The 57,671-nt window shown below is 41.0% G+C and carries 50 protein-coding genes (1 of these 50 cut by a window edge); 24 read left to right on the top strand and 26 right to left on the bottom strand.

The genetic code is table 11. From position 1 onward, the window contains the following. Window positions 1-211, bottom strand: partial view of a CobW family GTP-binding protein gene (locus KPY62_RS07715; RefSeq protein ID WP_216581485.1) — the 5' end (the start) only. The gene continues 941 nt to the left of window position 1, outside the view; 211 of the gene's 1,152 nt are visible here — the first part of the coding sequence; the start codon lies at window positions 209-211; its stop codon lies beyond the left edge, outside the window. A gap of 24 nt (window positions 212-235) precedes the next feature. Beyond that, complete coding sequence (gene ompR, locus KPY62_RS07710; RefSeq protein ID WP_228730620.1) at window positions 236-994, bottom strand: two-component system response regulator OmpR; 759 nt, start codon at window positions 992-994, stop codon at window positions 236-238. A gap of 357 nt (window positions 995-1,351) precedes the next feature. Here ompR and KPY62_RS07705 point away from each other — a divergent pair, with 357 nt between their 5' ends. Then, entirely contained in the window at window positions 1,352-3,934 is a 2,583-nt protein-coding gene (locus KPY62_RS07705; protein WP_216581484.1) for a Tex family protein, read from the top strand. Between the two features lie 114 nt (window positions 3,935-4,048). Here the strand turns inward: KPY62_RS07705 and KPY62_RS13775 are convergent, their stop codons facing one another. Together KPY62_RS13775 and KPY62_RS07695 are read right to left on the bottom strand one after the other, a co-directional pair. Next, window positions 4,049-4,591, bottom strand: coding sequence for a hypothetical protein (locus KPY62_RS13775; RefSeq protein WP_228730619.1), 543 nt, complete (start codon window positions 4,589-4,591; stop codon window positions 4,049-4,051). 447 nt (window positions 4,592-5,038) lie between these two features. Beyond that, the gene (locus KPY62_RS07695; RefSeq protein WP_216581483.1) at window positions 5,039-6,403 is read right to left on the bottom strand and encodes a saccharopine dehydrogenase family protein; all 1,365 of its coding nucleotides are present in this window, start codon (window positions 6,401-6,403) and stop codon (window positions 5,039-5,041) included. 592 nt (window positions 6,404-6,995) lie between these two features. Here KPY62_RS07695 and KPY62_RS07690 point away from each other — a divergent pair. Beyond that, complete coding sequence (locus KPY62_RS07690; protein ID WP_201621614.1) at window positions 6,996-7,151, top strand: DUF1328 domain-containing protein; 156 nt, start codon at window positions 6,996-6,998, stop codon at window positions 7,149-7,151. Between the two features lie 108 nt (window positions 7,152-7,259). Here KPY62_RS07690 and KPY62_RS07685 read toward each other — a convergent pair whose 3' ends face one another. From KPY62_RS07685 to KPY62_RS07670, 4 genes are all read right to left on the bottom strand, one after another. Beyond that, window positions 7,260-7,553 carry a 4a-hydroxytetrahydrobiopterin dehydratase gene (locus KPY62_RS07685; protein ID WP_216581482.1) on the bottom strand — a complete coding sequence of 98 codons (294 nt, stop codon included), beginning with the start codon at window positions 7,551-7,553 and terminating at the stop codon, window positions 7,260-7,262. A gap of 354 nt (window positions 7,554-7,907) precedes the next feature. After that, on the bottom strand, window positions 7,908-8,201 hold the full coding sequence (locus tag KPY62_RS07680; protein ID WP_216581481.1) for a GNAT family N-acetyltransferase: 294 nt from the start codon (window positions 8,199-8,201) through the stop codon (window positions 7,908-7,910). Window positions 8,202-8,369: 168 nt separating this feature from the next. Then, a complete protein-coding gene (locus tag KPY62_RS07675) occupies window positions 8,370-9,800 on the bottom strand; it encodes a fatty acid desaturase family protein (protein WP_228730618.1) in 1,431 nt (476 codons plus the stop codon). 274 nt (window positions 9,801-10,074) lie between these two features. Continuing rightward, a complete protein-coding gene (locus KPY62_RS07670; protein ID WP_216581480.1) occupies window positions 10,075-11,370 on the bottom strand; it encodes a flavin reductase family protein in 1,296 nt (431 codons plus the stop codon). Window positions 11,371-11,516: 146 nt separating this feature from the next. Here KPY62_RS07670 and KPY62_RS07665 point away from each other — a divergent pair, with 146 nt between their 5' ends. Next, the gene (locus KPY62_RS07665) at window positions 11,517-11,660 is read left to right on the top strand and encodes a hypothetical protein (RefSeq protein ID WP_216581479.1); all 144 of its coding nucleotides are present in this window, start codon (window positions 11,517-11,519) and stop codon (window positions 11,658-11,660) included. 514 nt (window positions 11,661-12,174) lie between these two features. Next, window positions 12,175-13,836 (top strand): energy-dependent translational throttle protein EttA, encoded by a 1,662-nt coding sequence (ettA, locus tag KPY62_RS07660; protein WP_216581478.1) that lies wholly within the window; start codon window positions 12,175-12,177, stop codon window positions 13,834-13,836. A gap of 101 nt (window positions 13,837-13,937) precedes the next feature. On the opposite strand, the gene KPY62_RS07655 is transcribed toward ettA, so the two are convergent. Further along, window positions 13,938-15,353: a hypothetical protein gene (locus tag KPY62_RS07655; RefSeq protein WP_216581477.1), complete on the bottom strand. Its 1,416-nt coding sequence runs from the start codon at window positions 15,351-15,353 to the stop codon at window positions 13,938-13,940. A gap of 174 nt (window positions 15,354-15,527) precedes the next feature. After that, window positions 15,528-18,416 (bottom strand): glycerol-3-phosphate 1-O-acyltransferase PlsB, encoded by a 2,889-nt coding sequence (gene plsB / locus KPY62_RS07650; protein WP_216581476.1) that lies wholly within the window; start codon window positions 18,414-18,416, stop codon window positions 15,528-15,530. Window positions 18,417-18,668: 252 nt separating this feature from the next. On the opposite strand from plsB, the gene ybaK reads away from it, so the two are divergent. Together ybaK and KPY62_RS07640 are read left to right on the top strand one after the other, a co-directional pair. Then, window positions 18,669-19,148, top strand: a complete 480-nt coding sequence (gene ybaK, locus KPY62_RS07645) for a Cys-tRNA(Pro) deacylase (protein WP_216581475.1) — start codon at window positions 18,669-18,671, stop codon at window positions 19,146-19,148. 35 nt (window positions 19,149-19,183) lie between these two features. Next, the gene (locus tag KPY62_RS07640) at window positions 19,184-19,558 is read left to right on the top strand and encodes a 5-carboxymethyl-2-hydroxymuconate Delta-isomerase (RefSeq protein WP_216581474.1); all 375 of its coding nucleotides are present in this window, start codon (window positions 19,184-19,186) and stop codon (window positions 19,556-19,558) included. Window positions 19,559-19,573: 15 nt separating this feature from the next. Here the strand turns inward: KPY62_RS07640 and KPY62_RS07635 are convergent, their stop codons facing one another. Together KPY62_RS07635 and KPY62_RS07630 are read right to left on the bottom strand one after the other, a co-directional pair. Continuing rightward, a complete protein-coding gene (locus KPY62_RS07635; RefSeq protein WP_228730617.1) occupies window positions 19,574-20,026 on the bottom strand; it encodes a hypothetical protein in 453 nt (150 codons plus the stop codon). A 237-nt stretch (window positions 20,027-20,263) separates the two neighbouring features. Then, the gene (locus KPY62_RS07630) at window positions 20,264-22,084 is read right to left on the bottom strand and encodes an acyl-CoA dehydrogenase C-terminal domain-containing protein (RefSeq protein ID WP_216581472.1); all 1,821 of its coding nucleotides are present in this window, start codon (window positions 22,082-22,084) and stop codon (window positions 20,264-20,266) included. Between the two features lie 490 nt (window positions 22,085-22,574). Here KPY62_RS07630 and KPY62_RS07625 point away from each other — a divergent pair, with 490 nt between their 5' ends. Next, on the top strand, window positions 22,575-23,711 hold the full coding sequence (locus KPY62_RS07625; protein ID WP_216581471.1) for an FUSC family protein: 1,137 nt from the start codon (window positions 22,575-22,577) through the stop codon (window positions 23,709-23,711). An 18-nt stretch (window positions 23,712-23,729) separates the two neighbouring features. Here the strand turns inward: KPY62_RS07625 and aroE are convergent, their stop codons facing one another. Next, window positions 23,730-24,593, bottom strand: coding sequence for a shikimate dehydrogenase (aroE, locus tag KPY62_RS07620; RefSeq protein ID WP_216581470.1), 864 nt, complete (start codon window positions 24,591-24,593; stop codon window positions 23,730-23,732). A 515-nt stretch (window positions 24,594-25,108) separates the two neighbouring features. Between aroE and KPY62_RS07615 the strand changes: the two genes are divergently transcribed. The 4 genes from KPY62_RS07615 (at window position 25,109) to tmk (ending at window position 29,334) form a co-directional block, all read left to right on the top strand. Next, entirely contained in the window at window positions 25,109-25,771 is a 663-nt protein-coding gene (locus KPY62_RS07615; RefSeq protein WP_216581469.1) for a hypothetical protein, read from the top strand. A 129-nt stretch (window positions 25,772-25,900) separates the two neighbouring features. Further along, the gene (locus tag KPY62_RS07610) at window positions 25,901-26,869 is read left to right on the top strand and encodes an aminotransferase class IV (RefSeq protein WP_216581468.1); all 969 of its coding nucleotides are present in this window, start codon (window positions 25,901-25,903) and stop codon (window positions 26,867-26,869) included. Window positions 26,870-27,139: 270 nt separating this feature from the next. Then, window positions 27,140-28,489: an endolytic transglycosylase MltG gene (gene mltG / locus KPY62_RS07605; RefSeq protein ID WP_216581467.1), complete on the top strand. Its 1,350-nt coding sequence runs from the start codon at window positions 27,140-27,142 to the stop codon at window positions 28,487-28,489. A 158-nt stretch (window positions 28,490-28,647) separates the two neighbouring features. Beyond that, the gene (gene tmk, locus KPY62_RS07600; protein WP_216581466.1) at window positions 28,648-29,334 is read left to right on the top strand and encodes a dTMP kinase; all 687 of its coding nucleotides are present in this window, start codon (window positions 28,648-28,650) and stop codon (window positions 29,332-29,334) included. A 136-nt stretch (window positions 29,335-29,470) separates the two neighbouring features. Here the strand turns inward: tmk and KPY62_RS07595 are convergent, their stop codons facing one another. Next, the gene (locus KPY62_RS07595; protein WP_216581465.1) at window positions 29,471-31,744 is read right to left on the bottom strand and encodes a cation:proton antiporter; all 2,274 of its coding nucleotides are present in this window, start codon (window positions 31,742-31,744) and stop codon (window positions 29,471-29,473) included. 729 nt (window positions 31,745-32,473) lie between these two features. On the opposite strand from KPY62_RS07595, the gene KPY62_RS07590 reads away from it, so the two are divergent. The 8 genes from KPY62_RS07590 to tauD all read left to right on the top strand — a co-directional run bounded on the left by KPY62_RS07590 (window position 32,474) and on the right by tauD (window position 40,346). Then, complete coding sequence (locus tag KPY62_RS07590; RefSeq protein ID WP_228730753.1) at window positions 32,474-33,838, top strand: Do family serine endopeptidase; 1,365 nt, start codon at window positions 32,474-32,476, stop codon at window positions 33,836-33,838. Window positions 33,839-34,151: 313 nt separating this feature from the next. Continuing rightward, entirely contained in the window at window positions 34,152-35,057 is a 906-nt protein-coding gene (dapA, locus tag KPY62_RS07585; protein ID WP_216581463.1) for a 4-hydroxy-tetrahydrodipicolinate synthase, read from the top strand. A 102-nt stretch (window positions 35,058-35,159) separates the two neighbouring features. After that, window positions 35,160-35,471: a hypothetical protein gene (locus tag KPY62_RS07580; protein ID WP_216581462.1), complete on the top strand. Its 312-nt coding sequence runs from the start codon at window positions 35,160-35,162 to the stop codon at window positions 35,469-35,471. 57 nt (window positions 35,472-35,528) lie between these two features. Further along, on the top strand, window positions 35,529-36,242 hold the full coding sequence (gene purC / locus KPY62_RS07575; protein ID WP_216581461.1) for a phosphoribosylaminoimidazolesuccinocarboxamide synthase: 714 nt from the start codon (window positions 35,529-35,531) through the stop codon (window positions 36,240-36,242). Window positions 36,243-36,706: 464 nt separating this feature from the next. Beyond that, a complete protein-coding gene (tauA, locus tag KPY62_RS07570) occupies window positions 36,707-37,714 on the top strand; it encodes a taurine ABC transporter substrate-binding protein (RefSeq protein ID WP_216583233.1) in 1,008 nt (335 codons plus the stop codon). 37 nt (window positions 37,715-37,751) lie between these two features. Next, window positions 37,752-38,513 (top strand): ATP-binding cassette domain-containing protein, encoded by a 762-nt coding sequence (locus KPY62_RS07565; RefSeq protein ID WP_216581460.1) that lies wholly within the window; start codon window positions 37,752-37,754, stop codon window positions 38,511-38,513. A gap of 98 nt (window positions 38,514-38,611) precedes the next feature. Then, window positions 38,612-39,427, top strand: a complete 816-nt coding sequence (gene tauC, locus KPY62_RS07560) for a taurine ABC transporter permease TauC (RefSeq protein WP_267459619.1) — start codon at window positions 38,612-38,614, stop codon at window positions 39,425-39,427. 49 nt (window positions 39,428-39,476) lie between these two features. Continuing rightward, complete coding sequence (gene tauD, locus KPY62_RS07555) at window positions 39,477-40,346, top strand: taurine dioxygenase (RefSeq protein ID WP_216581458.1); 870 nt, start codon at window positions 39,477-39,479, stop codon at window positions 40,344-40,346. An 876-nt stretch (window positions 40,347-41,222) separates the two neighbouring features. Here tauD and KPY62_RS13970 read toward each other — a convergent pair. The 6 genes from KPY62_RS13970 to KPY62_RS07525 all read right to left on the bottom strand — a co-directional run bounded on the left by KPY62_RS13970 (window position 41,223) and on the right by KPY62_RS07525 (window position 46,420). Further along, entirely contained in the window at window positions 41,223-41,462 is a 240-nt protein-coding gene (locus tag KPY62_RS13970) for a tetratricopeptide repeat protein (RefSeq protein WP_216581457.1), read from the bottom strand. A gap of 388 nt (window positions 41,463-41,850) precedes the next feature. Next, window positions 41,851-42,567 (bottom strand): hypothetical protein, encoded by a 717-nt coding sequence (locus tag KPY62_RS07545; RefSeq protein ID WP_216581456.1) that lies wholly within the window; start codon window positions 42,565-42,567, stop codon window positions 41,851-41,853. Between the two features lie 338 nt (window positions 42,568-42,905). Then, window positions 42,906-43,706: a sulfite exporter TauE/SafE family protein gene (locus KPY62_RS07540; RefSeq protein WP_201621635.1), complete on the bottom strand. Its 801-nt coding sequence runs from the start codon at window positions 43,704-43,706 to the stop codon at window positions 42,906-42,908. An 80-nt stretch (window positions 43,707-43,786) separates the two neighbouring features. Then, window positions 43,787-44,278, bottom strand: coding sequence for a flavin reductase (locus KPY62_RS07535; protein WP_216583231.1), 492 nt, complete (start codon window positions 44,276-44,278; stop codon window positions 43,787-43,789). Window positions 44,279-44,334: 56 nt separating this feature from the next. Beyond that, the gene (locus KPY62_RS07530) at window positions 44,335-45,363 is read right to left on the bottom strand and encodes a methionine synthase (RefSeq protein ID WP_216581455.1); all 1,029 of its coding nucleotides are present in this window, start codon (window positions 45,361-45,363) and stop codon (window positions 44,335-44,337) included. Between the two features lie 64 nt (window positions 45,364-45,427). Beyond that, on the bottom strand, window positions 45,428-46,420 hold the full coding sequence (locus KPY62_RS07525; RefSeq protein WP_216581454.1) for a DUF1852 domain-containing protein: 993 nt from the start codon (window positions 46,418-46,420) through the stop codon (window positions 45,428-45,430). 395 nt (window positions 46,421-46,815) lie between these two features. Here KPY62_RS07525 and KPY62_RS07520 point away from each other — a divergent pair, with 395 nt between their 5' ends. Together KPY62_RS07520 and KPY62_RS07515 are read left to right on the top strand one after the other, a co-directional pair. Further along, window positions 46,816-47,478, top strand: coding sequence for a DNA-3-methyladenine glycosylase (locus tag KPY62_RS07520; RefSeq protein ID WP_216581453.1), 663 nt, complete (start codon window positions 46,816-46,818; stop codon window positions 47,476-47,478). Window positions 47,479-47,766: 288 nt separating this feature from the next. Next, window positions 47,767-48,078 (top strand): NGG1p interacting factor NIF3, encoded by a 312-nt coding sequence (locus KPY62_RS07515; protein ID WP_216581452.1) that lies wholly within the window; start codon window positions 47,767-47,769, stop codon window positions 48,076-48,078. Window positions 48,079-48,231: 153 nt separating this feature from the next. Here KPY62_RS07515 and KPY62_RS07510 read toward each other — a convergent pair whose 3' ends face one another. The 3 genes from KPY62_RS07510 to KPY62_RS07500 all read right to left on the bottom strand — a co-directional run bounded on the left by KPY62_RS07510 (window position 48,232) and on the right by KPY62_RS07500 (window position 50,197). Then, complete coding sequence (locus tag KPY62_RS07510; protein WP_216581451.1) at window positions 48,232-48,606, bottom strand: hypothetical protein; 375 nt, start codon at window positions 48,604-48,606, stop codon at window positions 48,232-48,234. 151 nt (window positions 48,607-48,757) lie between these two features. Then, window positions 48,758-49,225, bottom strand: a complete 468-nt coding sequence (locus KPY62_RS07505) for a hypothetical protein (RefSeq protein WP_216581450.1) — start codon at window positions 49,223-49,225, stop codon at window positions 48,758-48,760. A 375-nt stretch (window positions 49,226-49,600) separates the two neighbouring features. Next, the gene (locus KPY62_RS07500) at window positions 49,601-50,197 is read right to left on the bottom strand and encodes a PepSY domain-containing protein (protein ID WP_216581449.1); all 597 of its coding nucleotides are present in this window, start codon (window positions 50,195-50,197) and stop codon (window positions 49,601-49,603) included. 374 nt (window positions 50,198-50,571) lie between these two features. On the opposite strand from KPY62_RS07500, the gene KPY62_RS07495 reads away from it, so the two are divergent. Then, complete coding sequence (locus KPY62_RS07495; RefSeq protein WP_228730615.1) at window positions 50,572-51,282, top strand: ZIP family metal transporter; 711 nt, start codon at window positions 50,572-50,574, stop codon at window positions 51,280-51,282. A 610-nt stretch (window positions 51,283-51,892) separates the two neighbouring features. On the opposite strand, the gene KPY62_RS07490 is transcribed toward KPY62_RS07495, so the two are convergent. After that, window positions 51,893-52,096 (bottom strand): CsbD family protein, encoded by a 204-nt coding sequence (locus KPY62_RS07490; RefSeq protein ID WP_216581448.1) that lies wholly within the window; start codon window positions 52,094-52,096, stop codon window positions 51,893-51,895. Between the two features lie 499 nt (window positions 52,097-52,595). Between KPY62_RS07490 and KPY62_RS07485 the strand changes: the two genes are divergently transcribed. Beyond that, window positions 52,596-54,827 (top strand): molybdopterin oxidoreductase family protein, encoded by a 2,232-nt coding sequence (locus KPY62_RS07485; RefSeq protein WP_228730614.1) that lies wholly within the window; start codon window positions 52,596-52,598, stop codon window positions 54,825-54,827. Between the two features lie 69 nt (window positions 54,828-54,896). Here the strand turns inward: KPY62_RS07485 and KPY62_RS07480 are convergent, their stop codons facing one another. Both KPY62_RS07480 and KPY62_RS07475 read right to left on the bottom strand, forming a co-directional pair. Beyond that, complete coding sequence (locus KPY62_RS07480) at window positions 54,897-56,228, bottom strand: D-amino acid dehydrogenase (protein WP_216581446.1); 1,332 nt, start codon at window positions 56,226-56,228, stop codon at window positions 54,897-54,899. 44 nt (window positions 56,229-56,272) lie between these two features. Beyond that, window positions 56,273-57,025: a YgfZ/GcvT domain-containing protein gene (locus KPY62_RS07475; RefSeq protein ID WP_216581445.1), complete on the bottom strand. Its 753-nt coding sequence runs from the start codon at window positions 57,023-57,025 to the stop codon at window positions 56,273-56,275. Window positions 57,026-57,291: 266 nt separating this feature from the next. Here KPY62_RS07475 and KPY62_RS07470 point away from each other — a divergent pair, with 266 nt between their 5' ends. After that, entirely contained in the window at window positions 57,292-57,645 is a 354-nt protein-coding gene (locus KPY62_RS07470) for a zinc ribbon domain-containing protein YjdM (protein WP_228730613.1), read from the top strand. Window positions 57,646-57,671 lie beyond the last annotated feature (26 nt).

Raw genomic sequence — 57,671 nt, 5'->3', positions numbered from 1 at the left:
CAATATTGCTTTTAGCCTCATCCTGGCTTTGTGCGTTTGCTAATAACGGCCCGTCAATACCAATACGTCCAAACTCGTTGATCAGTAAGGCCCAACGCTCATCGATTGGCTTAAAAGTTAACAGCTGGTTGATAACTGTAGTCTTCCCAGAACCCAAAAACCCTGTCACTAAAGTACAGGGTATATTTTGTAGGATAGATAGTTTGCTCATAGGCACTGCGCTATTAAACTAAAGTTATTCAGTTTTAGCGGCTTCTGGCTCAGCCTCGTCAGGAACGAATACATAGCCCACGCCCCAAACTGTTTGAATATAGCGTGCTTGTGAGGGATTATCCTCAATCAGGCGACGTAGACGCGAAACTTGTACATCGATAGATCGTTCCATAGCGCCCCATTCACGGCCTCGAGCTAGATTCATTAGCTTATCACGAGTCAAAGGCTCGCGTGGATGCTGCACTAAGGCTTTTAGCACTGAAAACTCACCAGTAGTCAAAGTCACTACATTGCCATCACGCTTTAGAGTACGAGTAGATAGATCTAGCGTCCATGGACCGAATTCGACCACTTCTAGCTGATAGCTAGGCGCGCCTGGCAGTTCACGATTTTGACGGCGCAATACTGCTTTGATACGGGCCAGCAACTCTTTAGGGTTAAAAGGCTTTGGTAGATAATCATCAGCGCCCGCTTCTAAACCAGCAATACGATCAGCATCACCACCTTTAGCAGTCAACATAATAATCGGGATATCGCCGTTATCTTCACGTAAGCGCTTACAGATGGTGATGCCATCCTCGCCCGGTAGCATTAGATCTAATACTACTAATGAAAATAGTTCACGCTGCATCAATTTGTCCATTTGACTGCCATCATGCGCGGTACGGACTACAAAGCCATCATCTTCTAGGAAGCGTTGTAGCAAAGAGCGTAAACGAGCGTCATCATCGACGACCAAAATGCGCTGAGTCATAGTATCGGAACTTTTATTTTCAGTCATGAATAGATCCTTTATTGAGCGTTATTATTGTTAAAGACTTGCTGATTGGTAGTTAATTGTTGGCAATTGAAAACCCATAAACTCAAATATTAAATTTTGCGAATAAATCTTAAGAAATTGCCAGTCATTGACTGGTGTTTATAGTATTCATGCTTTAGTGTATAAGATTGCACCGTCAATTGCATCACTATTAGGCACAAATGCTGTATGCGTTTGTTTAACAAACACAGATAACAACTACTATATTGCCTTTTATCCCCTAAAAATACTTATAGGCAATGAAAAAATAAAAAGAATTTTTATTTATGCAGCTTTTGCTATAATGCCAAACACCATTTCTTAACGATTGATATGTATATGAGTAGCACTGATACCTTAACGTCATCACTAGCCCCGACAAATGCACAGGGCTTAGATGCAACCACACACGCGAATATTCACGACAAGCTTGCTCGCGCGCTTGGCATTAAGACTGCTCAAGTTAAAGCGTTTGTCAAACTTTATGATGGAGGGGACACGGTTCCATTCATTGCTCGCTATCGTAAAGAGAAAACTCAAAATCTCGATGATGTGCAGCTACGTGCGCTAGAAAAGTCACTCAATTATGAACGTGACATGGCCACGCGCCGACTGAAGATTACTGAGTTACTCAGCACTCAAGGTAATCTTACCGATGAGCTGCAAAAGCGTATCGATAATGCCACTTCTAAGCTAGAGCTAGAAGATATCTACTTACCCTACCGTCCACGTCGCCGCTCACCAGCTGCTAAAGCACGTGCTGCCGGTTTAGATAACGCAGCTCAAGCCGTATTGACTACAGAGACTACTTTAGAAGATGCGTTAGCGAATTATCAAGCACCAGCTACTATCACTGATGACAGTGGTAACGAGATTGAAGTTGATTTCGCAGACTTAGATAAGCAGTTGGCAGGGGTACAAGCCATCATCGTTGATGAATGGACGCAAGAATTAGGCTTATTGGATAGCTTACGTAATGGCTTTGCCAAGACAGCTAGTATCGTATCAGCCGTTGCTAGTGATGATAAGCGTGAAGTAGGTGAAAAGTTCAAAGACTACTTTGAGCATAGTGAGAGCCTTGCACGCCTGCCTAATCATCGCCTATTAGCTATGCTACGCGGTCGTCAAGAAAATGTTTTAGGTCTAAAAATCGAGGGCGAAGATGCCCCCTTTATTGATAAAATAGTTAAGAATTTTGAGATTGATGGTAAAGCTCCAGCAGCCCGTCATGAGTTTTTGCTAGAAGCCGCTAACAGCTTGTGGAAAGAAAAATGGCGTCCACATATTGAACACCGCTTATTGACTGAAAAGCGTCTAAATGCAGAAGCCGATGCTATTGAAGTTTTCGCTAGTAATCTACAGCACTTATTGATGTCAGCTCCAGCGGGTCGCAAAGTTATCTTAGGGGTCGATCCTGGTATTCGTCATGGGGTCAAAATGGCTATTATTGATAGCCAAGGTCACGTGATGTTGGATAGCAGCGACAAGCCAGTGATTGCTACGGTTTATCCTTTTGCTCCTGATAATAAGATGGATGAAGCCAAAACTGTTATTGATAAGCTATTGGCTACTTATAATGTTGACTTAGTAGCTATCGGTAATGGTACAGCGAGTCGCGAAACCGACGCTATGATTAAAGAGATCCTAGCCGCTAATGAGGCGTTACATGCCAAAGTGGTCATCGTCAATGAGTCAGGTGCTTCGGTATATTCAGCCAGTGAACTGGCTAGTGATGAGTTGGCCAATTTAGATGTATCAGTGCGTGGTGCAGTTTCAATCGCTCGTCGCTTGCAAGACCCTTTATCTGAGTTAGTAAAAGTAGATCCAAAAGCTATTGGTGTCGGTCAATATCAGCATGACGTTAACCAAAACCAGCTTGCCGATAGTCTTGATAAAGTTACTCAAGATAGCGTGAACGCGGTTGGGGTTGACGTTAATACTGCCAGTCCTGCTATCTTGACTCATATTGCTGGTTTGAATAAAAATGTTGCGCAGCAGATCGTTACTTATCGCTCTGAACATGGTGCTTTTGCCAGTCGTGAAGATCTAAAAAATGTACCACGTTTAGGTACGAAGACCTTTGAACAAGCGGCAGGATTCTTGCGTATCAATGACGGTACTAATCCTCTAGATGCGACTGGTGTACACCCAGAAAGCTATCAGTTAGTAGCGGCACTATTAAGTCAAACTGGTAAAGATTTAGCGGAGATTATCGGTAATGATGGCGTGCTGAATAGCATTGACATCACTGCTATTGCTGCTAATGATGACAACATCAGTATTAGCGCTATTATCCAAGAGTTGGCAAAACCTGCCCGTGATCCACGTCCTGAGTTTAAAACGGCCACTTTCCGTGATGACGTCAACAGTATCAAAGATTTGTCTGAAGGCATGACGCTTGAAGGCGTAGTTACTAACGTTACAGCATTTGGTTGCTTCGTCGATGTCGGTGTTCATCAAGATGGCTTAGTGCATATCTCTCAGATGGCTAATGACTTTGTTGCTGACCCTATGAACCGAGTTAAGCCAGGCGATATTATCTCTGTTCGGGTAATCTCTATTGACGAAAAGCGTGGCCGTATCGGTTTTAGTATGAAACCTGAAGCTGAGAAACCAGCTCGCAACGCTAATAAGGCCTCAGCTAATACTGATAGCAAAAGCGCTAATGACAGCACTCAAAATGTTAATAGCAGTGCTGAGCGTAAAACTAGCCGTCCACAAGCTAAACGCCCAGCGTCTGATGATAAGCGCTCTGCAAAACCACGTGGGCCACGTACTGATCGAAATGATAAGCGTAGTACTACTAACACTAGTACCACTAATCCTAGCAGCAGCAAGCCTAGTAAAGCAGAAGCTCCTAGCAAGATGGGTACTTTTGGTGCCTTGCTACAAGAAGCTGGTGTGACTAAAGCTAAAAAGTAATCAGGGTTTATTAAAGTATAAAAAAGGCAGCCTGATGGCAACTCTATCAATTTTATTTTTTGATAACGATAGACCAATCAATAATTGCGTTAGCAAAGTTGACTAGCTATTAATTTATAAATCGTCTTCTTCTGAAGCTTCTGCTAAGTCTTCTGGTGCCTCTAGCACAGGATCTTCAGATATTATTTCAGTGGTTTGTAATTCTGAGTTTTGTAAAGCTTCTGCTGGTGCTTTTATTTCCGTAGTCATCGGTTGCTGACCGTTCGGTGCTTTTATTTCTGTAGTCATCGGTTGCTGACCGTTCGGTGCTTTTATTTCTGTAGTCATCGGTTGCTGACCATTCGGTGCTTTTATTTCTGTAGTCATCGGTTGTTGACCGTTCGGTGCTTTTATTTCTGTAGTCATTGGCTGTTGACCATTATTACTATTGGCCCGTGTGCGTGAAATAGTTTTAGTTTCGCTAATAGTAAACGGAATCATTTTACTGGTTTTAGAAGTATTTGCATCAGTCTCGTTATCTGTGCTTGCAACAGCCCTCTCAGCGGTGGCCGTTGTCTTGTTAGCGGCTTTAGTATTAGCTGGAGCGGCCATTGCCAATGTTGGGATAGTAAGTGCAGCGCCAATCAATAATGATAAAGCTAGATTATGGTTTTTCATTTATTTAATCCTCAATTTATAATTTTATAATGTCAATTAGAATAGTCGTACAAATAACTCTGATTAAGTACGGCTTAATATAGTGACTTTCTATTTAGAATACAGAATATATATATTTAAAATAACTAATATATAATCTATAGAGAAAATAAAATCATGATAATCAATTGGCGACTATCATGACTGATTCGTATAAAAATGTTGGTCAGTACACAACGTTATCTATAAATATAAAAAATATCGTAAACACTATGGGTAATAATAACAATTTAAATACCAACCATTCAGTGGTACATCGATGTAAAGTCTGTCAGACTTCTGCTAATAAGTGATATTGTGCAATTATTGTAGTGTTATTGTTAGATAAAAACCGCATCTTGTTGCCAAAATGCGATTACTTTAAGGCTACTAATTACTAGTTCCCAAACAGCTTTGTAAGCTATAGGTTTAGCTATCAATCACATCAAAGCTTAAACCAGCATGTTTCTCTAAACGCTCAAGTAACTTGTTGCCCATTGCTGAAGCAGGTGTCCAAAAACCACCGTCCACTTCTTCTTTACTGATGTCTTGCGCTAAGCATAAAGCAGATTGCGCTAGCATGCGTGAAGTACTGCCGTATCCAGGATCTCGGTCACCAGTTACTTTAGTGCTAATAGTATCGCTGTTAGAGGTTTTCCCAAAAAACCTAATATCAAAAAAGCCTTCATTTTGTTCTGATTTAGAAGGCCCTGAGCCTGATTTAGGTAATACATGCTTCGATAGCAACTCACGACTTGGCTTAAATATCATCGCTGTCGCAAATCCTAATAAACCGGCGCTTAAGCCATAGCTCATCAATTTACCTTTGATACCATCTTGCATCCACATGGCTTCATCGTATTTAAAATTATGCCCATACTGATAGCTTAACAGCTGGTTGCTACGATGAACGATACGGGTATTGATACTTGCCATCACAAAAGGAGCTAGCCAGCGCTTATGCTCACTATCGTATTCAGGCTTGCCAACATTGTCTTGGCGTACACTAGGCGCATCTTTATCATCGTTCAATAGGTAAGGGTTAGCAACTTGCTTACGACGAGCTTTGTCTTGACCTACCTCTTCAAAGATAGTGGCCATAGAGGCGATAGTACCGCCAGATAAGCCACCTTTAGCTGCTTTTACCCGCATATTGATGCTTTGACAAGCTTGACCAAACTTAGCTTCAGCATGCTGCTGAGTGAAGTAGACGCCTAAATCAGAAGGTATAGAGTCAAAGCCACAAGAATTGATGATGCGTGCGCCACTTTGTTTGGCTGTCTGTTGATACTTATCTAACATATCTTTAATAAAAATGGCTTCGCCAGTGAGATCAACATAATCAGTACCGTTTTCAGCGCAAGATTTGATTAGGGGTTCGCCGTATTTTAGATAAGGACCGACTGTTGAGATAACCACTTGTGTCTGTTTAGTCATAGCATCAAGGCTAGCTTGATCGTCACTGTTAGCCATGATTATATCGACCTTATCAGTTTTTGTGCTTTGGGATTGCTGCAGTCTATTGATTGCAGTCTGTAGAGTCTCTAACTTTTGCTGATCACGTCCTGCTAACGCCCAAGATATTGGCTTTGATTGATTGGCATTATCAGCTTGCTGCTCAGTTAGAAATTTTGCTAAGTAGTGAGCTGTGATTTGCCCAACAAAGCTAGTAGCGCCATAAAGAACAATAGAATAAGCACGCTGTGCACCGTTAGACGCTGGATTAGCCTGTCGTGCAGTGTTTTGCTTAGACTGATTTGTAGCGTCTTGGCTAGAATTAGTATCATTGTTCATAATTATTCCCTTTACAACTAATTAGAAGGCTTATTTAAAATAACCATAAAATGTTGATGACAGCACTTTATAAATGTAGATGGTTATAATGATTTTTATAGCTGACTGCTACTGTAACTGTGGCTTGTAATTGTTGCTATAGACGATTAATTGAATAGCTTCATAACTAAGATTTTGTATTAATCGTTCTACAAGCTTGTAAAAACATCAACGCTTAGACTGATAGAATAGTATTTAGTGGATAAAAGTTGTTAAGCAAAAATATGTAGACATATAATCGCCTAAAAACCAAGTAAAATCACTTAATGTGATATATTTGCTACAAATATGGCGTTATCGCTACACAGGTTACACAATATAGCGTGAAGAATACCAAAATGAACGTATTAAGCTAATAAATGTTGCTAATCTTCTGTTAAGTTAATAACAACAAAGTTAATAACAATATTGAGCATCAAAAATAGTGGTTTTCTAAATGGCGTTAAGTATAGGTTAATAAATAGCCAGTTAGAAAACGGATAGTAGTAATTTTTTAGCTATTTGATATCTGTTTTGATGTTTATCTTTTGATTTTTATATGAGGAGAACGATTATGTTTCGTTGGGCTATTATTTTTGCAGTCATCGCACTGATAGCAAGTTTGTTAGGCTTTGGTGGAGTTGCCGGTTTGTCATCTAACTTGGCTTATATCTTCTTAGTTGTTGCCGTAATTCTATTCATAGTGGCCTTTATTGGTCGCAAAGTCTAATAGACGGTAATTGTCAAATAGAAAAAAGTCCTCACTTGAGGACTTTTTTTTGGGTTTAATCAAGGTGAATGTTTTGCAGGTTCTAAATAATATAATAACCAAGATTAGCTACAGACGTTTAGGCTGAATAATATATTCCATACGCTTGGCCAAACGGATATCGAGACTAGTAATACCACCAGTGTCGTGAGTAGTCAAACGCACATCAACTACGTTATAAGTATTATGCCATTCAGGGTGATGCTCTAATGCTTCTGCATAAAAAGCAGCTTGATTCATAAAACTCATAGCCTCAATAAAATCACTAAAGTTGTAAGACTTAACAATACTATTACCGTCACGTTGCCAGCCGGCTAAATCTTCTAGCTGCAAGTCGACTTGTTGGTTAGATAAACTACTCATAGCAATATCCTTTATTATTAGGTAAAAGCAAGCTGGCACTGTAAAGCCAGTGGCTGGTTAAGATGCTGAGTGCTATTATTAAGCGCTTTAGATCTAGGGTAACTGAGCAGTTATTTTATAATATATAAGGTGCAAAAAACCTACCTATCTTTTGCAGCTCCTTACTATAAATTAGTGGTTAAACTATGAAATATAGCAATAAAGGTCGCAAAATATAGGCAGGTATTGCAACGGTTAAACCGTTATAGCTGTCATCATAGGATCGAATAGTAGCAGAGTTAGCAATAAATGCTAGTACTACTAATAGTTAATTGTTGCTTAGCAAAACTAGCTCTTTGTTCTACTAGTCTGCGCTTAGCTGATAAGGTCTTTATAATCAGGATGCTTATCAATGTATGAGGCTACAAATGAGCATTGTGGAAGCACTTTTTTATCATTATCACGGGCATAATTTAGTGCATGCTTTACTAAGGCAGATCCTACGCCCTTACCACCTAATGACTGCGGCACGATAGTATGGTCATAAATTAAAGTGTCGTCGCGCTGCTGATAGCTTATATAACCAATTTGCCCCTCTACTGTAGTTTCAAAACGCTTTGCTTGCTCGTTATGAGTAATAGTTATGGGGTCTGTAGAGGCTTGGTTCATAAAAAATCCTTTTATTATCATCATGATTTATTTTTTGCTACTAGTCTAAATAGTACAAGTTTGCAGCTTATTAGTAAAAAGCTTAGCAGTTAAAACTATTATTAAGTTTACTTACCTGAGTTACTAGTAGCTTAACGTGTCTTAAAGCAATAGCAGATAGCTGAACAGTTACTGCGTATCCGTGCTGCGAGCATAAAATAAGGCTTGGCGTACTACTTGCGGCAGATATCTCTTAAAGCCTGTGACTGGATCAGAAATTCGCTGCTGTTTTTCCATTACTTTATCAGTAGCAGCATCCGCTAGCGTTTGTGCTTGATTATAAACGGCTAGTTCATCAACGCTAGGTTTACTGAAATGATAAATGCGCTTCAGGACTTGTTTAAACTGACTACCAAAATGACCAGTATTGTAAGACAGGTTATAGTCACGGCAGATAGCTTGCACTTGTGGCACGATACTAGCGTAACGATTGGCGGGCATATCTGGGAAGATGTGATGCTCAATCTGATGTGATAGATTACCGGATAAAATATGGAATAGTTTACTACCCTCTATATTACTCGATCCTAGAATCTGCCTAACATACCAGTCGCCTTTACTCTCATTTTCATCAAAATTAGTATAGATGTGAGCCTGATCAGTAAAATGGCCACAGAATATGATTGCCCAAGTCCATAGGTTACGTACTATGTTAGCAGTAGCATTGCCTGTTAGCGTGCTTAACGCACTGCGACGACCTAAAGCCAAGCCCACAGTAGCTGGCAATACTAGATAGTCCTTAGCCACTTGCCGAGCTATTTTGGCCCAAAGAGCGCGTGATTTCTGCTGTAGTATCTGCTGCTTATCTTCAGCGTCTGCGTATTCCTCAACACTGATTTGAATGTCATGGAAGGCCACTGCCCACTCAAACCCTAAAGCTAGAATCAAAGTTTTTAGCGGATTATAGCGATCTTCTGGTGTCCACGGCTGCTCATCAGTTACTCGAATCAAGTGATAGCCAACATCGTGATCACGGCCTACTATATTAGTAAAAGTATGATGCAAGTAGTTATGCGAGTGCTGCCATAAAGGAGCAGGGCAGACAATATCCCAATCGAATTTTTGACTGTTTAGATGCGGATGCTGCATCCAATCATACTGACCGTGCATAACATTATGGCCAAGCTCCATATTATTTAAGATTTTGCTAAAACTAAGCATCGAAGTACCTAACAGCCATACCGCCAGTTGAGCACGTTTGGTTGCTAGACGTCCTGCGATCGCAAGTAGAGCACGTGCTGCGATTTCACTACACACTACGGTTGCGTAAACACGCTGAATATAGCGAGTATCATCGACACCTAAAGAGTCCATAACTTGGTTATAGAGAGTATTTAACTCTACTGCTAAGGCTTCGGTTTGCGCTTTTGATAACGGCGTTTGCGTAACAGTAGGGTAAAGCGAGTCTTTAGCCAACTTTGCTTGATCTTTCGCTGCATTGAGGTGTTTTTCGACAACACTATTGCTGCGGACACGCTGCTCTTTGTGACTGGTAATTAATGGGCTAGTCAACATAGGAACAGCAGAATGTGCGGTGGATATAGGCGGTAATAGACGCATTAACAATCCTCAGCCAAAACTGCTTATGGTTAGCAGTGACAGCAACAGTATAGTAAATCAAATGTGATGTAGCATATAACACAGCTTGACCTTAGTCTGTTTGAATCTAGTATAACTTGCTGTATTTTGGTTAGTTTTTCTAATTACTCAGTAGTAACTATACAATTGAACTAATTAATAACAGCTTTTAAAATGGCGTGCTTTTATACCTGCCAATACCTATTTTGATCAATCAAAGTACGTATTGAGAGTGATACTAGCCACTCACCAAGGTTTAGATGTCTAGTACCACATCACTCATCGCCACACTAAGGCAGGTTTGGATCGAGTCATAACCGTCGCTACTTAGTTTGCCTGTTTGAATGTTTTTAACTACTCCGCTGACTTTATTACAGCGACATAACTGACATATGCCCTGACGGCAGCCATAATTTAAACGGATACCTGCTTGTTCTGCCGCCAGTAACAAAGTGCCGTTACTGCTAAATTGCTGCTGTCGGCTACGTAAATACACCGTATGGGTTTGGATATCAGATTGCTTACCCATAGCATCTACTGCTTGTGCCGCTAAGGCGGTACCGAACCGTTCTATAATTATATTGTCACGCAGTGAGTGCCTTAGATCGAGCTTACTATTCGCTACTGACTGTAAATCACCTAATAGATTTAAATCCTCTGATAGCTTTAAACCAGCCTCTATTTCGTCTACGGCCTTATACAAGCCCGCTATCAAAGCTGGGCTACCACAAGCAAATATTTGGGTTGCAAGTAAGGGTAAGTTTAGAGCCAATAAGCTGCTAGCTTGTAGATGACGGCTATCCGCTAAATAACTAGCTGGGTCTTCAGTATTGATTAGATGATAATTGAAACTAGCATGCTCGTCAGCTAATAGCTGCCAGTAGCTCTCTAGCACTGACCCACGATTATAATGTACTAAGGTCACTGGGCGCTGATGCTGCAGGGCTTGGTTGATCAGCCCTAGCATCGGGGTAATACCGCTACCACCAGCTATAAGTAGCAGCGGTGTTTGGCTACTAAAAGTTAGCTTTGCAAGCGCTGGTGGGTTATCAGATAGGCGAGCCTGACTGCTTAAAACAGCTTGCTGCAAAGTGAAGTCGCCACTAGGTACGCTGCTAGTAAATATAGTGCCAATGGCAGCGTGTTGGGTCAGATAATTTGACACCAAGCCTTGTGGTTTAAGGGCAATAGTAACCGTATGGCGCTGGCGTCTAAGGCTCTTGATAACAGTCTTAGAATGACTAGGTTCAGACCAACATAAAGTCTGTTGCGGTAGACCTATTAACGAATAGCTACGTTGATGATAGATACCGTCGATAGGAATAGTTAGATTAATATGTTGACCACCATGCCAGCCACCATGTGCGTCAGATGCGCGTTGCCTAAAGGCACGATTGACCTCGAACTGTAACGCTATCAACTCTTCACTAAGCGCATGCCGACCAATTAAACGCAGCTTTGGCGCAGTCAATGACCAAAACGGTTGCAAACGTGAGCCAATAAAATCAACAAACGCACTTTGAATAATTTCAGGACGATAACTGGAGGTCATAGATTGATTGCTCTTTTTATAAAGCGCTTTAAAAAAGCTGTTTTAAACAAGTGGTAATGGCGATTATTAATTAAGAGTATAGTTTAACGGTTTTATGTAAGTTTGCTGTGGTCTATTATGACAGATATAGAACAAGGATGATTGCAATGGCACATACGATTTTAGAGTTTAAAGATAAACATATGCGATTTACTGGAGATGACTTAATTGTCGCCAGCATCTTAATGCTTGAATTAAATAAAGAAGCGATTGCTTTGTATTTTCCAACTATGAGAAGCATTTGGCTATAGGAATTTACACCAGCACTTCCTTTTATGACAGACCTAAATTTAGATACTTCTGTCATAACAATAGACTTAGAGCATGAATTTTTAAAAATGATTAAAAATACTTACAATCATATTGAATCGAACACTTATGTTAATAATTCTTACTTGAGTCCGATATATCATTTAATAGAGACTAGTCATCTTGGAGTACCTCGTCAATATCATGCAAATTTAATATTAGTAGCATTAAAGGGACTAAAATCGCTTTTTAGCTAATCACATTTTATTATTAAAGCTAGTAAGTTCTTAAATAGCGTCTGATAACAAGGTTTTAGCTAAAAAAGAAAGGGTTTTAAGTAAAAAGCCAGTAAACCTGCCCGAAAGCTATCTGTCAGCTTGCAGCCTATGCGCCACAATGCGATAATGAGGGACAATTTGTAATCCTAATTTTAAGACTTAGCAAACGCAGCTGCGCTATTTTTTTTATATTTAACAGTGCTTGCTACTCTTTTTTATGCAGTCCATCGGAGTGTTAATGGCTCAATATATTTACACAATGAACAACGTGTCAAAACTTGTTCCGCCTAAGCGCGAGATTTTAAAGAATATTAATTTATCGTTTTTCCCAGGTGCCAAAATTGGTGTTCTGGGTATCAATGGTTCAGGTAAATCTACTTTGCTACGCATTATGGCAGGCGTGGATACCGAGTTTAGCGGTGAAGCACGCGCGCAAACGGGTACTAAAATTGGCTATTTGCCGCAGGAACCGCAGTTAGATGATAGTAAAGACGTTCGTGGTAATGTCGAAGATGGCATGCGTGAAGCGTTAGATGCACTAGCGCGTTTAGACGCTATCTATGCAGAATACGCTGAGCCTGATGCTGACTTTGATAAACTTGCTGAAGAACAAGGCAAGATGGAAGACATCATTCAAACGTGGGATGCGCACAACTTAAACAACCAGCTAGAAAAAGCCGCCGATGCGCTACGTCTACCACCATGGGATGCGGACGTCAGCAAACTATCAGGTGGTGAAAAACGTCGTGTGGCACTATGCCGTCTATTATTGTCACGCCCTGATATGCTACTACTCGATGAGCCAACCAACCATTTAGACGCTGAATCAGTCGCATGGCTTGAGCAGTTCTTGCAGAACTATAGCGGTACTATCGTCGCTATTACCCATGATCGTTATTTCTTAGATAACGTTGCCCAGTGGATCTTGGAGCTGGATCGTGGCCATGGCTATCCGTATGAAGGCAACTACACTGAGTGGCTTGAGCAAAAGAACACTCGTTTAGAGCAGCAGAATAAGCAAGAAGAGTCATTCGCGAAAGCACTGAAAAAAGAGCTTGAGTGGATTCGTACTAACAAAAAAGGCCAACAAGCTAAGTCTAAATCACGTGTACAGCGTTTCGAAGAGCTAAACTCAACGGAGTTTCAAAAGCGTAATGAGACCTCTGAAATTTATATTCCACCAGGTCCACGTTTAGGTAATAAAGTCATCGAAGTGAACGATATCTCCAAATCATTTGGCGACCGTTTGCTTTATAAAGACTTGAGCTTTAACGTGCCAGCGGGTGCTATTGTCGGTATCATTGGTCCTAATGGTGCGGGTAAAACTACGCTATTCAACATGATTACCGATCGTGATAAACCAGATACAGGTTCTGTTGATTTGGGTGAAAGTGTTAGCGTCGCTTATGTCGGTCAGGTTCGTGATAACTTAGACGATACTAAGACGGTTTGGGAAGAGATCTCTGACGGTTTAGATATCATTACCGTTGGGGATTACACTACCCCAAGCCGTGCTTATATCGGCCGCTTTAACTTTAAGGGTTCAGACCAGCAAAAGCACGTCGGTCAATTATCCGGTGGTGAGCGTAACCGCTTGCAACTAGCTAAAACCTTGAAGCAAGGCGCGAACGTATTGCTACTCGATGAGCCCTCTAACGATTTGGATATTGAGACTTTACGTGCGCTTGAGGATGCTATTCAAGTGTTCCCAGGTACGGTAATGGTAGTATCGCATGATCGCTGGTTCCTTGACCGTATTGCTACGCATATTCTAGCCTTTGAAGATGAAGCGCCAATTTGGTTCGACGGTAACTACTCTGAATTTGAGACTTATCGTAAAAAGACTATGGGTGATGATGCAGGTCCTAAGCGTGCAAAATATAAGAAAATTACTAACTAAATGAGTAAATTTTCAGCCTTATAGCATTATATTATGATAAAAAAAGACTACTAATTCATTAGTGGTCTTTTTTTGAGTGGCGAATAATCAAAATAATGAGTTTAAATATCTATTACTTCACAAGCCATGTTCTCAAGCTTTGATAGCTTGTGGCGTAGATTCTGTTGTAGTAGCTCTAGCTTATCTTCGGACAATTTGCCTTCGATAAAAACTTGGATGCAGCTGTCGTCAGCTGTTTTATAGCCAACTTTAATTTCATCAATAAACAAAACATGATCGTAGTCATTAGCATTGTCGCTAGCATTATTACTAATACTACTATTACTAGCACTAAATTCTTCATGAGCACAAGTTCTATGATCAAGAGGGGGTATCAGTAACTGATGATAAAGGTAGCTATTAGCGGATTGATTAGTGCATTGCTCAATAACGGCTGAATAATATTCTATCTGATCCTTAATATAAGCTATACCTTGTGATGATTCAGCTGTGTTATCTAACTTTAGATAGTGGTCTAGCTGCTTATATTCCCAAAGATTTAAGCTATTGCCATCTTGCCGTCTGACATAAAAACGTTGCCAGTTGCGATGACGTTGAGTAACGTTTTTCCAAATCAAAGTAGTAAGATTCAGCACCCACGTATCAATATTATCAAGGAGTGGGGCGATATCATCGATTAATAACTGTCCACCAGTGATGATGATTCGGTTATCTTGTAGTCTGGCATGATGATGATTAATCCAGCCCATACTATTACGAGTGGCGACTTGCTGAATCGTAAAATCATGAATATCTAATCGATAGACAGGAGTGTGATTATATTGGCGCTTCTCAGGATAGCCTAACGAGCCGATGATGATGATATGCTGCTCATCTGCAGTGCCGACTAAAGTAGCCGTATGAAAGTCAGTCGCTGGAAACACAGTTTTTGGATAACTATAAACCTCAATAGTTCCATCAGTATTTATAACGCTAACCTCATTATAAATGTAAAAATCTGCATCATAATAATCTTCATATTCACCAGCAATTAGAATAATACGTCCATCTGGTAGTAGCGTTTGGCTTTGGCCCATACGCCCTTGAGACCATAAAGGTAAGGTTTCAAAGCTGTTATTGCTCACATCATTATCGATGATAATTTTTCTAATACTGTGAGCATTGAGGTCATGCTTAATCACCCATTGATAAAAAGGATTGGTAAAATCGGTTGGGTTTTGTTTACCATAAATACGATGTTTAAACTTTTGGTAGCTCAGCAAAAACTTTTGGACTTGCTGAGTATCAAGGTTTGCTAACTCATTATAGATAGCTTGCTGCTTGAGGTGTCTAGGCAGCTGGGGTACGGAGTGCGGTGGGGTGCGATAAGGCGACTTGGGATTGATATAAGGGAATACTATAAATTTAGAGCATCGTAAATTAATAGCCACTACATTAAGTAGGCTATGAAAATAAAGAAGTTGAGTGATGTTAGATAAAGAGAAAGAGCGGTTTACTTGATAAAATTTTAGAGTCATATATAGCTGTCGTAGCATGACGACAGGCAAGGGGTCAGATGAGTTTTGAGTAACAGCATACAGATTATTATTACTTTATGCTGATCATTAATAGTAACAGAAATTTTTGCCAAAAAAAAGAACTTCATAAAGAAGCCCTTTCTTATAATTATGGTGACTAGCTCGCTTCAACGGCTAGCGCTTACGGCCAAACTTACGCTGTTTTTTATTGCTAATAGCCGTGATAGCATGGGCGATCTCTTCTTCATCTAGGCTCGCCACTTGTTGCAAGATCTGCATCATATCCGTGCTAAGCACATACTTGGCATGATGAGCGATATTATTGATGCGCTCATCAAAAGTTAGAACGCCAGTCTCACTATCGGTTTGGATATAGTCCAAACGACTTAGCGCATTGACGAAGCTAGTAAACAGCGAGCGATCAAAGAAGTCAGGAATATCGTCGGCATAGAGTACTGATAGACGCTGACCAAGCAGGTGGCATAGGTCAACGACCTCTTCTGCAGTCAAGTTACCTGAGCCTTGTTGCGCTAGTAGGGCAAGGGTCATAAAGTAACGCTCAAGGCTGTGTTCGACTGGCGTTGCCAATACAGTCAGCTGTTGATAGCTACTGCTATTAGCTTCAGGAATACCGAGTATGCCATCACCCAACTCAACGATTAAGTCATGCGCAATTAGATTGTCTATTTTATCATTGAGCGTGTCTTTGAGTCCGTGAGCCGAATAATGCAAGAACAACTCGCTTTGCAGGAATGGATATAGCTGCGCTACGATATCATCGAGACGATGACGTTTGATACGACCATTACGAGCCACTAATGCTGCTAAGAACGACTGTAAAATAAACACATGCAATATATTATTGCGGAAGTAGCTAAGTAGTGCTGCTTGGCGATCAACGACCTGAATAATATCCCCTAAGATATGCGGTATACGTTCAATAAGCTTGAGCTTGATACCATAATTGACAATCTGTTGCGGACTCATATCAGTGATAATAGTGTCTTCATCATAAGGCTGCTGGCGAGCAATACTCTGATATAGAGCAATCTGCTCGCGACAGATACTTTCATCTAGCGCCGCTTTTGGAGCTGATAATACTACTAATGACAACAGCGATATTGGGTTGACTACCGCCGCTTTATTGATGTGCTGCATGATCTTGACGCCGATATTATCGACCATCGCCGTAGCTTTTGCATCCAATGGCGTATCAGTACGATCAGCGGGTAAGCTTTCAGCAGGAACATCGAACTTCTGCATGAAGTCAGTTAAGTGTAATGGCGTACCAAAGCTTAAATGGACATTACCAAAGACCCGTTCAATCTTACGAGTGACTTTGAGTAGCCCTATCAACGACTCTGACTCTTTAGGCTTACCCTTTAGCTCACCAACATAAGTACCGCCTTCCATAATACGCTCATAACCAATATAAGTAGGAATGAAGACTACTGGCTTATTAGTCTTGCGTAATTGGCTATGTACCGTCATCGCTAACATGCCCATCTTCGGCGGCAACAAGCGCCCTGTACGCGAACGTCCGCCTTCTATAAAGTATTCAATCGGCGTATTCCGAGTGATTAAGGTATGCATATATTCACGTAATACTGCAGTATATAATCCATTACCACGGAAGCTACGGCGGATAAAGAAAGCCACTGCACCGCGCAATAACGGTCCTAATACGGGCACGTCTAGATTGTCACCGGCCGCTACGTAAGGAATGCTCAGTCCACGCTTATAAATAACATAAGACAACAGCAGATAATCGACGTGGCTGCGATGGCAAGGCACATAGATGATTTCATAATCCGCTGCCAGCTCACGCACTCGCTCAAAATGGTGTACTTCTACGCCATCATAGAGCTGAGTCCATAACCAAGTCAAAAACCGATCAAAGACTCGAATAATAGGGTAAGAGTAATCGTTGACCATCTCATTAGCATAGCTTTTGGCTAGGATATGCGCTTCACGCACACTAGTGCCCGTCTCCTTAAATTCGGTCTCTATCGCATGTTTGATAGCTGGGGAGTAGATGAGCTTATCGACTAGATTACGTTTGTCAGATAAGTCAGGGCCGAGCATACTGGCGCGCTGCTTATCGAGATACACATTCAACTGCTGCTGGATAGTACGTGCCACCTCACGATTGGCATCAGCAGCAGCTACTAAAGAATTCATCGGCAAGGGTTGCAGCATCTCATTACTAGGCTGAGCGCTTGACGGATCACTATCAGTTATTTTTTGCAGTAGGTATTCTTTATCATTATCATTATCATCATCAACATCAATATCATCGTTATATAAGCTGGCGCTTAACTCATTAATAACGCTAGTCGCTACACAATTATCCTCTACTTCCTCGCACAAATTATGATATACGACGGTACGCAGATCTTGTGAAGGATGAAACTGTACAAAAGTATCACGGCCCATCACTCCAATGTTGAAGAGCTGCTTAGTGATGCTAGGGTCTTGCCAATTGTCAGTCATTAACAGTTTGAACAGCGAGTCCTCTTTTTCAGGAGCACGCCCCCATAGAATAGACACTGGCACTAAGCGAATCTGTAACTCTGGGTATTGCAGAGCAGCAGAAATCAAGCGCATTAAACGCGGTGAAACTTGATCCTGTTTAGCCTTTGGATGATGCAAAAATATAATAGCCGCACTCTCATCTATTTGATGGACACTGTCTTTTACCCCAACCAAAGCCGGAGGCAGTTTATGCTCTTGAGTTTGTAAATCGATGAGAATACTGTTCGAACGGGAATAGTCTTGCAGCACATAAAAGGTAAGGGTTTGATCCTCAGCGGCGAATTCAGGTAACTCACCTAGCAGTTTGGGTTTGACTGCTACATCCAGTATTTGTCCAGACAGCTTACGATAGAGCTGATTGATAGGGGTTTTGGCAGCAGGCTTAACTAGCACTTTTTGACTATCCAAATTACCATCAGCACGGCTATCAACACCGCCAACATCATCAATACCATTATCATTATTGGTTGAAGACGATTCAGCAGCGCGCTCTGTTAAAAACTTGTTTTTTAAAAAACTGGGTATCATAATCAGCAGTCAAACTTTGTTAAATGTAATGCGCTTATGATGCCACAAAAGTCGTTAAAGCGATATATGGTGTCGGTATCTACTAGTATTATTATTTATAGATACCAGAACGCTTAACTACACGTCCAGCAAACCCAAGCCACCGCAAAGGTGGTGCAGCTACTTTACCTGTTGGCCATCTTTGCTTACTATATAAGCTAGCTAAACTACTTTAGTCTAAGTCTGTTGTTATTACTATTTAAGTGAGCCGCTATGACCCCTGCTATCGAGCTGGCACAAAAGCTCAATATTGACTACCAACTTCATGATTATAGTCATGATAGCCAAGCTGCCTCTTATGGCTTAGAAGCTGCTGAGAAATTAGGCGTGGCTGCTGAGCAAGTATATAAAACCTTGGTAGTACAGACCGATACTAACAAGCTAGCCGTAGCGATTGTGCCAGTTAATAGCACAGTCAATCTTAAAAAAATGGCTAAGGCTATCGGCTGCAAAAAAGTACAAATGGCTGATCCTAAGCAAGTCGAACGCAGTACTGGTTATGTGCTCGGTGGAGTCAGCCCACTTGGTCAAAAAAAGCGTCTAGTAACCGTTATAGAACAATTAGCACAACAACAGTCAACCATCTATGTCAGTGCTGGTCGTCGGGGTTTAGAGATTGAATTAACCGCGCAGCAGTTAGCAGAGACTTTAGACGCGCGCTTTGTAGACATTGCAGATACTGCATATAAATAGCCACTTCATCTTAAAATTACTATAAGGATAGAACCATGCCTCATTTAACCATTCAAGCGACGCCAAACGTCAGCATTCCTCATGAAGAGTCTTTACTTAAAGCTCTTAACCAAGCGCTCTGGGACAGTGGGCATTTTGGCAAGGCCACAGATATTAAGGCACGAGTCCTACCCTTGAAGACTTTTTTGGTTGGCGTGCAGGATGATGAGCAACAGCAAGGTTTTATTTACGCCCACCTAAAGCTGATGGCAGGACGTGATGATAAGACTCGCAATGAGTTAGCGCAGGTATTAGTGGCAACTTTAGAGGAAAAGCTAGCACTAGAACAATCAGGTCGTGCCAGCCTACAGATATGTGTCGAAGTAGAAGAGATTAGCACCATTTATCATAAGAAGATTATGGGCAGTTAAGGGAGCAAGCTATAACTATTTACATAGCGACTCACTAGCATATTTCGGTAGCAGAATGACTTCGACAGTATAACCTGCTGTTTTTCCTTGCGTAGCCATCAAGTTGCGGGCGATACGTAGTCGATAGTTACCTGTTGTTGGTAGGCAGCCCTGATAGATGATACCGCCCTTAGTGCCATCTTGCTTACCGCTGGGCATCTGTAATACCCCAATATTGGCAGTCTCAGGGGTACCGGCGAGTGGCGCAATATTAATCAAGGCATACTGCCAACTGGTGGCACTGAATTGATACCAATGCTCATTTTGATCAGGCTTTAGTTTGCCAGTGATAATAGTACTTACTTGGCCTTTGTTAAAGTGAATTGGGGTGTCAGTCTTATTAGTAGTACTACTGTTAGGGCTGGCTTGCACGCTACTTATGCTCATTAAAGCAATAATAGCAGCAGCAGGGACAAGGGCTTTATTCATAAATAAATTCATAACGGATTCTCATAAAATTATTAGCTTACATTGCTTTGAGGACTAATAGTTTAAATTTAGGCCATATCCGTTGATAGTTTTAAGGTGAGTTAATCTTTATATCCGTAACTTATAGTAGCTAAAAATAGCACACAAAAAAGCGCCCAGCTATTAATCACTGAGCGCTTTTTTGACTCCAATAAACTACAGTTGACCTAAGCTAACTGCAGCTAGCTTAAGCTAATGTTAGTCTAGGAAAGCGAAGCTATCGATATCCATCGCAGTCATGCTTTCACTTGGCGCAACCATACTTTCGGCATGACCTGAGGTACGTGGCAAGATTTTATCAAAATAGAATTCTGCCGTTTGGATTTTGGCTTGATAGAATTCTGGTGATTCAGCACCACCGCTTTCTAACTTCTCATAAGCGACAGCCGCCATACGTGCCCAATGGTAGCCCATCATTACATAACCTGAATACATCAAGAAGTCATCAGACGCCGCTGAGATAATTTCACGGTCTTTACGAGCGATCAACATTAAGCGCACGGTTAAGGTGTTCCACTCAGCACATAGCTTAGTCAATGCCCAAACGAATTTGCGCATGTCTTTATCAAGCGCGTACTCACCACACCATCTGATGATAGTAGAAGTATAGTCACGGATGATCTTGCCTTTAGACTGTAAAATAACTTTACGACCTAATAAGTCTAGGGCTTGAATACCAGTGGTGCCTTCGTACATAGTAGCGATACGGGCATCACGAGCGATCAGCTCCATGCCCCATTCTTTGATATAGCCATGACCACCGTAGATTTGCTGACCATGCTTAGCTGCTTCGATACCAAGTTCAGTTAAGAAACCTTTTAGGATAGGAGTATAGAAGCCTAATTTATCATCCCACTTTTCAAACTCAGCATCATCACCATTAGCGATACCTTGAGACATCTTATCGGCATAGCGTGCTGAATGATAAATCATTGAGCGACCACCTTCGGCAAAGGCTTTTTGAGTCAACAGCATGCGACGTACATCGGCATGATGGATGATAGCATCGGCTACTTTTTCAGGATCTTTAACCCCTGATAAAGTGCGCATAGAGCGACGATCTTTGGCATAAGGTAGGGCATTTTGGAAAGATAATTCAGTATGTGCTAAACCTTCGATACCTGTACCGATACGAGCCGTGTTCATAAAAGTGAACATAGCTTTTAGGCCTTTATTTGGCTCACCAATCAGATAACCAACCGCTTCATCAAAATTCAATACGCAAGTGGCTGATGAGTTAATGCCCATTTTGTGCTCGATAGAACCACAACTGACCCCATTACGATCGCCAAGTTCGCCTTCAGCATTTGATAAAAATTTTGGCACGATAAATAAGGAAATACCGCGTGTACCTTCTGGTGCATTAGGTAGGCGTGCTAAAACAATATGAATGATGTTTTCGGTTAGATCGTGTTCACCACTAGAGATAAATATTTTGGTGCCGCTAAGCTTATAGCTACCATCATCTTGTGGAATGGCCTTTGATTTAACTTGGCCCAAGTCAGTACCGCACTGTGGCTCAGTCAGACACATAGTACCTGCCCATGAGCCTTCAATCAATTTATGCAAATAAGTCTGCTTCTGATCTTCCGTACCATACTGTAATAAAGTATTGATACAACCCGTTGATAGGCCAGGATACATAGACCAAGGCCAGTTTGCGGTACCTATCATTTCAGATTTGATCAAGTTGAGTGACATAGGTAAGTTCATACCGCCATACTCTTCAGGATAAGAGATACCTTGCCAGCCGCCTTCTACGAACTGATTATAAGCTTCTTTAAAGCCTTTAGGCGTAGTTACCACCCCATTGTCAAAATGACAGCCTTCTGCATCAGCAGGCTGATAAAGAGGCGCAAGGACATTTTCGGCAAAATCAGCCATGCTTTGTAAGATCATATCAACAGTTTCAGGATCAGCATTGGCCCCGTTATCTAAAGTTTTGTAATGGCTTTGAAAGTCAAAAACATCATTAATCAAAAACTTGATATCACGTAAAGGCGCTTTGTAAGTTAACATAGTCAGTCTCGCTATTTAATGTGCCAAAATTATTAGATTTAAGGCTTATTAGGGGTTATATCCAAATATAATAGTAATAGTAATATAACTATAAAAATATTTATAACTAGTTTTATCAGCAGGTTATGAGTTGAGTAATGGATTATACCTATAAGTTATTACTACAGAGTAACAGGGGTCACGGCTAAGCGTTTAGTCTTAGCTGTCTAGTATAAAGCTTAGAGGAAGATGCTTTTTGCTGTGTGCAGTTAAAAGCACAGCATACTAAAGGCTACTTTGATGCTTAATCTAGTACAACATTGGCATTATTATAAGCGTTATAGAATGATAAATATATAATATATAACTAATATTCATATGTTGTTGGATAAGTCATTAAATTAATTCATATAGGATAGTCTATCTCAGTGTAGCTTAGCTATTAATTAATTGACAATAAGTAATAATTAACTAGGGTTTGTGTAACCATAGTCAACAGGAACCTCGTTTTATGAGTCTAGCGCCGCGTATGCATCAGTTGAAGTATTGGCTTCAACAAGTGTTGATCAAGCTTAGGTTTTTGATAAAAGGTGAGATTGCGCATTTATTTAGCGTCAAAAAAAGTCAGAGACCTTGGCATATGCCGATTGTAGCGGCTATTGCTATCAGCTTTCCAGTATTCGTTGGGGCCTATTTTGGCGCTTTGCCTTCAGGTATTAAAGCCTCATTAGGCGCTATGATTATCCTAAATTTACCTTTAGTAGGGTCATTGCCGCACCGATTGGTCACTGTGATGGCATGGGGCTTTGCGATGTCCTTAAGTTTTGCGCTAGGAGCAGTAGCGCAGCAGCTCCCTTGGCTTAGATTACCAGTATTTGCGCTGATAGCTTTTGCAGTGATTGCTTTTGGTCGCTACTATCGTCAGCCGCCACCAGCAGGGCTATTTATTATGATGGCTGGTGCTATTGCTTTATTTATACCTATACCTTCGACACAAGTGCTGCCAGCCACAGGTCTAGTGATGTTTGGTAGCGTCTTTTCAATCATTATGGCCTTGTTTTATTCGTTACTGTTACTAGCGACAAGGCCTAGCCAACCTGCACCTAGCTACAATTATGAGCCAGATACGCTGAGTGAAAGTATCATAGTAACCAGTTTTGTTAGTTTGACTTTATTGATCGCAGTGCTGCTGGAGATGTCTAACCCTTATTGGGCAGCAGTCAGCTGCTTTATTATCATTCAAGGGATCCATCTTCGTACTATTTGGATAAAGCAGTTTCATCGTCTGCTGGGCACTTTGATAGGTGTAGGTCTGGCAGGATGGATGTTGTCGTGGGGTTTGAGCAGCTGGCAAGTGGCCTGCGCTATACTATTGATGATGTTGAGTATTGAATCCTTAATCGATCGTCATTATGGGCTGGCGGTCATCTTTATCACTCCTTTGACTATATTTATTGCTGAGTACGGTAGCGGTAATGCGCTAAACGAGCAAGTCTATCAGGAAGTTATGCGCGCCCGCTTGCTCGATACGGCACTCGGCTGTCTGTTAGCTCTTACTGGCGGCTTGATGATGCACTCGATTAAGCTGCGCTTACCCTTACAAAAGCTAGAAAAACGTCTGCTTATGCGTTTTGGCTCTAAACCGTAAATGCCGCTTTTGCAAGCTTTATGTCGCCCCTGCTTTTAGGCTGACCGTCGCGCTCTTAACATCGACAGCTTGTCCAGTCCAACGCTCAAAGCTAAGCGCCGCTTGAGCGATAAGCATACCGTAGCCATCAGAAGTCTGCGCGCCACGCTGGGCAAAATGTTGCAAAAACGGTAAGGCTCGTCCATACATTAGGTCATAGACATAATGGCTGCTTAAGTCGTCTGCCAATGGCAAAGTATTTCCTGAGAGCCCAATAGAAGTAGCATTAATAATCAAATCAAAGGCTCCAGTTAGCTCTTCAGTAGCACAGCTCTTAAGCTTATGACTGTTGATGGTACTATTAGCTGCACTAAGCTCAGTGACTAAGACTTGCGCCTTACTAACAGTACGATTGGCAATAGTCAAGGTACTGATACCAGCTTGTATAAGGGGCAGGACCACTCCGCGTGCTGCACCGCCAGCACCAATAATAGCGACGCGTGCACCATTGAGTGGCCAGCCTAAGCTCTCGATATGATTGACTAAACCTTGACCATCAGTATTGTCGCCATATAGCGCCTCATCCTTTAGCAGTAAAGTATTTACTGCCCCTGCAACTTTGGCATGTTCAGACAAGCTACCCTGAGTCTGGCAATAATCATAAGCCAGTTGTTTAAACGGTACTGTAACATTGGCTCCTACACCGCCACCATTAAAAAAAGCCGTAATCACTGCATAGAAGCTTTCAGCATTATCAGGACAGTATTGGCGTTGATAACTGATATCTAGGCCACTTTGCTTGGCGAATACTTGGTGAATCTCAGGAGATTTGCTATGAGCAATAGGGTTGCCAATGACCATAAAGTGTTGCTGAGCTTTGGTAAAGGTTAAAGTTTTATTCATAAGTACTAGGCTACCTGTAGTCTGCTATTTATAGGGTTGAGCATAAGTAGCTAACGCTATAAATAGAGGAGAATAATAGAAACATAATAAGGATTTTGTGAAAGCGATTTTGCTACTGTAAGTAGCAAAACGTTAAAGCTAAAAGTGGCTAAAACCTACCCTATAATAGAGTAGAATTAGAGATTTTATGAATCTCAGGTAAGCGCTTTTTGGTTAACACTAATAATAGTAATAGCAAGTTTTAGACAAATACCCAGCTCATAAATACTTAGGTAACAAATATCTCTTAACGGTGATTGTTATCTGTAACGTAAAGGCTAGTCAATAGCTTGGCAGTTGGGTAAACTATGTTATCAAGTGCGTGACATCTATAACTATTAATACTAGGGCGTGTTGAACATTCGACCACAGCGATGGCGTACTTATTGCAGCAGTTAGCGATATCAACTGCTAATACATTACTGTTTTTGCTAATACAATTTTGCGATAAACCTAAAAATGTGAGTAAACTGCCCATGTGGAATAAACCCCTACAGACATTTATGATTGGCGTGACTATGGTAGCTAGCCTATCATTAAGCGCCTGTAACAGTGATAAGAAAAACACTGCAGAAGATGTGGCTGCTACTATTAGTGGTGATGCACCAGCATCTGAAAAGGCCACATCAGATAGCACTGTAGCGCAAAGCGACTTAGATGGTGCAGTTACTGAGCAAGGGGTACCCGTCAGCTACGATTTGGCTAGTTGGAACAAGGGCAGTGTAAAACCGATTCAAATCGATGCATTAGACGACATTAACGCCACCTTTGGCAAAGTGGTGAGCAAGGATGAGAATAGCTTAGACTATGCTAGTAATCCGGCGACTAAATATCGCTTTATGACTACCAAATCGCCTTATTTAGATGTCATTGACTCCCAAAAGTATTTGGAGCTAGGTTGGTACTATGCCAATCCTACTGACTCTGATGAAGAAAAACAGCAAAGTAAATCTCATGCCAAAAAGGCTTATAAAGTAGCGCGCCAGTTGATGGGTGACGAAGGCGGTAAACTGCTAGCAGACATGCTAAATGGTCAAATCATCAAAAATCAGACTATAGGTAGCCAAAAAATAGAGCTGGCTAAATGTGAGTTTTACAGCTGTATGCTAATACTTAGTAAAGCCGGTGCCAGCACTTAAGCTTGCTAATCAAATCAAGTCGCTATACCAATGCAAGGGCTAGCGAAGTAGTTAGCAACAGCCATAATGCCTGTGCTAATAATCGCGTCAACAGTTGTACTAATCCTCATTCTTTAAGTCATATTATCAATGATATCAGATAAATACAGCTTATGGTCAGCGTTATCGTCCCAGCCTAATACTGGACACACAGTGCTGACGCCTAATAATCGTGGGTTGGCCTATGGTGATGGTTTTTTCACTACTATGGCAGTGATTGATGGCACTATATTATGGTTAGACTATCATCAGCAACGACTCATCTCTCATGCTCAAGCCCTACAGCTCGATATCGATAGCGACAAACTATTAATTGAGCTACAGGCGCAAGCTCAACAGCTGCAACAAGGGATGCTCAAGCTTATCATTACTCGTGCTGAGCAAGCATTACGTGGTTATGCGTTTAGGACTAGTGAGTCGGGCAGTGCCTGTGAGATTTGGCTTAAAGCTACGTCGATGACTAAGGTTATTACTGAACAGCTAAGCTTGCCTGATGGACGTTCGCTATTGATACAGCTGATGACTCAAGCTTGCTGTCTAACCTCACAGCTTGCTTGCTTACCATCAACTTTAGCAGGCCTCAAAAGTCTAAATCGGCTCGACAATGTGCTGGCAAGTGGTGAGTTACAAACTCTCAAAAATACTAGAGTAGTAGCAAATGGCGATGCTATAGGAGAGGGGCTGCTACGTGATATGACAGGCAGTTGGGTCGAAGGCACTATGAGCAATGTCTTCTATCAGTTGACTGAAGCTGCAGTAGCCGACCGAGCACAAACCTATTGCAGTGTCGTTAATGATAAGCATGATAGGGCAAAACCTTGCGACTATCTAACTACTGGCCAATGGTATACGCCTTCTATGAGCCAGTCCGGTGTCGCTGGAGTCATGCGCCAAGTAATAATCGATGCGCTAACAGTGACTACTACACCGGTCATCATTCGTCCTCTAACAGATAACGACTTACCCCAACTGTCACAGCTGTTCTTCTGCAATGCGGTACGTGGAGTGATGCCAGTGTCAGCGCTTACTTTGTTGAGCGGCGAGGTTATTAGTTTCTAAATGAAATGTTTTTCTCTTGAGAGAGATTATATTTAGGGCGTGTTGAACATTTGACCGTGGTACTTATAGGTTTTTGGCACAGATAATAAATAACAAGCAGTTTGCCAAACTATGTTTATATTAATATAGATTTTTGCGCTCAATGATGAACTTAATTTGAGCAGATATTCGCTGCCAAATCTTCAGTTAAAGCCTATACTAAGTAAATAATATTGAAAAGTAAGCATTTCAGTGCTAAATTCTAGCAAAACTTCTGCCCTGTGAGTTGCCATGAGTAAGCCGACACCTGATACATCTGATAATCAAGCTAATGACATCCCGTCAAACAATCAAGACCTTGCTATTACTGAGCCTACAGACATTGAGTCTATTAGCGTCGACTCTAATAGTATTAAGCCAATTAATGCAGCGCTAGACCCAGAACCGACAGCGATTAATGACAAGCGTGTGGCTTCGGCGCCAGCACCAGTGACTGATGTATCGTTAATTAGCGGCGCTAGTCTCCCTCGGCGTTACAAAAAAGACAACCCGTCGTTCTTTATGCAGCGTGGCTACCAGATATTGCTAGTATTAGGACTTATTGCGGCTTTCTTATTAGTGATGGTTTATCAAACCTTGTTTGGCCGTATAAGCCAACCTGAGAAAAAAGTATCTATTGAGAAAGGCGATACTTATTATGGTCTGCTATCGCAGTGGCAAGAGCAGATTCCGCTGTTTTCGGTCAGTATTGCTAAGTTATATATCAAGTCACAAATCGACGCACCACTTCATGCTGGCATTTATCCGTTGCCTGAGAACCCTACTATCGCTGAAGCGCTGCAAATATTAGGGCAAGGCGCGAAAGTGGCCATGGTAAAAGTACAGATTATCGAAGGTAAGACTTCAAAGGATTTGTATAAGAGCTTGCGTGATAATGACGGTATCACCAAAGAAGTTTTAACTGCTGACGCCGATAATGCTAGTATTGCACAAGCATTAGAGCTGACTGGTATATTGCCGGATTCAGTGACTAATAGCAGCGATCCTATTGTCCGTTATAACCTCGAAGGTTGGTTTACTCCTGACACTTATTATTATGCTGAGGGCGCAACTGACAAGCAAGTACTCACCGATCTATATAAACGTCAGCAGCAAGCATTGACTACCGCATGGGAAAATCGGGCACCAAACTTGCCTTATAATAGTCCTTATGAAGCACTAGTAATGGCCTCTATCATCGAAAAAGAGACTAGCGTTGCTAGTGAGCGTCCTTTAGTTTCAGCAGTGTTTAATAACCGCTTAAACCAAGGTATGCGTATGCAGACTGACCCTACTATTATTTATGGTATGGGTAGCCGTTACCAAGGTAATATTCGTAGAGCTGATATTAATGAAAAGACCTCTTATAATACTTATCAGATTGATGGACTGCCGCCAACGCCGATTGCCTTGCCATCAGCTGCTTCTATAGAAGCCACTTTGCACCCTGCCGATAGCGAAGCTTTATATTTTGTAGCTACTGGTAATGGTGGCCATAAATTTACTAGTAGCTTGGCTGAGCATAACAAAGCGGTAAAAGAGTACCTGCAAGTGATGCGTCAGAAAAAATCACAAACCGCACCTACTCAGCTTAGTGAGTAATAGTTTACTGATAGAGTAATCATTCACTGCTAAAAATAACTGAGTATTAGCTATAAGTTTTAGCATAATTTTATCTGAGCTAGACATCGATACTACTGCCCATAGAATGCGTAGTAGTGCCTATGTTTAGCCGTTATATGTACTACGAGGCGGTATTTATGTCAGCAGTTATAGCTACTGCGGTGTCGGATAACACTGATAGCACCATCCCTAAAGTAGGGCGTTTTATTAGCTTTGAAGGTACAGAAGGTGTGGGCAAGACCACCGCTATCGAAACCTTATGTGCGCGATTACAGTATAGTGGCATCGACTATCTAAGGACTCGTGAGCCGGGCGGTAGTCCGTTCGCTGAGCGTCTGAGGGCTATTTTGCTCGACCCTACTACTGAGATCAACGATGACACTGAGCTGTTGCTATTGTTCGCTGCTCGTTGTGATCACTTACAACAAATTATTTTGCCTGCTCTGCAACAAGGTACTTGGGTGATTTGTGATCGCTTTACTGACTCCACTATCGCCTATCAAGGTTATGGCCGTGCCCACGGTGATGCAGCAGTGCTATCTAAGATTGAAGGGTTGATAGCTCAGTTTATTCCGCAATTACCTGAGCTGACTTTATGGCTTGATCTACCCGTATTAGAAGGAATGGCGCGGGCCGGTAAGCGCAGTGCCGCCGATAGGTTTGAGCAGCAAGCCACAGAGTTTTTTCTGCGTATATATCAGGGCTTTACTGCTGTTGCTGAACAACATCCACAGCGTATCGAGCGCATTGATGCTGTAGGCAGTACTACTGAAGTGAGTACCCGTATTTGGCAAGTAGTTAGTCAGAGATTCGCTGTTAACTAGTAATAAAATTTATAACTATAAAAGCTGTAATTGTAAAAAATAGCTATTAGCCTAGCCATAATCGCTGCATTAAAAAACCCCAGCTCATTTGAATGAATGAGCTGGGGTTTTTTAATGTTTAAAGCTATCACTTGCCTTAACTTGCAGGACCACCTTTTAGCTGGTTTGAGCTATCCGAATTGACTTTAACCTCATTTTTAATATCGTTGTTAGCATTACTAGCTGTCTTATCGCTATCACTATCTGGCAAACGATTAGGATCAAGTGAACCGCTTTTGGTCTTCGGTGCACTACCGCTACCATTGCTATTAGGATTGATGATGGGCTTAGCTTTAGTGTGTACCTCGCTTGCAGTCATACTGTTTTTAGCCGCTGTGGCATCAGTGATAGCAACGGCTTTGGCGTTAGCGGCGTCCGCTGCTGTTAAAGCTTGTAGGGTTTGATCACTTTTGATGTCAACTTTCGCCCCATCAGCGATTGTAGCAGAGCCATCTATAGAGACTTGATCCAAGCCATCATCTATTATCTCAACTTCTTTGCGTTTTTCTGGGGCTTTAGAGTTGGCTTCAAAATGAGCATCAGCATTTACTCGCGCTTGCTCTTGCTTGGCGGTAACATCTACGGGTTTTGGCTGTACTTCATCCTCAACCACTAAAGCAATAAGCTTGCGATCACGTGCAACTGTACCGTCAAAATTGTCAGTAATGACATGCAGTTTGCCTTCTTTATCAATAGTATAAAGCGGGACAAATTGCTTATTATCTGCTTTATATTGCTCAAAACTATAGCTATCGGTAAGATTGGTAATCTTAATTCTAGCTTTTCTAGATAACATGCTGGCAAGCTTAGTATAAGTGACATCTTTGCCAAACATCCACTGCGAAGAGAAGTTAGACTGCTTATCATCACGCTCACTTCTGACTTTTTCATCACTGAATTTAAGACGATAAAGTTTACGCTCACCGAATTCGTGACGATAATGAATCTCAGACAAAGTGTTCATCTCTTTATCCATGCTCATGGCGAACAGATGGCCAATACCGATAAGGTCGAGATGATGGTCAGCATGATCAGAGATAGGATTACCGAAATAAGTACGCAAGCCACTCATCCGAGCACGGGCAATATTGGTGTAGTTATTATGGGCAACGATGACATCGAAGCCTTGTTCTTTTAGAGAAGTTGCTATCAATAACGCTACTGGATTAGAGCCGACAACCAGAATACCGTTAGTCTCAGGTTCACGTACACCCAGCAAGTTACCCACTACCTTGGCCCCTAAGCCTTGAATCATTACTGTACCGATAATGACCATAAATACTAAGGGAACTAGCAGCTCAACCCCTTGAATATCGTACTCTTGTAGGCGAATAGCGAATAAGGATGATATAGCAGCAGCGACGATACCCCGTGGCCCAATCCAGCTAATCATTAGTTTTTCGCTGGTTTTTAGATTAGAGCCAATAGAGGAGGCCCAAACCGACAGTGGACGCGCTACAAACATGACGATAGCCAGCAATACTAAGCCGGCAAAACCGACACTTATTAAGCTGGCTAGCTCAACACGCGCTGCCAAAATAATGAACAATACCGATATCAGTAGGATGGTTAACGATTCATTGAACTCTAAGATAGTATCACGAGGGAATTTAGGCCAGTTGGCTAGAGCTACTCCCAATACAGTGACAGTTAATAGGCCGGATTCGTGCTCTAAATGGTTGGAGATAGAGAACAATAATAGTACGAAAGCTAAAGTGAAGACATTGCGCAAAAACTCAGGAATCATATGCTTGCGCATTAAAAAAGCTAGCGCCCAAGCCCCAGCCAGACCCAATAGGGTTGCTAATACCACAATTTTAGCGAACAGTAGAATACTACTAGCCTCGCCACCAGAGATGATATATTCATAGACCAATACCACCGCAATAGCGCCGATAGGGTCAATGATGATACCTTCCCATTTTAAGATATTAGAGATGGTCTTGTTCGGACGTACACTGCGTAGTAGTGGCATGATCACAGTAGGACCAGTCACACATACTAGGGCGCCGAATAATAGAGCTATTAAGGGGTCAACATCGAACAGTAAATAAGTCGACAAAGCCACGATAGCGATAGTGATGAGTACCCCGACGGACACTAACATCTGTACTACCGTACCGTGTTGCTTAATCTCATCGAACTCTAAAGTTAGTGAGCCCTCAAATAAAATAATCGCTACCCCCAAAGAGATAAAAGGGAACATCAGCTCACCTAATACCAAGTCAGGGTCAAAAACACCCAATATAGGGCCAACGACAATACCAATCAGTAATAAAAACAAGATGGACGGTTGCTTTAAGTACCAAGCTAACCATTGGGCCGCAATGCCTATCGCCACCACACCGGATAGCAGTAGAGCAGTATCCATAAATCAATCCTTTTATAAGCTTTTTGGGCTACGTATTTCACTAGTTGTTGTAGTCAGCATTTAGCATCAATGGTTAGCTATTGCTGATTACTTTTACCTTCATTGATGATAAAAGACGATGAACAAGGGTAAAAAGTAAAATGATTACCACTAGCTATTTATAGCAGCAACAATAGTATCTAAAGGTAAACAGCTTCTAGAAGTAAACAGGGATAATCTGTATCAACGAGCGCTTGCTAATGGGGTGAGTAAAAGCAAGTTAAGCGCTAGTAACTTAAAGCACTGGATGGCTATAGTAATTTAGTGGGCTGGTTTTATTATTGGTCAATTATAGCCAGCCAGAACAGCATTATTTATTAACTTTTGTTGGTTAAATAAGGTTTTTAACTTATTATCATAGCATGATTTTATTTTACTTGCGTCAGGCATGTCTACCAGTGGATGATAAGTTAGATTACCCTACTCATATTGTCATGACCATGCTAGCAATAGCTCTTGGCGTAAAGGATGAGCATAGCCATAGCTTAATTTATCCGGCATAATACTAGCAAATAGTAGAGTATCAATTTCGTTAATGAGCTGGTACTAATCGATAGTTACTAGTAGATAAGCAGCTGTAGACAAGTCAAAATACCGCCTAAGGAAAAGAATATGCACTCTAAAAGCAGCCCTCGTAATTTGAGCTATCGGTTAACTCGCAGTGCGCTGACAGTTGCTATCGCCATAACGATGACTACAGGCATAACTATAGCGACAGCGACTAATGTACAAGCGGCAGTTACTACTGCTGACTTCTCAGGTCTAGTGCAGCAAGTCACGCCTGGAGTAGCACGAGTCAATGTCACTAAGACGGTTAGTGAGTCAGAGCTGGCAAAAGCGCAGACCGCAGAGTTATTACGGCAATTCTTTGGCGATCGAATACAGATCCCTGAACAGGCTACTAAACCAGCTATCGAACATGCTTACGGCACCGCATTTTTTGTAACGGCAGATGGCTACATGCTGACCAATCATCATGTGATCGAAGGCGCGGACAAAATCACTGTGACCCTCAATGATCGCACTGAGCTAGATGCAAAGTTGATAGGTAGTGATGAACGCTCAGATGTGGCAGTACTCAAAGTGGTAGGTTCTAATTTTCCATCACTACCTATTGGCGACTCGACTGGATTGAAAGTTGGCGAGCCAGTATTAGCTATAGGCTCACCTTTTGGTTTTGATTATTCTGCTTCTGCTGGCATCGTTAGTGCCAAATCACGCAGCTTTTCAAGAGAGACGAGTGTGCCTTTTATTCAGACGGATGTGGCGCTGAATCCAGGTAACTCAGGTGGACCTTTATTCAATCAGGGTGGTGAAGTTATAGGCATTAACTCCCGTATCTTTAGTGGTACGGGCGGTTATATGGGCTTGTCGTTTTCAATCCCGATTGATGCCGCTATGGATATTTATGAGCAGCTCAAAACTAATGGGGCAGTACAGCGTGCTTATTTAGGTATTTATCCACAAGATATCGATCGTAATCTGGCAGAAGTCTATAAGCTTGCGCGGCCCCAAGGAGCGTTGTTAACTCGAGTATCGCCTAATTCACCCGCTCAAAAATCAGGGCTTAAAACCGGTGATATTATTTTACAATATAATGATACCGAGATTATGCGGGCGTCAGATTTATTGAATTTGATTAATCGAGCTCGACCTAATGATACTTTTCGAGCACAAGTACAGCGTGATGGTAAATCACTATCTATAAGCGGAAAGCTGAGCGATACTCCAGAAGGGGTACAAGGTGAAGGTATTGAGCAGCAAGACAATGTGGTGCGCTTGGGTCTGCGCTTGCGCAATTTGACTGCTGATGAGCAGTTAGAGCTAACCGCTGATGAAAAAATGGGTGTATTAGTGACGGCTACTGATCCGACTGGTCTTGCCGCGCGCTCAGGAATATTTGCTGGAGATGTGATCACTAAGCTATATCAAAAACCTATTGCTAAAGTCACTGACTTTAACAGCGCCATCTCCTCATTACCCAAAAAAGGCGTAGTCACTATAGAGGTCATTCGCCAAGGAATTCCAGCTATTATTGGCTTACGCATCGAGTAGGGTAGTAAGCGCATTAATTGAATATTTTTATATATGATAAAATTTTTTGAGTTATTAACGTTTGCTTAACACACAATTGAAGATAGCGACCAAATTAAAATATGCTACACTATCGGACGTTTATAGCACTATATAGACTGCTGGCATGGCTAGGGTCTCATAGCCTATAAGCCAGCACTGTCTATTACAAAGACGACTAGTAAATAAAACCACTAGTGAGCAAGACGACTATTATGCAAGGAGGAATTCCTTGTCCACTACCTATCAGGTGATAGCTTTTACAAAAGCTAGGATAATACAGTAAGGCATGGTTATGAGCACAGCATACGACGAGATAAAAACCCGACTTCAAGGCTCAATGGTAGCTTTGGTAACGCCCATGAACCCTGACGGCACGGTAGATTACAAGCGTCTGGCAGATCTCATAGATTGGCAAATTGAGCAAGGTACGCATTGCTTAGTGGCAGTGGGAACGACAGGTGAATCAGCGACTTTATCCATGCAAGAGCACAGCGCCGTGATTCGCTATTTTGTGCAGCATGTAAAGGGACGCGTACCAGTCATAGCCGGTACAGGTGCTAATAACACTACTGAGGCCATCAAACTGACGCAAGATGCCAAAGACGCGGGCGCAGACTGTGCACTACTGGTAGCTCCTTATTATAACAAGCCACCACAAGAAGGCTTATATCAACACTATAAGGCTATTGCGGCCGCTGTTGATATGCCACAAATGCTTTATAATGTTCCCGGTCGTACCATCGTTGATATCGCTCAAGAAACTGTTGAGCGTTTGGCTGATATTGATAATATTGTATCGATTAAAGACGCCACTGGCTCTCTTACTCGTGGTGAACAGCTTATTCAAGCAGTCGGTGACAGACTAGTAGTATTATCTGGCGACGACAGTACGGCGCTAGAGCTGATAAAATTTGGTAGTAAAGGTAATATTTCAGTAACTGCTAACGTAGCGCCAAAAGCCATGAGCGAGAGCTTTAGTGCAGCATTACGTGGTGATTTTACTGCGGCAAACACTGCGCACGATGTGATTAAGCATCTGCATCGCGATTTGTTTATCGAATCTAGTCCTATACCAGTCAAATACGCTCTATATAAAATGAGCATGATAGACAAAGGTATTCGTCTACCCCTAGTTTGGTTAGCTGATGAGCATCACGCGACTATCGATAATGCTTTGATAAAAGCAAGGTTGCTATAGAAGCTGCTACCAGTCACTAAGTTCACAGCTATAGAATAACAGTCAAGCTCAGCGTCTATATAGGCGTCGATAGCTAACTTCGTAGGATAATATAGAGATATTATGATGAAAACGTCATTCGCCACCCGAAAAATGCTTCCTATTATGCTAACAGTAGTTATGGGCAGCACCTTAGTTTTGAGTGGCTGCCAAGCCACAAAAGGCTTTATTGGTAAACGTGATAACGGTAGTTTAGAGTATCAAAAAAGCCAAAAGCTTACCCCATTACAATTGCCTGCTGATCAACAAACTGCGCCTTTTGTGCCTTTATATTCCACGCCAAATGTCGGTGCTAATACTTTGACTTTACAGAATGATGCCGGTAAACAATACCAATTACCAAAACCTGAGCGTGCCGTGCCTACTGCTAATTAATAGCCGCCACCAACATTATTGTTTATTATGCCAGCTTGAGTGAAAAGGATACTTGTAATGCAAAGACAAAAACTGCTGTATAAAGGTAAAGCTAAATCTGTTTATGAAACCGAAGACAATGATCTACTGATTTTACACTTCCGTGATGATACCTCAGCGCTTGATGGTAAACGTATCGAACAGTTAGCGCGCAAAGGCGTAGTCAACAACCGTTTCAATGCTTTTATTATGCAAAAACTGGCTGATGCTGGTATCGAAACCCATTTTGAAAAGCAGCTGTCTGACGACGAAGTGTTGGTCAAGCGTTTGGAGATGATTCCAGTTGAGTGTGTAGTGCGTAACTTTGCTGCTGGTAGTTTGGTACGTCGTCTAGGTTTAGAAGAAGGCCAAGAGCTTACACCACCTACTTATGAGCTGTTCTATAAAGATGATGGCCTTGGTGATCCGATGGTTAATGAGTCAATTTCTATCTCTCTTGGCTGGGCAACTGACGCACAACTAGCGAAAATGAAAGAATTAAGCCATCAAGTGAATCAAGTATTAACCGCTTTGTTTGATGCTGGTGATTTGATACTAGTTGATTTCAAACTAGAGTTTGGCGTCTTCCACGATCGTATCGTGTTAGGAGATGAGTTCTCGCCAGATGGTTGCCGCATTTGGGATAAAGTTACGAAGAAAAAACTAGATAAAGACCGCTTCCGTCAGTCACTTGGTGATGTGATTGAAGGCTATGAAGAAGTCGCTAAGCGTATCGGTGTCCCTTTAAGCTAAGACTTTATTTAGCTAATAATCCCCATTAAAAACAAAAAAACTGAGCCTTGTGCTCAGTTTTTTTGTTTAGGATTTTATTAGCAAGATATTTTAGGGATTAGGTAAGGCTTGGTTGAGAGTTTAGTCTTTAACTCTAGAACATTAATACTAAAGGTTATGTTATTAAAATATTAGCAGGATGATTCATAACCTGCTTTTAGCCGAATAAATGTTACTTGAGTAGCTATTTTGCGTACTAAGAATTCTTAGATATAGCAGGATTGGTTAGCTGTTACTCTTATAACTATATAGAAATATAAAAACCATATCTATTCAAATAAGGACTTTACTAACAAGTAAACTTAATTTTGTTAAATCGAATAAATTACTCATAATGTCTATTCTTATAATAGAACAATAGACAGTTAGAGGAATTCATGACTAAAAAAAATAAAATTTTTACAGCGGGCGTAGTTTTAGGTGTCATGACTATTGGCGGTAGCTATGCATATACTCAGGTAAATCCCAGCTCCGATAGAATTAACGAGCTAAAATCAAATAAGAATATAGACTTAAACGATGTTTCAGTAGTCAATATTGCCTATCAAACAGGAATTGACCCATCTAAAGTAGCACAAGCGGATCAAACTTATGAAAAAGTCACGCACCGTGATATCAACTGGCGTAAATTTGATACGGGTGCAGATGTCATTGCGGCAATCAGTTCAGGTAGCATAGATATTGGCAACATTGGTTCAAGTCCACTCGCAGCAGCAGCAACTAAAAATGTACCATTAGAAGTGTTTTTAATCACTAGTGAAATCGGCGAAGCCGAAAGTTTGATTGCAAAAAATAGTAGTAATATCAAAACACCTAAAGATTTAATTGGTAAGAAAATAGCAGTACCTTTTGTATCTACTACCCATTTTAGTCTACTTGCTGCGTTAAAACATTGGGAAATAGATGTCTCACAAGTCGATATTATCAATCTTCGTCCCCCTGAAATCAGCGCTGCATGGGAGCGTGGCGATATTGATGCTACTTACGTTTGGGAGCCGACTTTGAGTAAAGCCAAAACCAGCGGACATGTATTGGTTAGTTCAAAACAAGTAGCTGAATGGGGCAGTGCAACCTACGATCTTTGGGTTGTAAGTAAAGATTTTGCTCAAAAAAATCCTGAGTTTTTAAGGCAGTTCGTTAAAATTAGTACGGATGCCACAGGTAAATACAGCCAAGATCCAAAAGCGTTTGTGTCTAACCAATCGAACTTACAAAAAATCGCTAGAATAACGGGTTCTACTCCTAACGATATTGCCAATTTATTAGCAGGTAATCATTATCTAGCAGCTGATGAGCAGATTACTTTACTACAAAAACCTTTTGCAGATAATATTCGTCAAACTGCAGAGTTTTTAAAAGCACAAGGGACAATTGAACAGGTGTTACCAAATTATACGGCGTTCGTGACAAATAAATACCTACCCAATAAATAGACAAAAATCTGATAAATAATTTATATGAGTATAAAAAATGAGTGGATTAGTTATTAATAATCTAACGGTAAAGTATCCTAACACTACCTTAGCATTGGATAATTTGAACTTATTATTACCGGCCCAGAGTTTTTGTGTGGTATTGGGAGCTTCAGGCTGTGGTAAAAGCACACTTCTTAATACTATCGCAGGCTTTGTGGCTGCAACTAGTGGCAACATCAATTTTGATGGTAATACTATTACTAAATCAGGGATAGATAGAGCCGTAGTATTTCAAGATCACGCATTATTTCCTTGGCTAAATGTGGCAGAAAACGTTAGTTTTGCTGGAAAATTAGCAGGAATTGAACGTAAAACTTGTGAGAAAAATACGCAAAAAATCCTGCAATGGGTTGGTCTTGATAACGTTGCTAATCACTCTGTTTGGGAGCTGTCAGGAGGTATGCAACAACGTGTTGGCATTGCCCGAGTATTAGCTTCGAAAGCAAAAATGCTATTACTCGATGAGCCGTTTGCAGCCCTTGATGCATTCATGCGTGAGTCCATGCAAGAGTTACTATTAACGATTTGGCAACAAAGCCAACGCCAAATATTATTAATCTCACATGATATCGAAGAAGCCTTGTTTTTAGCAACTGATTTGGTGGTGATGGGGAATGGGAAAATCCTACACCACTATCGACCGAAATTTAATGAGAACTGGCAGAAAGGGCATAATACTCGTGATATTAAGTCAGATAGTGAGTTTATTGCATGGCGAGAACGCTTGTTTAATCAAATCGTTGAATGTCGTCTATAGCTTTTTTTTATAAAGCATCGATTTTAAGGGAATAAAAAAGGAATTCTCATATGACCAATCGAATAATTCATACGCCCATTGTTGCGAGCAAACGAGTGATGACTACTCATTCTAGTCCTCAATTAATTATACAAAAAAAATTATTTATTCGACATTACGGTCTTTTTTGGGGTGCTATAAGCATTTTGACCATGGGGATTATTTGGTGGGCAGTGACAGCATTGGAAGCTGTACCAAGCTTGTTTCTACCAGCCCCAACTATTGTATGGCATCAGCTACTAAAAATAGCTACAGATGGGTATATGTCAGCAAGCCTATGGCAGCATGTCTTTGCCAGTCTCGGACGAGTATTAGTTGCTTTGTTTGCTGCTATTTTGGTGGGAGTTCCAATTGGTATATTGATGGGGACGAATCGTACTATAAAAGCAGTATTTGATCCTTTACTTGAATTCTACCGTCCTATACCTCCATTGGCTTATTTACCTTTATTGGTAATTTGGTTAGGTATTGGTGAGGTTACCAAGATTATGCTAATTTTCTTAGCGATTTTAGCACCTATTATCATCTCAACCTTACAAGGTATATCAACAGTAAATAAAAGCAGACAATTTGCAGCACTTTCATTAGGAGCAAGTCGTTCGCAATTATTGTGGCATGTGACATTGCCATCGGCGTTACCGCATATATTAATCGGTATTCGTATTGGTCTTGGCGTTGGTTGGTCAACTCTAGTAGCCGCAGAACTAATCGCCGCAACTAAAGGGGTAGGTTTTATGATTCAGTCTGCAGCTCAGTTTTTAGCGACCGATATTGTGATTTTGGGGATTATGGTGATTGCCATAATTGCTTTTGCATTAGAAATGATACTGCGTACAGTACAGAACAACTTAGCCCCTTGGTATGGTAAGTATTAATATAAGAAAAAATTTATATAATAATAAAATTATGGTTATAGAGGCCCCTATGAACACACAAGCTAATTTATTATCTAAAAAAAGCTTATTATCCATTAAGCAACTGTCGCCAAATATTGGTGCAGTAGTGCAAGGCATTGATTTTACTCAGCCTTTAACTAATGAAACTAAACAAATGCTTGAGCAAGCATTATTGACTCATCAAGTACTATTCTTTCGTAATCAAGCTATTAATCCCAAACAGCAAGTAGCATTTGCTCGGCAGTTTGGAGAACTGCATATTCATCCAATTTACCCACAAGTGGATAATCAGCCAGAAATTATAATCTTGGACAATCAAAAAACTGATTTACGCGATAATGCTATCTGGCATACTGATGTAACTTTTGTCGAAACCCCACCTCTAGGCAGTGTATTAGCCGCTAAAAAAGTACCAGAATTTGGTGGAGATACGCTGTGGTCAAGTGGCTATGCAGCCTTTGAGGCACTCTCACCATTTTTTCAAGCGTTACTAGAAAGATTAACAGCGACTCATAATATGATGCAGTCATTCTCTAGAGAGCGTTTCGGTAATACACCTGAAGCATTACAAAAATGGCAACAAGCTCAACTCGATAATCCCTGTGTCGTGCACCCAGTCATTAGGACACATCCTACTACTGGAAAAAAGCTGATATTCGTCAATGAAGGTTTTACTATGAAAATTAACGAATTGACTGATAGTGAGAGTAAAGCAATTTTATCCTTTTTATTTCAGCACATTGCTCAGCCTGAATTTACTATAAGGTGGCATTGGCAAGTAAATGATATTGCATTTTGGGACAATCGAGCAACGCAGCATTACGCTACCAATGATTATGGAAGCAATACTCATCGTGTGATGCATCGGGCTACTATCAATGGTGATAAACCCTTTTAATTCTGAGATAATTTATATGGTATTCCCTTTAGAATACTATGAGTTAATGGCTGTCATTAGTAAAATTCAGGACTAAAGTTCTTGAAAAAGTTATTACGCAGAATTATTTTAAATGTGATCCATGTCAATATTAATGATGATTTATCAGTCTAAGCCTCTGCTTACTTTGGTACACTGTAATTAATTTTGGATCACTAATAAGAGATAATAATGAAGATGCTAGCAGCTGTTTTATTCTCCCTACTTGCGGTTAATGCGAGCGCTTAGACTAGCGATGCTGAAAAGCAGTCGTACGTATCATTTGCTAGTGAAAGTAATCTATCGCAAGCTGTAGTATTTACTCCTACAAATACCTTGCATACTTTGACAGATAAATCTATCAGCCATGGGAATAGTATTCATCACGATTTTTATGGTATTTTCTCAAAAGAAAAATTCCAAAAGATTTACTTAGATGACGAAGGCAATGTGGTATTAACTAAAACGGCATTAGGCGAGCTAAGCATGTCTGATAAAATGCTAATCAAGCGGTGAGCAGAAAGAGCTGAGAATGACGAGACCGCAAGAAAGCTGGCATTAAAACCTGATGCTGCTATTGGCATGACTAAAACGCAAGTGCACAATAAGACTAATTGGAGAAGCCCTAACTATGTAAAGACTACCACTACGGCTTACGGCACGTATGAGCAATGGGTTTGTGATGACTATCAGTGCTTATATTTTGATAACGGAAAATTAACAACTATTCAGAAATAAATGGGCGGCACTGCTGCAAGCAAAATTAGCGCTGTCACCCTTGCTGTTAATGGCTTTTCGTTTTTGTCACTTGCTCTATAGCAAGAATAATATCAACATCAGGTTTCTAGATTAAATAAATCAGTAGCCTTGTTGATTCAGTTTTTTATAAAGATCACAGCCTATCTGATCTCCATTATCACAAACCTTGCCATACCATTCTTTTGCAGTCGTTTTGTTTTGGCGCACACCGTCTCCGTATTCATACATGTAACCTATATAACCTTGGGCAGGGAGGAAATTCTGCTTGGCTGCTTTTTTAAGCCACTCAAGTGCCTTGCTGCGGTCTTGACGCAGGCTCGTGCCGCTCTCGTAGTACACCCCAAACACACCTTGGCTCCAAGCATCGTCCTTTTCCGCTAATACTTTTATCTCCTCAAAACTTGATCATGCTGCTGTCGCTGATAGGGTCAGTCCAAAAGAAAAGCTCAAAACAATCAGTCCATTAGTGAGTATTTTTTTTAGTAATTGCATGGTTTCTATTTCTCTTCGTCTATTTGAGTAACTTTCCATGATGAGATGGTATCAGTCATTGCGAAAAAAGCATTAGAAATGCAAGTTCAAACTCCAAAAGATCAGTGATTTACTTATCCGAAAATCAACTAAAAGATAGCTGTCGGGTCGGTGATTTTTTTATTCCCATTTTTATTTATCATAATCTAATTTATGCAGACAGGCGGCTATTTTTGAAGGTTTGTCTGGGTGAAAACTAAACTTTCTGAGTTGTAGTGTAGTAGTTTCCAAGCTCTTCATTCCAGAATTCTAGATCACCATTTCCATTAATTATGTAATACCAATCTAAGTCTCTTTCATCTTCCGACTTAAGTTTTATTCCTTTATTGGATTGAGATTGCTTGTAAACTTTATCTAATGATCCACCTTCATCAGCTATCATCTGTACGTAAGTTTTACCGTCTTTGTTATATGCAGTTAGCTTATAATCAATCCCATCACCAACCATCCAACTCCCTAATATTTCACCATTAGGTAGAACTGTATTCTTGATTACCTCATAATCAACTGCATTCTTTCCTATTATATTTACCTTCATGTCTGGATCGTAGTCCGTTTTTGCCCAGAAAGCCTGTCTCTTATCCTCACCAGCAATCCTATAACCTATAAAAGTACGTTTAACTTTCACATTTGAAAGGGAATATATTTTTTCTGCTAAAGCTCTGAGAGACTCTTCATCTGTCCTTGATGATAGCTCTACTTCCACAGTACGTTTGATATTATGCTTAATCTCATCCTTTATAATTTTATATTTAGGCATAGCTTGAACGATGGTTTTTTGTTCAGATACATTTTTAACTGTGTCAGCTGAGACTGTCTTTTTGGATGTATCTGGCACACTATCGGAGCATGCACTAAGCATTAAAAAAACTGAAACTGAAACTGCAGCTGAAGTTTTAAATATATTAAGCATTTGGTTATTTCCCTCAAAGGTGGTTCAAATTGAGATCGGAGCAGCATCTCGGCCACTAGAGTTATATTACTGCCTGTTAATAAAAGTATAGAGCAGTGTGCTACTTCTAAGCTTTGGCTTACAGCTAGTATTTTTGCAATACTAGCCGCAGCTTGTATCATAGCTGTTGATTACCGTAGAAGTACCTTAGTTTTGATTTTATTCAGCTAATTATCATAATTAAGACAATAAAAAACTGAGCCTTGTGCTCAGTTTTTTTGTTTAGGGTTTTATTAGCAACATATTCTAGCCGTTAAGTAGGCTTAGTTGCTGAGCCTTGCAGTTTAGATATGCAAGACTCAAATCAATCCTTTATAAAGGAAAAAACAGCCCACAATGAGTAATAACACGGCAAAACATTTTTTTAGTAGTTGTGGGGATAGCATATGAGCCACTTTTGCACCAATCTTGGCAGTGAAAAAGCTCATGCTACCAATACCTAAAAAGGCATAAATATGTACAAAGCCAATAGTATTAGGAACATTCACTTGGGCCTGCATACCAAAAATCATAAAGCCTAAAGCGCCAGCTATAGCGATGGGAAGGCCGCACGCGGCTGAAGTACCAACCGCTTTTTGCATCACCACGCCATAACGAGTGAGATAAGGAACGGTTAAGCTGCCACCGCCGATACCAAAAATTGCAGAAGCTATTCCTATAACAGCGCCTGCAGTTAATTGCATAGGCGTTGAAGGCAGTACTTTATTAGCATCAATGATCTTTTTGCTACCAGTAAACATAGTAAATGCTACCCACAGCAAAAATAGACCCACAATCAGTTGCAGATGAACCCCAGAGAGCCATCCAGCAATACCTGCCCCTAAAAAGCAGCCGAGCGCCATGCCTGGTGCCAGATTTTTAAATACTGGCCAGATAACAGCACCCTTTTTATTATGGGCCATTAAGGAGCTGATAGAGGTGACAACGATAGTCGCCAATGAGGTACCTAGAGCCAAATGCATAATAGTGTCAGCACTGTAACCCATTTGGGAAAAGACGATATATAACAAGGGCACGATGATGGTTCCACCACCTACGCCAAATAGCCCTGCTGCAAATCCTGCCAGAGCACCTATTGCTAAAAAAATGATTAATTCCACGGGATAGTTACTTCATAGTTTGAGGGTGAATAGTTTAATAGTAATTTGATAATAGCTAGGCAATTGATTTAAGTGCTGACTTAAGAGAATTGCACTTGTCCAACTTGATGATAAGCACGATTAAAATAAACCAAACTTTCATCTTGTTGACTTTGTTTAATGGCGACAACTCGACAGATAAAAATACTATGAGTGCCAACTTGCTGAATTTGCTCAATCTCACAATCAAAACTTACCAATGCATCTTCTAAAACAGGAGCACCTGTTGCTAGCTCAGTCCAAGACCCCTCTTTAAACCGGTCATCGACACTTAATTTAGAGGCAAATGTATTGGATAGCTGTTCATGCTGTGTGCCTAGCACGTTGACCGTTAGAATTTTATTTTCAACGAAATGACCATGCGACCGTGAGGTGTGATTCATACAGACCAGCAAAGTTGGCGGGTTATCTGTGACACTACATACCGCAGAGGCAGTAAAGCCGTATACGCCCGATGGGCCTTGGGTAGTGACAACACTGACCGCAGTCGTCAACGAAGACATAGCGTTTCTAAAATCGGTTGCTTCAATCACATCTTTAATCATTACTGCAATCCTAAATTTGACTATAGCTGGTCTGTAGAGGGCGTTTAGGCCGTCAGTTCTTGACGAATTATTTCTGCACCAGCACTTAAAGCCTTCAGCTTACCTCGAGCAACTTGACGAGACAAAGGTGCCATACCGCAATTGGTTGAAGGATAGAGCTTATCAGCATCAACGAATTGTAGTGCTTTTCGCAGAGTATTGGCGACTTCTTCAGGGGTCTCAATGTTATTGGTGGCCACATCAATAGCCCCGACCATCACTTTTTTACCACGGATTAATTCCAGCAAATCCATTGGTACCTGTGAGTTTTGACATTCGAGTGAGATAATGTCGATCTTAGACTGTTGTAATTTAGGAAATGCTTGCTCATATTGGCGCCACTCTGAACCTAGAGTCTTTTTCCAATCGGTGTTAGCTTTAATGCCATAACCGTAGCAAATATGCACCGCTGTTTCACATTTTAGACCTTCAAGTGCCCGCTCTAAAGTGGCAACACCCCAGTCGTTCACGTCATCGAAGAACACATTAAAAGCAGGCTCATCGAATTGAATAATATCAACCCCAGCCGCCTCTAATTCTCTAGCTTCTTGATTGAGAATTTTAGCAAATTCCCAAGCTAGTTTTTCTCGGCTTTTATAATGACCATCATACAGCGTATCGATCATCGTCATCGGACCGGGTAGCGCCCATTTAATAGGTTGCTTGGTTTGCTGACGTAAAAACTTAGCGTCTTCAACAAAAACAGGCTTTTGACGGCTGACAGCACCGACAACAGAAGGCACACTGGCATCATAGCGATTACGAATTCGTACCGTCTTGCGCTGTTGAAAATCTACACCATCAAGATGTTCGATAAAAGTGGTGACAAAATGCTGACGGGTCTGCTCGCCATCACTAACAATATCAATGCCTGCATGCAGTTGTTCCTGCAATGATACTCGTAGAGCATCTCGTTTGGCTTCAAGTAATTGCTCACCTTCCAAAGCCCAAGGTGACCAAATTTTCTCCGGTTCTGCCAGCCAAGAAGGTTTCGGTAGGCTGCCAGCAGTTGATGTCGGTAATAATAGTTTCATGTTAATCCAATTTTATATTTAAATCTTTAATATTTTGGCTAGATTTAGGCTGAATTGCGCTTAGTTAAGCTGCGTATTTTTTAACACTATAGTTTGCAGCCCATTGCTCAAGAATAGCTAAGTAGGGCTTAATAAACTGTTCTTCAGTAAATTTCCCCTGCTTAACCGCCATCTGGCTACGCTCTTCACGATCATACACAATTTGCGTCAGTGAATAATCTTGGTACTTCAAACTAGGTTGATACACTTGACCTGCTGTAGAGTTCGCATTGTAAATTTCAGGTCGGTAGATTTTTTGGAAAGTTTCCATAGTACTGATAGCACTGATCAGCTCAAGATCAGTGTAATCACTCAACAAGTCCCCAGAAAAATAAAACGCTAAAGGGGCCGCACTACCGGCAGGCATAAAATAACGCACGGTTAAGCCCATCTTGTGGAAATACTCATCGGTCAACGAATAGTCATCTTGTCTGTATTCAACCCCTAATACCGGATGCTGATTAGTAGTGCGATTATAGGTTTTACTGGTTGATACACTGAGGCAGATTACCGGTTTTTTATTAAAGTTGGCTTGGTATGCTTCAGAATTTAATAAATACTGAAACAGTTTGCCATGTAAATCACCGAAATGCTCTGGCGTTGGTGATGCTGATTTTTTATTGCTATGTTCTAACAGTAATACGCTAAAGTCATAATCACGAACATAAGAGGAGAAACTATTACCAATCATACCATCGATACGCTTGTTATGTTTATGATCAACAATCGTTGTTTTCAAAGTCTCAATGACAGGGAAAGTATTGCCATCGCCAGCAATATCCATATGGGCAGAAATAATTTCAACTTCCACAGAATAACGGTCTGCTGTTGGATTATCCCAATGTGCTAAAGCGTTAAAACGATTATTTATCATAGTTAACGTTTTGCGTAAGTTTTCTTGACGATGCTCACCACGAGCCAAATTTGCAAAGTTAGTGGTAAGACGTGTGCTATCTGCTGGTTGATAGTTTTCATCGAAACTAATTTTTTTAATTGAACATTTAAATTCTGTACTCATGGCGATTCGCTACCCTAATTATCTGAGATAAAACCAAGTTTCTGTATGAGATAGATCATACCTCAGTCAATACATGAATAAAAACGACTTAATTTAAATTAAAGCTGAGTAAAATTCATCTTAGTAACTTTTTGCTATTAAGCAGGATTAGATAGCGGAAGTTTTGACTGGTCATTTGATAGGAAGTCGAATCTATAAAATAGTTTAAAGGCCTTAATAATAACTTCTTAGCAGGAGAAGGGAGGTATATCTTGCCGCAGTGTAAAGCACATACAAAACATCGTTTAAACACAGGGTGAACATTGTCAGCACTTGCGCGTTATTTTTCTATGCTACATTGTAATTTACAATTTATAAGCCGTTAGCTTCTACCAAATAATAAAAAGGCCTTATTGATGTCAGCTTGCAAGTCAGCCTCTACTAAAGAAATAGCTTCTCAAGCATCGGTATTACTACCAGCATGGTTTGCTCGACCAACTTGTGTGGTCGCTGCTGACTTAGTAGGTAAGGTATTATGCCGTCAGTTAACCGATAGTGATGGTCAGCATAAGGTTCTGCGTATGCGTATCTCTGAGACTGAGGCTTATATAGGCGATGCTGATGGGTCAGTACAAGCCCACGTGGCAAAGGGCAAAGAAAAATCTGAAATCATGTATCGCCAAGGTGGTCTATTTTATGTCTATCTGACTTATGGGATACATAATATGCTCAACTTGATCACTGGGCCTGCTGACTCTGCGGAATCAGTACTGATAAGGGCTGGGTTTTTAAGTGATGACAGTGATCGGCTAGTCGACGAGCAGCAGCTTAGTGCTGACAAGCAACTCACTCATATCAAACAGCTAGCAGGGCCAGGTAAGCTAACTAAGGGTTTGCAGATTAACCGTGCCCTGTATGGCAAAACTATCAGTCCTGAGTCAGAGCTTTGGGTAGAGGAGGACGGTTGTCAGCCACCAGTATCATTGCGACCACGGATAGGTATTGACTATGCAGGCGAGGCCAAAGGCTGGCTATTGCGCTATGTATGGACCGATCATCGGTCTTTATCTAAAAAGTAAAAGCCTAATAAGTAAAGTCTCTAGGAGTTGACGGCTCTATTTAGCAGCTTTATAAAGTTAGCTGGCACGGTTTTAGGGATTTTTATTTTTTAAATTATTAGTCTTAAATGCTTATTTTCTAAATACTTGTTTTTTAAAACTTACTTTTTTTAATTCTTATCTTTTTAAATACTGATTTTTCTAAATGCTTGTAGTTTAAAAGGTGGGGTTGACGGTAGTTTATATAACGTATTTTAGTTAGCGCTACTTATTGAAACTATATGGTAGGAAGAGCTTAGGAGACTATCTATGTATAAGCTAACGGTTTTTGTTCCTAATGAGGCGCTAGAGCAAGTCAAGTCGGCGCTGTTTGCTGCTGGAGCCGGTAAGATTGGCGATTATGAGCAGTGTTGCTGGCAAGTGCAGGGCAGTGGTCAATTTATGCCCCTAGCTGGCAGTACACCGCATATTGGTAGTCATGATAGCCTAGAGAGCGTTAGCGAATGGCGAGTGGAGATGGTAGTAGATAAGCTGGCTATTATTAAGGTTATCCAAGCGCTAAAAAAGGCTCATCCTTATGAGATTCCCGCATATGATGTACTAGAAGTATTAGATTTTTAATGGCAGTATTATTTATTATTGCCAAGATAGCCGCTATAAAAAATAGCATTAAAAAAGCCGAACAAATCAATAAATGACTTTTCCGACTTTTAGTATCATTAGTATAAAAAGGTACCTAACAAGGCAGTAGGGCTGGCTAAATATATCTCACTACTAATCTTCTTTAATCTTAATTACATTGTAATTAGGGTAGCCTAGCTCGATTTTATAATCCTTATTACTACGCTCAGCTTTGACTTTAATAGTACGGTCACCTTGTTTATAGTTAACGTCTTTGACTCGATAGCCCATGTTGCTGACTATATTAGCGGCACGTTGCTCAATACCAGGACGATAGATCTCTTTATCGATTGTTTCGATAGTCTTCTTATGTTTTTTATACAAGTTAGTATCTTTATAGATATCTTGGTAAATATCTCCATAAGCATTATAGCCACCAGGTTCGGTAACGCAACCGGTAGTAACTGTTAATAAAGCAGCGATAACGCTACTAGCAGCAACGCTTTTCAATAGAGGCTTAGCGTTCATTATGGAGTGTCCTTATTATTTTTTTATCGTATGAAGTTTAATCGAACGGGGTTTTATCGCAGGATATTTCATTACAAAAGATGATGGCAATGACTAGAATATAGGTATGAACGTCCTATGCACTTTAGTCATTGCCAGAGTGTTACTAATATTATCTATGGTCATAACGATTGTTGTTTCTGTGCTGATCTTTGTTTTTATAATTGTCTCTGTTGTTATATCTATTATTATTGTGATTATTATTTCTTTGGTAGTCATTATCTCGTCTGTTATTAGACCAGTTTATTTTACTTGAGTTGATCAGCTTTAAATTAGGGTGGCTATAGCGTAACTCATAAGCTTGGTTATTCTTTTTAGCATGGACCAAGATCGCTTGATTGCCACGATAATTATCTGGCCTAATATCCATAACCTGATAACCGTTTCGGCGTAAATCTTGGCGTAACTGCTGACTCAAGCTATTAAAGCTACGATCTTGATAGTTATTATTGCCGCGATATACCGGCTGATTGTCGTAGCCGGGTTCGACAACCGTACAACCAACAGCAGTACCTAATATAGCGAGAGTGAGACCAGCTGATATGACATGCTTTAATGAGAAATGAGATAAAATTTTCATGATAAAATTTCCGATCCTAAAGGTTAAGTCAATAGTAGGTTAAATCAATAGTATTGAAGCTAATGTTTATTCATTGCGCAGTTACTTTAAATAAGTTTTGAGCAACTAAGGTATCAAGGGGAAAAAGTGACTATCACTAAAGATGGATAAATTTATAACAGTGCTAGTGATGGTATTTAAATTAGCCCAATGGCAATACTACGAAAAACGGCCAAATAAAACCACAAATAGGCTTATTTGACCAAAGGAATCAACACTACAATGATGCCAAAACTTCGATAACAACAGCTGCTGACCCTAGCTAGTTAAGCTTAGTAAGATATAGTTAAGCTTAGTAAGATATAGTTAAGCTTAGCAAGATATAGTTAAGTCAAATCAGTCTTTTTCTATTTTGATTACGTTTAGATCAGGATAGCTAAGTATTATTTCATAGTCCTGCCCACCACGTTTGGCATCAACTTCAAACACTCCGCGATTATTTTGCTCATCAATCTCAATGTCTTTGACTTTATAGCCCATATCGTTGATTTTTCTAATAGCCCGCTGTTTGGTAGCTGAGTAACGTGATTCGTTTTTTATTTTAGTTTCAAGATCATTGTTATTTTTATAGTTACTACCGTTTTGATTATTATTATTTTGCCAGACATTAGACCAAGCTTTTTGCTTAGAGCTGATTAACTTTAGCCCAGGATAGTTATAGACAAGCTCATACGGTCGGTTATTCTTTTTGGCATAAACATTGATTCTATTATTGCCATCGGGCTGAATATCCATGACGTAATAGCCAGCATTACGCAAGTCTTGACGCAGGCGGTTACTGATTTGGCCAAAATTACCATCGCGATAGATTTGTTGAGCATCGTTTTTTTCATAGTGGTTACTAGCTATAGCGCTACCGCCGATAGCAGTACTCAAAAGGGCGATACTAAGGCCTGTCGCTAGTACATTTTGCAAAATTTTAGCTTTTATCATGTTTTTCTCTTATTATAATTAGCAGATGCTTTGAAATATTTTCTTACATAGCTATGGTAGTCCGCAAAACTTGAGGGTAGATGTCTTAAAAGTTAACGAGTTGTAATTAATACAAGGCCTTGCGTAATAATGCTAAGCATTTAGTGAATGGCCCTTGCCAAACGGCTGTTTTGTCGCTAACTGATTTGGCCGTAACAATAAGGAAAAAAGGCTAGGGCGCGTTGATAATTCGACCACAGCACCGATACGATGCTGGCAGAGACTGTTTTTTAGGCGATTCAAAATTAAAAATATTCAAACGAGTTTACTAAAGAGATAGTCTAATATTATTTAGCTTATCGAAATAAAAGCTAGTGAATACAAAATAGAGGTAAATGATGCTGCTACAACTTATTCTTTTTTCAGGCTTTGCCGGAGCAACCGTATTTATAGGGGGCCTGTTAGCTAACCTATTTGATCACCACATAGAAGACAGTCCAGCAAAATTCCAGATTGTGCATACGCTAATGTCTTTTGGTGCGGGAATAATATTGTCGGCGTTAGCTCTAGTGTTAGTACCTAAAGGCATGGAAGAGCTGAGCATATGGGGCGTGATAGGATCGTTCTCAGTAGGGGCTCTATTATTTATGCTGATTGATAAGCGCTTAGCGAATTCGGGTGGTCAGCAGGCAACGTTACTGGCGATGATGATGGACTTCGTTCCTGAGTCTATTGCTTTGGGTGCAGTATTCGCTATTGAGCCGCAAATGGCCTTGCTGTTAGCGGTGTTTATCGGCTTACAAAATTTGCCTGAGGCTTTTAATTCGTTTCGTGACTTAGTGAAAAGTGGCTTTAGTGTCAAAAAGACTTTGGCTATTTTCTTCTTGCTGAGCTTTTTTGGTATCATCTCTGCATTAATTGGCCATTTTCTATTAAGCCCTTATCCAAATTTGACCGCTCATCTGATGATCTTCGCTAGTGGTGGTATTTTATATTTGCTTATTCAAGACATTATTCCTGAGAGTAAGTTAGATAATAATTATCTCACTTCGCTGGGTGCAACCTTGGGATTCTTAATAGGCGTGGTAGGTGAGATGCTTATTTAGAGCGATAATAGTGATGGTTTAAAATTTTTGTAAGCATATGCTTACAAGCAATGACGTTAATGCGACTTAACAATAGAGAAACAATTAGGCACTATAGATACACGGCATCAGGGAGTGTGACTCAAGGATTGAGTTTACCGTATTAAGGACAATGATTCAGTTACTGGCATCAGGACGATAATAGTAATTGAAGCATGGACACATGACCTATGCTGGTAGCAGATACTTGCTGACAGCAGTTGCAACAAACGAGCAGGAAGCTCAGCTATTGCCCTATATTTTTATTCTGTAAGGATGCAGTCATAAAAATGGTGATAGGTAACATGGATAGTTAACGATAAAACCGCATAACATTAATTTGTTATGCGGTTTTATCGTGTCTGGCTTAAGGTAAATATGTTCTGCGCCTTTAAGCTAATAATTAGTTAAGAGCACTATCTTATAGCTTGGCTATAAGATAGTAATCAAGCTTGACTATAAGCTATTAATAATAGCTACTAGTAAAAAAAACTGCATCATAAAATGATGCAGTTTTTATATTAATAACAGAAGGTAATTTAGCTTAGTATTCTATTACTATTGATCCGTTATTTATTACTGTTTATATCCATTAGTATTTGTGTTCGCTACGCCACTCATCTACTTCACGCTCTGCAGCATCTTTTGAATGACCATAACGCTCTTGTACGCTACCTACCAGCTTATCGCGGCTACCTTCAATATGCAATAGGTCATCATCGGTTAGATCAGCCCACTTCTGCTTAACACTACCTTTAACTTGGTTCCATTCGCCTTTCAAAGTATGTTCGTTCATTGTTTTATTCCTTGTTTTAATTATTAATGCTATTAGTCCAACTAGCTAACCTAGTAATTACTATAATTGGTTATTATAAATAATCATCATATTTACGGGCCAACTGTTAACAACTAATATAAAGGTCAAATATTACCTTGTCTGTATAATCAGTGTTTATAGTGTTGCTTAACAGCAATCATAAGCGCAGTTATGTTGATCATAGATAACTTGTGTTGTCCCTAGTAGCACTTATTGCTGCAACAAGTAAGTATGGCTATGCTTTCTCAAGCTAATGAATAGCTTCTATTAGTTTATGCTAATTCAATTGGCTGATTTTTAACTATTAGCTAGCATCGGCTATAGAAAATAATGACCCTCAGTACAAAGTTGCTAATAGACTTAGCGAGTAAATGGCTATAGCCTTAAAGTATAATAATAGGGCTTAAAAAGGGACTTATCTGCTTGAAAATGATAGCTAACTAAGGCCAGCCAATAATAATAGACAGGAAGCATGATTATGCCTAAATCAACGATAGTTAGCGAGCAAACGCATTTTAGAACTTGCACTTTGTGCGAAGCGATGTGTGGCATTGAAATTAAGCATGATGGCAAAAAGGTATTGTCGATTAAAGGTGATAGCAATGATCCTTTTTCTGAGGGTTATATCTGTCCAAAGGCTACAGCGCTACAGGATTTGCATGAAGACCCTGATCGCTTGCGCCAACCTGTTCAGAGAACGGCCGATGGCTGGAAGTCAATCAGCTGGACTGAGGCACTAGACGAAGTAGCCAAAGGTATTCAATCAGTGCAGAAAAAATATGGACAAAATGCGGTCGGTATTTATTTAGGCAATCCCAATGTGCATAATATGGGCGGCATGCTGACAGTCAAGCATCTGTTAAACAGTGTAAAAACTCGCAGTCGGTTTTCGGCTACTTCTATCGATCAGCTGCCCCACCATGTGGTCAGTATGCATCTGTTTGGTCACATGCTGCGTATTCCTGTACCTGACGTCAATCGAACCCAATACATGCTTATTATCGGTGGCAATCCATTGGCTTCTAACGGCAGTATTATGTCTGCACCGAACATGCGGCAAAAATTAAAAGACATCAAAGCTCGCGATGGCAAAGTAGTAGTGATCGATCCAAGGCGGACTGAGACCGCAGATATAGCTAGTGAACATCACTTTATTCGTCCAGCGACTGATGTTTTGTTGCTATTAGCGATGCTCAACGAAATCTATCGGCAAGGCTATGCTGATGTAGTACCAGCTGATAACAATAGAGCTGCTGCGCTAGCGCCTGAGATTAAAAGGATAGCGACGTTTGCTCAAGACTATAGCGCGGAGTCAGTGGCTAGTATTACTGGGATTGCAGCCATTGAGATCAAGCGCTTAGTAACGGAGTTTTGTGAGGCTAAAAGCTCGGTTTGTTACGGTCGTATGGGGGTCTCGGTACAAGAGTTTGGCTTGCTATGTCAGTATTTGATTATGCTGATCAATATAGTCACTGGCCGCTTAGATCAAGTGGGCGGTCTGATGTTCCCTAATCCAGCAGTTGATGTAGTCAATAATACTGGCCCCGGCTATTTAGGTAAGCGCCATAGTCGAGTGAGCAGCTTGCCAGACTTTAACGGCGAGTATCCAGTTGCCGCTATGAGCGACGAGATGCTAGTAGAAGGTGAGGGACAGCTAAAAGCCTTTATTAGCGTTGCTGGTAATCCAGTATTGAGTACTCCTAATGGTGCAAAGCTAGATAAGGCTCTAGAGCAGCTAGAGTTCATGGTAGCAATAGATTACTACGTCAATGAAACTAGCCGCCATGCCAATATTATCTTGCCGCCAGTATCACCACTTGAACGTGAGCATTACGACGTTACCTTCAATAATTTTGCCGTGCATAACGTCGCTAAATATTCACCAGCATTATTTGCCAAGGACAATAGTGCTAAGCATGACTGGCAGATCTATTTAGAGTTGGCAAAACGCTTAGATAAAAAAGCACCTATCAAAACTAAGATTGAGCGCTCGCTAATAGCGGCTTTAGGACCGAAATTCTTACTGGATCAAGGTCTAAAACGTGGGCCTTATGAAGGCCTCACTTTAAAGAAGCTTCTTAAAAACCCGCATGGTATCGATCTAGGGGTTATGCAAAGTATGTTGCCCCAAGCTTTAAAGCACAAAGACAAGCTAATTGACCTTAACGTTGACTTTTATCTAGCGGATTTAAAGCGGGTACAGACTAAGGTGCAGCAGTATGATGCCGGCCAAATATTATTGATAGGCCGTCGCCATGTCCGTAGCAATAACTCATGGCTGCACAATAGTCATCGACTGGTAAAAGGTAAGTCACGCTGTACTTTAATGTTGCACCCTGAGACGGCTGCTCAACAAGGTATCGAGGATGGACAATTAGTAAAAGTGACTTCTAGGGTAGGTAGCGTGGTGCTCAGCGCCGAAGTGACGAATGAGCTGATGCCAGGCGTAGTTAGCATCCCTCATGGCTTCGGTCATAGTCGCAAAGGCGTCATACAAAAGATCGCGCAAGCGCATGCAGGGGTTAGTGTCAACGATCTTACTGATGATACTTTGATCGATCAATTGAGTGGTAATGCGGCGGTAAATGGTGTGCCTGTGCAGCTAGAAGCCGTTGAGCCACAAAGCATTGAGCCAGCAGCTATGGAGGGACAAAGTTTTACCTCGTCAGCTACTGAGCAACAGCAATCAGGCGCTAGTATTGCGAGCTAAAGGTACTTGCACGTTATTATTTTAATTACTTTAATCAATTCAATTACTTTAATTAATAAGGGCGCTGACTTACAACGCCTTTTTTATACCGACAAAATCAAACTTAACGGCTGGGGTTTCGCCTTGCATCAGTAAACTGATAGCTTTGGCCGAGCCACAAGCGTGAGTCCAGCCAAGGCTACCATGACCAGTATTGAGCCATAAATTATCAAAAGTAGCGGATTCATTCTGACTGCCATGGCGAACTTGCCCACAATGTGCCCGCCCAATCAGCGGCACGTTTGATGGGGTCATCGGCCGTAGCCCAGTCCAGTACTGGGCGGAATTGGCGACGATACCTTTGGGGAACAGATAACGTACTCGCTCAGTGATAGCCGCACAACGTACGCTATTCAACTCCATATTATAGCCATTAAACTCTGCGGTTCCAGCGACGCGCAGCTTGTCGCCAAGCCGCGACATAACTAGCTTATATTCATCGTCAATCAAGCTTATAAAGGGTGCTAAATGCGGCGCCCGTGGATTGACTTGATAAGTGGCCGAATAACCTTTAGCAGGAAAAATAGGCAGATGAACCGTTAGAGGTTTCAGCAAAGCCACACTATGACATCCAAGAGCTATGACATGACTATCGGCACTAAAAGTTTGAGCATTTTCACCTTTGGGACGGATAGTAATACTGTGAATATGGGGACGACTAGAGTGCGCGTCGCTATTTAATGCCAGAATGTCAGTATTATAGAGAAAGGTAACGCCAGCTTCCAAACAGCGCGCGGCCAAGCGCTGAGTAAAAAGATGAGCATTACCAGATTCATCACGACTAGTATAAGTAGCGCCAACCAGCTTATGAGCGATAGGATAGAGCGCAGGCTCGAGACTGGCCGCATTATTAATATCAATAAAATGTCGCTCGCAGCCTAGCTCCTGCATGCGTTCAGTCGGTGCAATAGCAGCATCGAATTCAGCTTGGCTAGTATAAAAATGCATAATGCCACGCGTTTGCTGCTCGTATTCGATGTCAGTATTGCGGCGTAACTGTTGCAGTGTTGCCCGTGAATACAGTCCTAAGCGCACCATCTGTACTAGATTATCATCGGCTCTATCCGCACGACACTCCTGCAAAAACTGCATAGCCCATTTTAACTGATCTTTATCAGCGCGCAGCCGGTACAATAGCGGTGAATCCTCAGAAAACAATGACTTAAGCGCTTGCATTGGTGCTCTAGGATTAGCCCATGGCGTGGCATGTGATACCGATATCTGCCCACCATTAGCAAATGAGGTCTGCATAGCTGCTGCTGATTCACGCTCGATAACGGTGACTTTATAGCCAGCTTTTTGTAGATACCAAGCAGTGGTTATCCCCACTACGCCAGCTCCGAGTACCGCAATATGTGTCATAGCTAAAATTCTCTATAGTGGCTCTACTGTTAGTACAACCCGTGTTATTTGGGGCGAGCGACATCTGCTTGTAGGATAGGCGGTAAGTCGATGATTGTTAATTCATTCTCAGCCAATTGCTCTGGACGGGCAACCACTAAGGCGATAAAACCATCTGCGCAGGGGATAGCATTGACTACTTGTACTTTACCTAGCTTTTCACCAGCTGCTGGGGCGTCGCCTATGCCTTTTACATAGTGTAAAAATGCCTTGGGCGCTGATTTAAAGTAGATACGAGCGATAACTTCTTGACCTAAATAACAGCCTTTATCATAGTCCATACCGCCGCGCTGATGTAGGCGCAACTCTTGTGGTTGGAACTCGCCTTGAGTGGAGGCTACTATCCAATAATTACCAGTGACAATACTACACTGCATCCAAGCGCTAACGTTCTCTACTGTATTATGAGTCTCCTGATGACTAAAAGTTGGCTCATCATCGAGGACACAAGGGTAGATATCGACAGGAGTGCTGGTTTCAAACTTGGAGAACGCGCCGTATTTTTTTAGATGTGCAGCTAAAAACTCGGCACAATCGGCACTGATCACTACATCGTAATGCTTTTCTGCTTGTTTCTTGATCCATATCCCAAACTCAATACGGCCTTTTAGGTTGCCGATAGCGGCAGCTTGATAGCTAAGACCGAGCTTAGTCACATCACAAGTTAGTTGACCTTGCAGGAACTTTTCTGCGTCTTCACCTTTGATAGTCAGCTGTTTAAAGGTAGGTGATTTTGACTGATTGTTAGGGTCACTCATTTTTATTATCCTAATTTTAAGAGTTAAATTATCGAAAAAGTAATGTTATAGAAATATAATTATTATGCAGCAGTTGTTGCAGTGAGGTTGTCAAATTAGCACCCAAAAGAGTACCACAAAAACCAGCGCCATAAAAAACACTATAGTTAAGAACTAAATAGGGTTCAGTAGCTATTTTACAAGCGGGGTGATTGGTCAAAGATAGCGAGTTGAGCTACAATGAAGACTCTAAAATATAGCCTATCTTAACCGCAAACGAGGATATCATGAGTTTACCAAATTGCCCAAAATGCGCCGCTGAATATACTTATGAAGACGGTGCACTACTAGTATGCCCAATGTGTGCCCATGAGTGGTCAGCGGCTGATACCGATGCGGTACAAGCCACTGAGCAAGATGCCGTTATCCGTGATGCGGTCGGCAATGAGTTACAAAATGGCGATGCGGTCACGGTAATCAAAGACCTAAAAGTAAAAGGCTCGTCAACAGTGATCAAAGTCGGTACTAAAGCAAAAAGTATTCGTCTGTTGCCTGATGCTACAGACGGTCACGATATTGACTGTAAACTTGATGACTATGGCCCGATGAAACTTAAGTCATCAGTAGTTAAAAAGGCTTAAAGTATGGACTGGCCAAAGATTATTGA

Origin of the sequence: Psychrobacter sp. TAE2020, from assembly GCF_018919485.1 — a bacterium.
Lineage (GTDB): Bacteria > Pseudomonadota > Gammaproteobacteria > Pseudomonadales > Moraxellaceae > Psychrobacter.
Note: the sequence above shows the minus strand (reverse complement) of the source record. Positions and strands in the feature narration are given on the sequence as shown.

What these genes read in the sequence shown, in the direction of transcription:
- KPY62_RS07510 (WP_216581451.1), bottom strand. Translation starts at nt 48,606, where the DNA reads ATGAACGCTAAGCCTCTATTGAAAAGCGTTGCTGCTAGTAGCGTTATC.
- KPY62_RS13775 (WP_228730619.1), bottom strand. Translation starts at nt 4,591, where the DNA reads ATGAAAAACCATAATCTAGCTTTATCATTATTGATTGGCGCTGCACTT.
- KPY62_RS07705 (WP_216581484.1), top strand. Translation starts at nt 1,352, where the DNA reads ATGAGTAGCACTGATACCTTAACGTCATCACTAGCCCCGACAAATGCA.
- dapA (WP_216581463.1), top strand. Translation starts at nt 34,152, where the DNA reads ATGAGCACAGCATACGACGAGATAAAAACCCGACTTCAAGGCTCAATG.
- KPY62_RS07690 (WP_201621614.1), top strand. Translation starts at nt 6,996, where the DNA reads ATGTTTCGTTGGGCTATTATTTTTGCAGTCATCGCACTGATAGCAAGT.
- KPY62_RS07590 (WP_228730753.1), top strand. Translation starts at nt 32,474, where the DNA reads ATGACTACAGGCATAACTATAGCGACAGCGACTAATGTACAAGCGGCA.
- KPY62_RS07490 (WP_216581448.1), bottom strand. Translation starts at nt 52,096, where the DNA reads ATGAACGAACATACTTTGAAAGGCGAATGGAACCAAGTTAAAGGTAGT.
- KPY62_RS07610 (WP_216581468.1), top strand. Translation starts at nt 25,901, where the DNA reads ATGATATCAGATAAATACAGCTTATGGTCAGCGTTATCGTCCCAGCCT.
- KPY62_RS07565 (WP_216581460.1), top strand. Translation starts at nt 37,752, where the DNA reads ATGAGTGGATTAGTTATTAATAATCTAACGGTAAAGTATCCTAACACT.
- KPY62_RS07630 (WP_216581472.1), bottom strand. Translation starts at nt 22,084, where the DNA reads ATGTTAACTTACAAAGCGCCTTTACGTGATATCAAGTTTTTGATTAAT.
- KPY62_RS07615 (WP_216581469.1), top strand. Translation starts at nt 25,109, where the DNA reads ATGTGGAATAAACCCCTACAGACATTTATGATTGGCGTGACTATGGTA.
- KPY62_RS07670 (WP_216581480.1), bottom strand. Translation starts at nt 11,370, where the DNA reads ATGACCTCCAGTTATCGTCCTGAAATTATTCAAAGTGCGTTTGTTGAT.
- KPY62_RS07675 (WP_228730618.1), bottom strand. Translation starts at nt 9,800, where the DNA reads ATGCGTCTATTACCGCCTATATCCACCGCACATTCTGCTGTTCCTATG.
- KPY62_RS07525 (WP_216581454.1), bottom strand. Translation starts at nt 46,420, where the DNA reads ATGAGTACAGAATTTAAATGTTCAATTAAAAAAATTAGTTTCGATGAA.
- tauC (WP_267459619.1), top strand. Translation starts at nt 38,612, where the DNA reads ATGACTACTCATTCTAGTCCTCAATTAATTATACAAAAAAAATTATTT.
- KPY62_RS07545 (WP_216581456.1), bottom strand. Translation starts at nt 42,567, where the DNA reads ATGCTTAATATATTTAAAACTTCAGCTGCAGTTTCAGTTTCAGTTTTT.
- KPY62_RS07580 (WP_216581462.1), top strand. Translation starts at nt 35,160, where the DNA reads ATGATGAAAACGTCATTCGCCACCCGAAAAATGCTTCCTATTATGCTA.
- KPY62_RS07595 (WP_216581465.1), bottom strand. Translation starts at nt 31,744, where the DNA reads ATGGATACTGCTCTACTGCTATCCGGTGTGGTGGCGATAGGCATTGCG.
- KPY62_RS07470 (WP_228730613.1), top strand. Translation starts at nt 57,292, where the DNA reads ATGAGTTTACCAAATTGCCCAAAATGCGCCGCTGAATATACTTATGAA.
- KPY62_RS07655 (WP_216581477.1), bottom strand. Translation starts at nt 15,353, where the DNA reads ATGACTCTAAAATTTTATCAAGTAAACCGCTCTTTCTCTTTATCTAAC.
- KPY62_RS07515 (WP_216581452.1), top strand. Translation starts at nt 47,767, where the DNA reads ATGTATAAGCTAACGGTTTTTGTTCCTAATGAGGCGCTAGAGCAAGTC.
- KPY62_RS07695 (WP_216581483.1), bottom strand. Translation starts at nt 6,403, where the DNA reads ATGAACAATGATACTAATTCTAGCCAAGACGCTACAAATCAGTCTAAG.
- KPY62_RS07625 (WP_216581471.1), top strand. Translation starts at nt 22,575, where the DNA reads ATGAGTCTAGCGCCGCGTATGCATCAGTTGAAGTATTGGCTTCAACAA.
- KPY62_RS07635 (WP_228730617.1), bottom strand. Translation starts at nt 20,026, where the DNA reads ATGAATAAAGCCCTTGTCCCTGCTGCTGCTATTATTGCTTTAATGAGC.
- KPY62_RS07665 (WP_216581479.1), top strand. Translation starts at nt 11,517, where the DNA reads ATGGCACATACGATTTTAGAGTTTAAAGATAAACATATGCGATTTACT.
- KPY62_RS07500 (WP_216581449.1), bottom strand. Translation starts at nt 50,197, where the DNA reads ATGATAAAAGCTAAAATTTTGCAAAATGTACTAGCGACAGGCCTTAGT.
- KPY62_RS07640 (WP_216581474.1), top strand. Translation starts at nt 19,184, where the DNA reads ATGCCTCATTTAACCATTCAAGCGACGCCAAACGTCAGCATTCCTCAT.
- ettA (WP_216581478.1), top strand. Translation starts at nt 12,175, where the DNA reads ATGGCTCAATATATTTACACAATGAACAACGTGTCAAAACTTGTTCCG.
- mltG (WP_216581467.1), top strand. Translation starts at nt 27,140, where the DNA reads ATGAGTAAGCCGACACCTGATACATCTGATAATCAAGCTAATGACATC.
- tauA (WP_216583233.1), top strand. Translation starts at nt 36,707, where the DNA reads ATGACTATTGGCGGTAGCTATGCATATACTCAGGTAAATCCCAGCTCC.
- purC (WP_216581461.1), top strand. Translation starts at nt 35,529, where the DNA reads ATGCAAAGACAAAAACTGCTGTATAAAGGTAAAGCTAAATCTGTTTAT.
- KPY62_RS07680 (WP_216581481.1), bottom strand. Translation starts at nt 8,201, where the DNA reads ATGAACCAAGCCTCTACAGACCCCATAACTATTACTCATAACGAGCAA.
- ybaK (WP_216581475.1), top strand. Translation starts at nt 18,669, where the DNA reads ATGACCCCTGCTATCGAGCTGGCACAAAAGCTCAATATTGACTACCAA.
- ompR (WP_228730620.1), bottom strand. Translation starts at nt 994, where the DNA reads ATGACTGAAAATAAAAGTTCCGATACTATGACTCAGCGCATTTTGGTC.
- KPY62_RS07495 (WP_228730615.1), top strand. Translation starts at nt 50,572, where the DNA reads ATGATGCTGCTACAACTTATTCTTTTTTCAGGCTTTGCCGGAGCAACC.
- KPY62_RS07520 (WP_216581453.1), top strand. Translation starts at nt 46,816, where the DNA reads ATGTCAGCTTGCAAGTCAGCCTCTACTAAAGAAATAGCTTCTCAAGCA.
- KPY62_RS07475 (WP_216581445.1), bottom strand. Translation starts at nt 57,025, where the DNA reads ATGAGTGACCCTAACAATCAGTCAAAATCACCTACCTTTAAACAGCTG.
- plsB (WP_216581476.1), bottom strand. Translation starts at nt 18,416, where the DNA reads ATGATACCCAGTTTTTTAAAAAACAAGTTTTTAACAGAGCGCGCTGCT.
- tauD (WP_216581458.1), top strand. Translation starts at nt 39,477, where the DNA reads ATGAACACACAAGCTAATTTATTATCTAAAAAAAGCTTATTATCCATT.
- tmk (WP_216581466.1), top strand. Translation starts at nt 28,648, where the DNA reads ATGTCAGCAGTTATAGCTACTGCGGTGTCGGATAACACTGATAGCACC.
- aroE (WP_216581470.1), bottom strand. Translation starts at nt 24,593, where the DNA reads ATGAATAAAACTTTAACCTTTACCAAAGCTCAGCAACACTTTATGGTC.
- KPY62_RS07505 (WP_216581450.1), bottom strand. Translation starts at nt 49,225, where the DNA reads ATGAAAATTTTATCTCATTTCTCATTAAAGCATGTCATATCAGCTGGT.
- KPY62_RS07485 (WP_228730614.1), top strand. Translation starts at nt 52,596, where the DNA reads ATGCCTAAATCAACGATAGTTAGCGAGCAAACGCATTTTAGAACTTGC.
- KPY62_RS07685 (WP_216581482.1), bottom strand. Translation starts at nt 7,553, where the DNA reads ATGAGTAGTTTATCTAACCAACAAGTCGACTTGCAGCTAGAAGATTTA.
- KPY62_RS07530 (WP_216581455.1), bottom strand. Translation starts at nt 45,363, where the DNA reads ATGAAACTATTATTACCGACATCAACTGCTGGCAGCCTACCGAAACCT.
- KPY62_RS07480 (WP_216581446.1), bottom strand. Translation starts at nt 56,228, where the DNA reads ATGACACATATTGCGGTACTCGGAGCTGGCGTAGTGGGGATAACCACT.